This window comes from Blautia sp. An249 (genome assembly GCF_002159835.1).
GTDB lineage: Bacteria > Bacillota > Clostridia > Lachnospirales > Lachnospiraceae > Blautia_A > Blautia_A avistercoris.
Genome location: NZ_NFJL01000017.1, coordinates 1 through 57,671, shown reverse-complemented (window position 1 = coordinate 57,671; position 57,671 = coordinate 1). Strand labels below are relative to the sequence as shown.

Sequence of the window (57,671 nt, the reverse complement as noted above, 5' to 3'; positions counted from 1 at the left end):
ATTACTGGAAAAATTAACAGAGAAAGTACTCAGAAAGGAAAAAATTACCAAAGATGAGGCGCTGAAATTATATGATATGCCTCTGGAAGAATTGTGCGGGGCCGCAGATCGGATACGGAAGCATTTCTGTAAAGACGGATTTGATATTTGCACCATCGTCAATGGAAAAAGCGGCAGATGTTCGGAAAACTGCAAGTACTGCGCCCAGTCTTCTTTCTATCATACTTCGGCGAAAGAGTACTCCCTTCTGGATAAGGAAGAGATATTACGGCAGGCCCGCTATAATGCCCAAAAAGGCGTGCTTCGGTATTCTATCGTAACTTCCGGAAAGAAACTGCCGGATAAAGAAGTGGATGAGATGTGTGATATTATTAAGGAAATACGAAAAACTGTGGGAATTTCCGTCTGTGTTTCCTTTGGTCTGTTAAACAAAGAGCAGTTTGCAAAGTTAAAGGAGGCAGGAGCTTCCCGGGTACACAACAATCTGGAAACTTCCAGAAGGAATTTTCCCAATGTCTGTACCACCCATACCTTTGACGATAAGATTCAGGCTATCCAGGCAGCTAAAGAAGCGGGACTTACCGTATGCAGCGGGGGAATCCTGGGATTGGGAGAGACGGTAGAAGACCGGATCGATCTGGCTCTGTCTTTAAGAGAACTGGAGATTAAAAGTGTTCCCATCAATCTGTTGAATCCTATTCCCGGAACACCTTACGAAAATAACCCGGTCCTGTCAGAGGAGGAAATGCGAAGAACCGTGGCAGTCTTTCGCTTCCTTTTGCCGGAGGCTTCCCTGCGGCTGGCCGGAGGCAGAGGACTTTTAAAGGATAAGGGAGAAAGCTGCTTCTGTTCTGGGGCCAATGCAGTCATATCCGGCGATATGCTGACCACCTCAGGGTATACCATTGACTCCGACATGAAACTGATAAAGAAGTTGGGATATAAGGCGGAATTGTGTAATGAGTAAAGGAATTTTTGTAACCGGAACCGGGACAGACGTGGGGAAAACTTACGTAACAGCATTACTGGTGAAAAAGTTAAGAGAGTCCGGGTATAAAGCCGGATATTATAAGGCGGCAATCTCAGGGGCATCCCGGATAGAAGAAAGTGATGCGGGATACGTAAAGAAAATTTCTAAAATCCCTCAGGAGGAAGAAACTCTGGTTTCTTATTTATACCAGGAGGCGGTTTCGCCTCACCTTGCGGCAAGATGGGAAGGACGGCCGGTGGAAATGGAGCAGGTTAAAAAAGACTTTGCGAAAGTAAAGCAGCAGTATGAATATGTGACGGTGGAAGGCAGCGGCGGAATCTTATGCCCCATCCGCTGGGATGAGAAGGAAAAAGTGATGCTGGAAGACGTTATTCAAATGCTGGGGCTGAATCTGATACTGGTGGCAGATGCAGGACTGGGCTCTATCAACGCCACAGTGTTAACCACAGAGTACTTAAAACAGAAAAACAGGAAAGTGAAAGGGATTATTCTGAACCACTTTACAGGAACAGAGATGGAAGAGGATAACCGGAAGATGATAGAAGAGTTATCCGGGATTCCGGTAATCGCCACGGTAAAACCGGGCCAGGAAGATCTGGAGACGGATGGAAAGACCCTGGCATCCCTTTATGAATAAAACGAAATGCCATAAAAACAGGAGGAACCGAAACCTCCTGTTTTTTATGTAATAGGAAATTCCTTTGGATTTCCTATTACATAAAAAATGCTCCGCTATGGATGCGACCAGATGCATATGGAATTTGGTTAAAAAAGCCGACTACCTGTAAAAATTGGTATGAATGGATGAAATTTGGGACAAGTGGCTCTGGTCTGAAAAAGAAAAAAAGCATATAATAAAGGATATAACACGTATTATGGAAACAAAATTAGGGGATATGACGATTGAAGATTGCAATATGTGATGATATTAAAGAAGATCTGGCATGTTTAAAAGCGGATTTAAATGAACTCTGGCAGGAGGCGGAAATTGATACTTACGAAAGCGGTACAGAGGTCGTCCGTCAGATACAGCAGGGAACTTACTATGATCTGATATTTTTAGACATTTTTATGAAACAGGAAAACGGAATCGAAATCGGCAAAGAAATCCGCCAGTATTTTCCGGGAATTGAATTGGTTTACGTTAGTAATAGCAGGGAGTTCGGCCCGGAGGTATATGAGCTGAATGCCCTGCATTATTTAGTAAAACCCTATCGTACAGAAGCTTTAAAGGAAATAAAAAGAAGGTTTCTGGAACTGGACAGGAAGAGGACCGTAGTCTGTCTGGGCAGGGAGCAGAAGCAGGAAGTTCCTTACCATATGATTACATATATTGAAAGTGCGCACAATAATCTGATGATTCATCTAATCACAGGTTCTGTGCTGAAAATCCGGGACAGCATTCAGGGATTTATGGAGAAATTGGATGATCGTTTTTTGAGGATTAACCGGGGAGTCATTGTAAATATGGAAGCCATTGAAAGAATGAATGGAGATTCCTGTGAAATCGGGGGAATTACTTTTATGTTAAGCCGCAGAGAGCGGGCGGAGAACAGAAGACGCTATAATGACTGGCTGTTTAAAATTGCCATGGGCGGTAAGGAGAATGAAAAAGAATGATAATTGATTTTGAGAGGGTTTGGTACTTCTTAATGCAGTTTCTGGGGTATAACTTTCAGCTGCTGCCTGTAGCCCTGCTTTTGTGGGTGCCTTTTTCTGATGAACAGTTAAAAATCAGAAAGAAAAGACTGTATCCGGTTGTAATTTCTACAGTTGTCCTGTTCAGTCTGGTGTTTGCGCTGATAATGGCAAGTATCTATGAGAGTTTCCTCTTCTATACAAGAGGATGGCTGGTGGGAAACGTGATGTTTTCCCTGGTCTGGATTCTTGGCACGGCGGTATATTTTGGCAATTTCAAAAAAGGAACCAACGGCCGGATTCTGTGCTATGTAATGGCTCTTCAATACGGGATTTCTATTTATACTCTGTCAGAAATCGGGGGAAAATTCTGCAGCATTGATGAGATGTATGGGAGAATGTTTACTCCCTATGGAACATTCGCGGTTTTATTTTACTTCATCTGCAGCCTGATACTGATGCCTGTTATGTATCGGTTCCTGACGAAATATAATTTCAATATGCTGTCAGGAGAAAATAAAAGGAATGTTTTACTGATTTCTATAAGCTCCATTATTCTTCTGGTGCTCTATGTGGTGGCTCTGATGGCAGAATTGGAGATCTATAACCATACCCGTTTATTCAGAGTATATGTTGCTTCCAGTGTATGGATGGTCTGCATGATTGCCAGCGATTTTCTGGCGTATTTCATCTATTTCTCCTGTCTCCGTATAGAGAAAGAGAAGGAGCAGATGCACACCCAGCTTACAGCCTTTGAACTTCAGTCCCAGCATATGCGGGATAAGATACAGGAAGAGAAAAAGTCCATGCATAATATGAGGCATCATTTCCGTACCCTGATCAGTCTGTCAGAAAGACAGGAATATGAAAAGCTGCAGGAATATCTCCGGAAATATCTGGAAGAATGGGAAAATGTCAGCAGCCGTCTGATTTCCAGAAACCCTATAATAGGCAGTATCTTAGGATATTACATTGCACAGGCAGAAGAAAAGGGGATTCAGGTACAGAAAAACATTGAGATTAAAGAGCATTACCCCTTTGATATGATGGATTTAACCGTACTTCTGGGAAATGCTCTGGAGAATGCTCTGGAAGCCTGCAGTCAGTGCAGCTCTGATACGAAGTCCTTTATCCGGATTCAGATGGGACAGAGAAAGCAGACTCTGCTTATAAAAATTGAAAATTCCTGTGAAAACAGAAAGAACGTATCATGTTATGGAGATAAAATCCCCAAATCCTCTAAATCGGGAAGGATGTACGGATATGGAATCTCCAGCATGCAGATGATTGTTAAAAAATATCAGGGTTCACTGGAATTCTGGGAAGACGGGGAGATTTTTACAGTAAGGATGGTTTTAAATATACCGGATTCTGATGAAAATCAAAAAGTAAGTGGGAAGGGATAAAATGAGATTAAAAGACGGACTGATTTTAAGGGAAGTTGCCGGACAGTACGTGATCGTCCCCACGGGAAGAAGGGTACAGGAAGTCACGTCCATTGTGTACATATCTTCTTCGGGAGCTTATCTGTGGGAGTATATGAAAAATCAGGAATTTGAAAAGGAAGACCTGGCGGAACAGATAGTAAACCACTATCGGGGAGTAACCCGGGAGAAAGCTCTGGAAGACATTGAGAAATTTCTGAACGTTCTGAGGGAGAATAACATTCTGGAGAGCGGCGGACTTAGGGGCAGTTATATTGTGAGACTGCCGGAGGGCAGACATGAATCAGAGAAATGAGTGGGAATCCATCTGTCAAAGGACGGAGCATCTGGATCCCTTTTATCAGGCAGTATGGAAAAAGGCGTATGCAGAGGCCATTCCTATCACGGGAACCTTTGAACTGACCTGCCGGTGTAATTTTTCCTGCCGGATGTGTTACGTTCACTTAAAGCCGGATCAGATGGCGGGACAGGGACGGGAACTGACAGCAAAAGAATGGATCCGCACAGCAGAAGAAGCAAAGAAGGCAGGAACCACCTGGCTGTGTATTACCGGCGGAGAGCCCCTGATGCATCCGGAGTTTGAGAGCATCTGGAGGGAGCTGTCTCAGATGGGGTTTTTCATTACTCTGCAGACCAACGGTTCTCTCATCAATGAGAGGATGGCGAAGCTGCTGGAGGAATACCCTCCCAGGAGAGTCAAACTCACCCTCTATGGTTCCGGGGATTCTGTATACCAAGAGGTGTGCCGGGTAAAAGAGGGCTTTGGAAGAGTGGATGCAGGCATCCGCACGCTGAAGGAACTGAAGATTCCCATAAGCCTTGTGGGAACCATTATCCGCCAGAATGAGGAGGACGTTAATGGAATCGTCGCCTATGCCTACAGAAACCGTCTTCCTCTGACCCTGACCAAGAACATAAAAGCTTCCGCCAGAGGGGCAGACAGCCAGGCCAGGGAAGTGAGGATCCCGGAGGAAAATAACTGGGAGATACAAAGAGAGAAATTACAGAAGCGTCTGAGGGAGGCGCCCATGAGGGAGGACAGGAAACCCTGTTCCTACTGCAGGGATTACCGGGTCGGGTACTGGATTACCTGGAACGGGGACATGCGTTTCTGCAGTTTCATGGAGGAACCCCATATTTCTGTGAGGGAGAGAACCTTTCAGAAAGCGTGGGAGGAACTGATAGAGTATGAGGAGAATCTGGACTGGCCGAAGGAGTGCAAAAGCTGTGAGGTCCGGGGAGCCTGTTACAGATGCGCGGGCCTGTTAGCAGCAGAATGCGGGGGTCCGGAGCAGGTGACAGAGGAATTCTGCCAGAGAGTAAAGAAGTATTTAAAGGAGTGAAATGATATGCAGGGAAGTTTTTATGGGGAAATCCCCATGAGCGATGAATATGTAGCGGTGGAAGCCTACAGTGTGGAGTCCAGAGCCAGCTCCGGATCCGGTACGGAAGGAAGTTATTTTAGAGGAATTCAAGTTATGTGGACAACGGATGAGTCACCAGGTGGAGTTACAAATAATGGATGGTATACAGGGGATCCCAATAGTCCGTTTTATAATTATGCTGATGAGGAAATTGTAGCGAATATTAATGCTGCCGGAAATGCAGACGCTTATTTTTCAGCATGGGTAGGAAATACGAGTATAAATCACGAAGCATTTATCAATAACATATTTGGTTGTTGGCGGTTGGTTTACTAGAAAAACATGTACAAAATAGCGGAAATCTTTTTAGAAACAAATAGCCTTCCCCTGCCGTCATGCTGGAAGCAGTTTCAAAGCCTGCCGGGGGAGGAGGAACAGAAAGCGGATTTTAAGGTCAGTGTGCTGCATCAGGAAAAAATGGCCCATGGAATGGAGTGCTATTCTCTGGAACACAGGCCGGTTCATCTGTGGAAAATGGATCGCTCCATTCTCCTGACAGATGAAAAGTGGAAGGAGGGAAAATTGTTTTCCGCCTCCGATGAATACGGAACCCTCCAGCTATTGCTGCAGATGTTTTATACCCATGCAGTGGCGCGGGGGATGATACAGGTACACAGTTCCCTGATTGACTACCGGGGAAAGGGGGTGCTGTTTCTGGGGCCTTCCGGAATCGGAAAGACAACCCAGGCAGAACTCTGGAACCAGTACCGAGAGGCCCGAATCATTAACGGAGACGTGGTCTTCGTTCAGAAAACCCGGGAGAATTTCCTGGGGTGGGGGACTCCCTGGCATGGTTCTTCTCCCTACTGCATAAACGACCGGGTTCCTCTTAGAGCGCTGGTAGTTTTAAAGCAGGATGAAAAGAACCGGATTCGCAGACTGGAAGGATTTGAGAAAGTAGCGGCGGTTTCCCGGAGCATTTTCTATCCCCGGTGGATGGAGGAGGGGACTGCGCTATGTCTGGATATTTTGGATCAGTTATTAACGGCTCTTCCGGTTTATGAGCTGAGCTGTCGGCCGGAGGAAGAGGCAGTGGCCCTTACGGAAAAGACAATATTTGGAGATTAGAAGTTCTCATTCCTGTGTTCGGGGGAAAATACAGAATAGAGGAATGGGAATTTTTTTGTCCGGGGGAAGAGAATGAAGGAGTTAAAAAGGATTGTTCAGAAAATCCGGGAAGGAAAACTAAAGAGACTGCTGGGCGAACTGCTCTGGATGTATACGTATGTGCGCCGCTACTGGGCGCTCATCGGCGTCTATATTCTGCTGGGGGCCTCGGGTTCTCTGCTGGGACTTGGAACCTCCATGGTCAGCCGGGATCTGGTGGACGCCATTACCGGGGTAAATTCAAAAAGAATCCTTCAGGTGGCCCTGACCTACATAGGGGTGGGGGTTTTTCAGATTGTTGTCAGCGCCGTAAAGACGCGGCTGTCTTTGCGGGTGAGACTGAAGGTAAACAATGAAATCCGGGCGGATATTTACGAGCAGGTGCTGAATACGGACTGGCCGTCTCTGTCTGCCTACCGATCCGGAGATTTGCTCTACCGGGTCAACGGGGATTCCAATGTGGTGGCCAACAGTATTTTAACCTTCATTCCCAGTGTGGTCAGTTCCTGTATCAGTCTGGGCGGCGCCTTTCTGGTGGTCATAAGAAATGACCCCATGATGGCTCTTCTGGCTCTGGCAGGGGCGCCTGTTTCCTTTCTTACCACCAGATACAGCGCCAGAAAGATGCGGCAGTTTCAGAGAGAAAATCAGGAGATGGCCAGTAACCGGACGGTTTTCGATCAGGAAACCTTTCAGAATTTACAGTTTATCAAAGCTTTCGGTATTCTGGATCAGATAACCGAAAGATTCCATACCATACAAAATGAAACCGTAGAGATTGCCCTCCGCCAGAATAAAGTCCAGTCCGTCAGCATGATTCTGACGTCCCTGGTGGGACAGGCCATCGGCTATGCCTGCTATGGATTTGCCGCCTTTCGGCTCTGGCAGGGGGAGATCAGCTACGGAACCATGACCATGTTTGTCTCTATGGCAGGATCCTTAAGAAGTTCTTTCAGCGGGATTTTAAATCTGATTCCCACGGCGGTGCGGGCAGGGGCCAGCGCCAGCCGGATTATGGAAGTGGTGGAACTGCCCAGGGAGAAAAAGGAAGATCAAAAAGAAGCAGAAGCCCTGAAAGAAACAGGAAAAAACACAGGAGTGTATGTACATATGGAACAGGTGGATTTTGCCTATGAAGAGGAAAAATGGGTTTATAAAGACGCAGATTTTCGGGCAGAGCCAGGAGAGATTGTGGCTCTAATCGGGCCTTCCGGCCAGGGTAAGACCACCACGCTGAATCTGCTTTTAGGGCTTTACCATCCTCAGAGGGGCAGGATTGTAACAGGAAACCCGGGAGGGAATTCTCTGGAAGTTTCTTCTTCTACCCGCTGTCTGTTCAGCTATATCCCCCAGGGCAACGCCCTGTTTTCGGGAACCATTGCGGAAAATATGCGGATGGTAAAACCGGAGGCAACCGACGGGGAAATCCGGGCAGCTCTGGAGGCCGCCTGCGCCTGGGAGTTTATAGAGAACCTAAAGGAGGGAATCCATACCCAGGTAAGAGAGCGGGGACAGCGTTTCTCGGAAGGACAGAAGCAGAGGATTTCCATTGCCAGAGCCCTTCTGGCAGATGCGCCCGTTATGATACTGGATGAGGCAACCAGCGCCCTGGATGTGGCCACGGAGAAAAGGGTTCTCAAAAGAATCATACGAAGAGAGCCGCAGCGTACAGTGATTGTGGCGGCGCACCGGCCAAGTGTATTTTCTCTCTGCAGCCGGGTTTATAAGGTGCAGCAGGGACAGATGCAGGAAGCAGATGAACAGGAGGTCAAACGTTTCCTGGAGTCTTCTTAAGCGTATACAGCAAAAAGAAACGAGGTAGAAAATGAAGTACGTAAAAGTTGCAGTTATCATACTTTTTATATTGTCAGTGGGGATTTTTGCAGCGGGAATGGAAAAGGAGAGACGGGCGGAGGATCCCACGAAGCCGGTGCTGACCAGCGACCGGGAGATCCTGGAGATTTCCACCTCCTATGAGGAAGCTGATTTGCTGCAGGGATTGACGGCACAGGATGGAAAGGACGGGGAGCTGACTTCCGAAATCCTGGTGGGAGAGTTTTCCCAGTTTGTGGAAAAAGGCGTCTCCAATCTCAGCTATGTGGTATTCGACAGCTCCAATCAGGCAGCCACTCTTACCAGGAAGGTGAAGTTCACCGATTATGAATCGCCCAGGCTGACCCTGACGGAACCTCTGGTATTCCCTGCAGGAAAGACAGAAAACGCCATGGAATTCATCGGGGCTTCAGATATGATAGATGCCAGCCTGTCCGCCCTGGTGAAACAGACGGAATCCACCATTGATTATAAAAATGTGGGAGATTATTATATCCACGTGGAAGTGACCAACAGCTTCGGAGATGTGGAAGAGCAGCAGCTTCCTGTTCATGTGATCGAAGCGTCTCATCAGGCTCTGGAAATCCAGTTAAGTTCCAGCCTGGTTTACCTGAAGCAGGGAGAGGCCTTTGACCCCAACAGTTACGTGGAAGCTTTAAATGATACATACGGAGAAGCGTTGGATCCGGCCCTGGTACAGGCAGAGTCCAATGTGAATACAGGACAGCCGGGCTGTTATGAAGTTCATTATCAGGCGACCAGTGAGAAAGGACAGATCGGGGAAACCTGGCTGACGGTCATTGTACGGGGATAAAGGAGAAAATAAATGGGAGAAATAAGAGAATTTAATTTGGATGAAGTCAGCATCCGAAGTGTCTGTGTGGATGTCCTGCGGCACATCTGGGTGATTTTACTGGCAGCGGCGGCCGCCTGGTTTGCGGTAACCGGAACAGAGAAGCTGATTTACGAGCCGGAGTATACGGCTACGGCGACCCTGGTGGTAAACGCGAAAGGAAGCAACAGCAATGCATTTACCTCCCTGTCTCTGACCAGTCAGATGGCCGGAGTATTCAGTGAGGTATTTGACAGCAATACTCTCCGGGAGAAAATAGCGGAGGATTTGGGGATGGAGACAGTGGAAGGGGAGATTTCCTCCAGCATTATTGAAGAGACCAATCTGATCCTTCTGAAAGTAACCTCCGTAAATCCCAGACAGACGTATCTGATGATCCGTTCTGCTCTGGATAATTACGATTCCGTATCCGACTATCTGTTTTCCAATGCGGTTTTAAGGATTGTCCAGGAACCTACCATTCCCTACAGTCCCTCCAATGTGCCCAATGTGGCGCGCATCCGCAGACTGGCGATGCTGGGGACAGCCCTGGCTGTGACGGCTCTTCTGGTGGTTCTTTCCGTCCTGCGCTTTACGGTAAAGACTAAAGAAGGGGCCAGGAGAAACCTGGACGGAAAGATTCTGGGAAGTATTCCCTTTGAGAAAAAACGTCTGTCTCTGTCAGACAGGATGAGACGGAAAAATAAATCCCTGCTGATTTCCTCCCCTATGGTGAGTATGAAGTTTGCAGAGTCCTCCCGGAAGATTGCTACCCGTCTGAGCCATCATATGAACCGGAGAGGGGAAAAAGTTCTGATGGTGACCAGCGTATCCGAAAATGAGGGAAAATCTTCTGTGGCAGCCAATCTGGCCCTGGCTCTGGCAGAAAAAGGGAAAAATGTGGTACTCATTGACGCGGATTTAAAGAAACCGGCCCAGTACCGGATCTTCAGCCGTGAAAAAAACGGGCAGATCCGCCTGTCTTCTTATCTGTCTGGAAAAGTTTCTGCCTATGATGTGTTAGAGTATGAGAAAAAGACAAATCTTTTCCACATCTATCAGGATTCGGGAGTGAGAAACTCCAGTGTGCTGCTGGATTCTGAGAAAATGAGAACCCTGCTGAAGGCCTGCCGCAAGAGTATGGACTATGTGATTCTGGACTCTTCGCCTATGGCCCTTTCCAGTGATACGGAACTGATGATGCGCCAGGTGGATATTCTGCTGATGATTGTGCGGCAGGACTGGACAGACATCCGTGTTATCAATGACGCCGCGGATGTGGCCCGAAAGAGCGGGGTAGACTTTGCAGGTTTTGTTTTAAATGCATTTCATAAAGATCTTTCTCTTCAGGAAGGAAGAGAGAGCAGTCACTATTACGGACGAAGAAATTCACAGACAGCGGAGGAATAAACATGGAAGAACAAAGAGAAATGGAAATTGATCTCGGAACCCTTATATGGAATTTCCTTCGGGGACTGAAGAAAACCTGGTATCTGATTCCGCTGCTGGCTCTGCTGGGAGGAGCCTTCGGATATGGAAAAGCGGCAGGCTTTTATGTACCTATGTATCAGGCTTCCGCCTCTTTTACAGTTCTGACAGGAGGAACCAGCGAAGATACCGGATCAGAGAGCTATAATTTTTACTATGACAGTTCCACGGCCGGACAGATGGCAAAGACATTTCCCTATATTCTGGGAAGTAATCTTTTACAGGAGGCTATCTTAGGGGCTCTGGGTGTGGATGCTCTTAATGGAAGTATCTCGGCAAAGGCTGTTTCGGATTCCAACTTAATTACTATGACAGTGACCAGCAGCAGTCCCCAGGATGCAAAAGACATACTGGAATCCGCCATTAAAGTTTATCCGGATGTGGCCCGTTTTGTTATTGGGAATACCCGGTTCAATATGATTGATATGCCTTCCGTATCTTCTGTGCCCTATAACCAGCCAAACTATACCAGAACGGTACAGAAATGGGCGCTTGTGGGAGCGGCAGGAGCCGTATTACTGATTGCTCTGTTTGCTCTTTTGCGAAAGACGATACAGAAACCGGAAGAAATAAAGACCATTATGAGCCTTCCCTGTCTGGGAAATATCCCGGAAGTGCGGTTTAAGGCCAGGGGAAAGCAGAATCATCAGGAAGTATCTTTTTTCAATTCCAGGATCCCACAGGGCTTTAAGGAGAGTGTTATGAGCCTGCAGGTGAGACTGGAAAGGGAGATGGGAGACAGAAAGGCCAAAGTCCTTCTGATTACAAGCACGGTTTCTTCGGAAGGAAAATCGGCCACAGCGTTGAATCTGGCTTATGCCTTTGCTTCCCATGGGAAAAAGGTCCTGCTAATCGACGGAGATCTCCGCAAACAGAAGTTAAGAAGTATGATGACCGAAAAGCAGGGCAAAGGACTGGAAAGTGTAATCAAAGGGAATGTCCCTCTGGAAGAGGCCCTGGAACAGGAAGAGAGGAGCAGTATCTGGATGCTGTGCGGAGATAAACCCGCATCTCGGATTCCCAAAATTCTCAATCATAAGAAAATGAAAGAGTTGATAGATAGCTGCCGGGAAACCATGGACTTGATTCTCATTGATGCGCCTCCCTGTGATTTATTCGAGGATGCAGGAATCCTTTCAGAATACGCAGATTGTATTTTGTACCTGATTCGTCATGACTTTGTCACAAAGAGGAGGGTGCTCGAGGGCGTTTCAGCCCTGGAGGAGGGGAACGCGCAGCTTCTGGGCTATGCTTTTAACCGGGTTCCGGTTCACCGGGGCGGATACGGCTATTACGGATACGGCAGATATGGCTATGGATACTATGGCTACGGAAAGTACGGGTATGGAAAATACGGCTATGGAGAAAAGAAAACACAATAGACGGGTCATTCTGGGAATCGTCTCCGTTCTCCTTCTGACGGGACTGCTGGGAGCAGCTTATATTCAGGACAAAAAGAAACAGGCAGAGCCCCAGACAGGCAGAGAACCGGAAGAAATTCAGTTTCTTTTTGAACCGGAAGTGCTTACTTATGGAGGAGAGGGAAACTTTGATTTCATGGAGGGCGTCTCAGCCAGGACCCGGGACGGAACCGATGTGACCGATACGGTACAGGCAGTATTAACAGCAGACGGGACACAAAATGAAAAGGTGATTCGTTATACCGCTTTTGACTCTCAGGGAAAGGAAGCAACACAGACCAGAACTCTGAAAATGGAAGGTTATAAAGGGCCTCAGTTATCGGTGGAAGACCCCTTGCAGATCGACGCAGGTGAGCTTGACAATCTGGCGGAAACCCTGGGGGAAAAGGGAGATCTGACAGCTCAGGACGGTTTCGGCAACGATTGTATCAGTCAGGTGACCTGGGTGCGGACACGGCTGTCTAAGGGGAAATACTCCATTACCTTTACTTTAAATAATTCTTTTCTGGATACTGCCCGGCAGACGGTGGAGGCAGATATTACCGGGGAAGTATCGGATATTGAACTTCATTTAACAGAAACCAGCATTACCATTCCCACAGGAAGTGAGTTCTATCCTCTGGATTATGTGCAGGAAGCCCTGGATCCCCGACAGGGAAGTCTTCTGTCCCGGGTGCAGGTAAATAATCTGGTGGATGTGACTCAGCCGGGACGCTATCAGGTGATTTATACGGTATATTCTCTGGATGGCACACAGAAAGCAGAGGCAGTTCTTGCCGTTACGGTAACAGGAGAAAACTGAGATGATTGATCTTCATATACATATTCTGCCCGGGATCGACGACGGCGCCCAGTCCTGGGACGATGCAGTTGAGATGGCGGAGATGGCCGCAGAATCCGGAGTGGATACAGTTGCGGCAACGGTTCACAGCAATCTGCCGGGAAAGCCGGATCCCCGGGAAGCTGCTCTTTATTTAAAACAGTTAAAAGAGTTCCGGCAAATACTGGAAGAAGAAAAAATTCCCCTTACTGTTCTTCCCGGAATGGAAATCTTTGCGGGGGAAGAGTTTCTGAAACGGCTGCAGAAAGGTCAGCTCCTGTCTTTGAATCAGACCCGGTATGTGCTGATGGAATTTCCCATGGATGTGCCGGCGGCAGAAATTTACCGGGTTCTGTTTGAAACCACAGAAGCAGGATACCTTCCTGTGTTAGCCCATCCGGAACGGTATTTCTGTGTGCAGAAAGTACCCGCCCACGTATACGAATGGTATCAGATGGGGATAGTAATACAGATAAATAAAGGAAGTATTCTGGGCAGATTCGGAAAGAAGGTGCAAAGGACGGCAGATTCCCTGCTGAGACATAAAATTGTCACAGTGGCGGCTTCCGATGCACACAGCCCTTATATTCGTACGCCGGATATGGTAGAATTAAAAGAAGTTTTAAGAGAAAACTACGGGGAATCCGTCCGGCAGCGGCTGCTTACGGAAAATCCCCGGCGGATTTTAAGAGGAGAAAAAACACTCCGTACCAATCCGGTTCCGTATGATTATTCCTGAGGAAACCCAGGCCAAAAGCCTGGCAGAAAGAGGTGATGAGATGAAAAGAAAGAGAAAAGTACCCTTAGCGATAAAAATTCTGCTGATTATCCTGGCCCCCTTCTGGTTCTCACAGCCGGAATTCTGTACGGCTATGTCTTTTACAAGGTGGGCTCCATTGAAAAAGTAGATACCAGCCAGGAAGAAAGAATTGATCCTTCTAAGGAATCTTTTGAGACAGACGAGGATATTCCTGAGAATGTCACAGAGATGGAAGAGTCTCAGATTACCTGGGAAGGTGCCGATCCGGATGTGATGAAAGACAAGGAAGTGGTTAATATCCTTCTCATTGGGCAGGACAGACGGGAGGGCGAGAGCCGGCAGCGTTCTGACTCCATGATCCTTGTGACCATTAATAAAGAGACAAAGAAATTATCTATGACCTCTTTTATGCGTGATTTGTATGTGCAGATTCCCGGCTACAGTGATAACCGGCTGAACGCGGCCTATGCCTTTGGCGGAATGTCGCTGCTGGATGAAACCCTGCAGAAAAATTTCGGAATATCCGTAGACGGAAATGTGGAAGTGGATTTTGAAGGATTTGTGGGATGCATCGATACTTTGGGCGGAGTAGACATTACGCTGAACCAGGCGGAGGCAGCTTATTTAAACGATCCTTCTTTAAAGGAGGGAGCAAACCACTTAAACGGGGAACAGGCCCTGAGATACAGCCGGATCCGTTCTGTGGGAAATGCGGACTATGAGCGGACAGAACGCCAGAGAAGGGTGCTGACAGCAGTATTTGATAAATTCAAGAATGCGGATATTGCAACTATTATGAATACGGTGAACAGCCTGATTCCTTATCTGACCACAGATATGAGTACTTCCCAGATTCTGGGATATGCGCTGGAAGTATTTCAGACAGGTGCCCGTTCTGTAGACAGTTACCGGGTTCCTGTAGACGGAGGTTATACCCCTGCCGTGATACGGGGAATGATGGTATTGGTACCGGATTTGAAGGTAAACCAGGACTATCTGAAAAATCAGTTGTATGGAAATTAAAAAATGAAATATTTTAATCTGGTTTTAATTTTCCTTTTTTATAATAGCCTTAACAAAAAACAAAGAGAAATGTTAAGGAGGAAATGAACATGAAAAATAGAAAATTAAAAGCAATGGCAGGGATTTTAGCAGCAGCGATGGTTCTGACAGCAGCGGGAGGTGTTTCCGTAAACGCGGCAAAAATCAGGAACATTCAGAAAGAGGCAGAGCTGACAGAGGAAAAAGCCCTGGAGACGGCCAGAAAAGACGCTGATCTGAAAGAAAAAGAGATTGACAAATCCAGAGTCAAACTGGACTATGACGACGGACAGCTTTACTACGAAGTGGAATTCTATGCCGGTGAAAAGGAATACGATTACGAAATTGACGCAAAAACCGGGAAGATTTTATCTAAAGATTTTGAAATCGAAGATGATTTTCTGACCTCAAAGGAAGTCAGAGAGGAAATTCTTTCAGAGTCAGAAGTACAGAAAATCGTATTAAAGAAAGTTCCGGGAGCATCGGAGAAGAAACTTTACATGAAGTTAGACCGGGATGACGGAAAGTGGATTTACGAGGGAGATATTTTATATAAGAATATGGAATACGAATTTGAAATTGATGCAGAAACAGGAAAGATTTTAAGCTGGGAAGAAGAGGATATGGACGATTGAAGGAAACAGTCCGCTGCGGGGAAAGTGCTCCGCAGCGGTTTTCTTTTACCTGAAGTAAAAGTTTAAACCGGCAGTAAATGGAAATAAGCTTTGCTGAAAAATAATGCATAAAATAAAATCAAAAATTTTGTAAGATTTAAATCTTGATTTTTGTCGAAATCTGGTAGTATTATACGTATAAGAGAGGTGTCACATATCAGACAAGTGAAAACGAAAGACACTATCAGAAGGAGATACCAGATGAAATACAGTTCATGGAATTCAGTTGCTTCTTATTTAGTTGAGAATCTGAAAAAAAGAATAGAAAATGGAGAATATGAGGCCGGTGGGAAACTTCCCAGTGAGAAAATGCTGGCCGCAGAGTATTCGGTGGGGCGTTCTTCTGTAAGGGAGGCGTTAAAAATGCTTCAGGCAGAGAATTTAATCCAGATTGTGAAAGGAAAAGGGAGTTTTGTTTTATCTGGAGAAGCCCAGACAAAAAAAATGGAGCAATGGTATCATTCTCAGACAGAAACTTTTGAAAATCTGGTAGAAATCAGGGAAGCGCTGGAGTGTCTGGCTGTCCGGAAAGCTGCGGTAAAGGCTACAGAAGACACGATTACAAAATTAACTGCAATTAATCAGGCATATGAATCCACAAGCTCAACCGATCTTTCCGCAAGACTGGAATATGACGAGGCATTTCACCGGCTCATTGTGGAAACTGCCGATATGGTCTTGCTGGAGGATATGTACCGGAAATTTGAAAGTACTTATACGGAATACAGGATTAAGGGCTTTGTTTTTACCAAATATTTCGAGAAAGCGGCTGAAGGGCACAGAAGAATCATAGAGGCGATGAAGGAGCAGGATGCAGAGCTTGCACAGGAGGTAATGAGAGAGCACATTTATGAAGTGGTGGCAGATATAGAGAAACTGCTGCAGATTGCGAAATAAAAGAGAACAGGATGGAAATCTCCTTTGTCTGGAGATTTCCATTAAAGGAATATTTTATTACATTAACATGTCTGACATCAGACAGAAAGGAGAGGGTTTATGAGCAAAGTTTTCAGAAACCGGTTAATATCGTTCCTTGTGGGGGCTGTACTTGCAGCAGTATGTGCCATACCAGTGGGAGCAGCAAAAGAGGAACCCAGGTATTCTATTCGTCTGGCCTGCAGTTCCACAGAGTATACTGCGATTGGCCAAAATACAGTTATGAATTTCAACTATGCAGCCCAGTTAGCTTTTAAGAATTATGTGGAATCTGCATCTAATGGACAGATTGAAGTAAACATTTATACGAACAGTTCTTTGGGAAATGCATCAGAAATTTTACTGCAGTGTATGCAGGGAGTGATTGAATGCAGTACTGCAGGTGATTCCGATTTGTCTAATTATTATCCGGAGATTCAAATGTTTTCTCTTCCATATGCCTTTGACGACCGGGCAGAATTTTATGATTTTCTGGATGGACCTTATATGGAGAAGATGTATGAAGAGATTGCTGCCAAAACAGGCGTAAGAATAATCGCCGGATTTGATAATGGAGGTTTTCGGAATTTTTCCAATAACATACGACAGATTCATACAGCGGAAGATTTAAAAGGATTAAAAATCCGTTGTATGCAAAGCGCGGCTTATATTACAACACTGGAAACATTTGGTGCAGTACCCACAGGAATGGCTTTCAGTGAATTATATTCCGCCCTCCAGACAGGAGTTGTGGATGGCCAGGAAAATGCACCTCTGGTTATGCTGGATAATTCTATCTATGAACAGCAGAAGTATTACAGTCTGGACGGCCATTCAATTTCCCCGGCATTTTTAATCGTAAACGAGAAGTGGCTCCGCTCTCTGCCGGAAGATTTGCAGGCTGTTGTACTGGAAGGAGGAGAAATGGCACAGACAGCAGCCAGAGGAACGATTACATCCACAGAAGGGATTGCCCTTGAATTTTTAGAGGAGAAGGGAGTGGAGATTTATACTCCCAATGATTCGGAAAGAGAGAGCTTTAAAATTGCACAGGAACCAGTTACAAAATGGCTGATAAGTGAACTGGGGGAAGAGGATGTGGCAGAATTTCAGGAAGCGCTGACAAAGACAGCAGAGTCGTCAGAAGATACCGGAGAAGAAACACAGAATCTGAAAGTCAGTCAGGCAAATGTAGTGCCTTATCTGGTAATTATTGTTTTGCTGGTACTGACCGTGCTGGTAATTGGGAAAAAATATCAAAGAGATATGAAAAAAGTGAAGGAGAAAAGGGAACCCTGATCAGGGAAGGAAAGAAATGGGGGATGTTTATGAAGCCTGCATCATTTAGAACAAAACTGGATGAAATATCGGAAATTATTGATGAGATAGTCGGAACCATTTGCTGCATATTAACGATCCTGATGTTTCTGTCGGTTTTCTATCAGGTTCTGGGACGTTACGTTTTTTCTGGTTCGATTGCCTGGACGGAGGAGACGGCCAGATATTGCATGATTTGGCTGGCATTTTTAGGGGCAAGCATGTTAATTCGAAGCGGGGAGAACTCATCCGTCACTTTTCTGATTGACCGATTACCGAAGAAAACAAGATGGGGGCTGGATTTGCTGATACAGGCAATTATGCTTTTGTTTATGCTGATTGTTTTTGCAGTTTCAGTGACTCAGTTACAGTATAGTCTGAGTGAATTTTCGCCGGCACTTCGTATTCGTATGTTTATTCCCAAATCCAGTATTTTATTTGGGAGCCTGATGATTTCTATTCAGCTTCTCTGGAAAATCACAGATACATTGCTGGCGGTAAAAGCAGAACAGAAAGGAGGATGACAGGATGGGACAGTTTTTGGGAATTATGCTTCTTTTAGTAGTTCTGATTCTGGCAGGAATTCCTATTTCTTATTCTATGGGGATTACATCGTTTATTTATATTTTAATTACCAATGTTTCTTATATATCTGTAATACCAAATCGTCTGTATGAGGGTTTGAATCAGTTTCAGCTTCTTGCTATCCCGTTTTTCCTTCTGGCTGCAGATATTATGGTTCATGCAGATATATCCGGTAAACTGTTTCGCTTTGTAAAATTATTTGTAGGCAGATTCCGCGGAGGGCTGGCTTATGTAAATGTGATTGTAAGTATGGTATTCGGAAGTGTTTCCGGTACGGCTCTGGGAGATATTGCAGCATTGGGAAAAGTGGAGATGGATGCCATGGATGAAGAAGGGTATGAACCTAATTTTTCATGTGCCCTTACGGCAGCTTCTTCTCTGCAAAGTCCGCTGATTCCGCCAAGTAATATTGCAGTGCTTTATGCAAGCGTTATGGGACTTTCTGTGGGAGCATTGTTTCTGGCAGGTCTGCTTCCCGGAGTTATGCTGGGGCTGGCGCAGATTTTATATATTATTTCTGTAAGGGATAAGAAGAATTTTCCGGCATGTCAGGAAAAAACAGGCTGGAAAGAGAAAAAATCAATTCTTTTAAACGGAATAATCACGTTGGGAATGCCTCTTATTATTATCGGAGGCGTATTGGGCGGATGGTTTACGGCCACAGAATCTGCGAATATTGCATGCGTATATTCCCTGATTCTGGGAATCTTTGTATACCGTAATTATCATTTGAAAGATTTTAAGAAGGCACTTGGAGGAGTGGCGCATCAGATGGCGAATATTTTTCTGATTATTTCTTTTGCTTCGGTGTTTGCATGGATTATGGGGATGGAACGGGTACCGGAACAGATTGCATCGATGCTGCTGGAAATTTCAGATAACAAATATCTGCTTTTGTTTTTAATTAATCTATTTCTGCTGGCTGTTGGGATGTTCATGGATACAGGAGCTGCTATTATTCTTTTTGCACCGATTCTGGCGCCTATTATGTACGAGGTTGGAATACATCCCGTACACTTTGCCGTAATTATGCTGATGAATCTGACGCTTGGTTTAATTACTCCGCCTGTAGGAGTAGTCCTCTATTCCGCAACGGCTGTGGGAAAACGAAAATTCGAAGAAGTGGTGAAAGCTTTAGTTCCGTTTTTAATTCTCTCTTTTGCAGCGCTTGCTTTGGTTTGTCTGTTTCCGGCAATTACTCTGATTCTGCCGGAGACATTTGGATTTTTGTAAAGAAGGGAGGAAGAATGTTGAAAGTACTGATTTCTTTGGGGAAAAGTTTTTATCAGGCTTTCCCGGATTTAGGAGACTGGCTGAGAGAAGAAGGTATCCAGGTGACAGAACAGGTGTCCGCGGATCAGGAGCCTTCCCGGGAACAGAGAAAGAGTCTGTTGAGGGATGTTCAAATCTATATTGTGGGAGTTGACCGTGTGGATGAAGAGATTATGGACGCAGCCCCAGACCTGAAACTGATTATTAAACATGGAGCCGGTTATGACAATATTGATTTAGAGGCGGCAAAGAAAAGGGGAATCGCAGTAACTTACGCAAAGGGAGAGAATGCGCAGAGTGTGGCGGAACTTACAATGGGTCTGATACTGGCAGCATGCAGAGGAATTGCCAGGGGAGACAGGGAAGTACATAACCAGGTCTGGAACCTTTTTATGGGCTGTGAGCTTTCCGGAAAAAATCTGGGCCTGATAGGATATGGAAACATCGGAAGGCGTGTGGCAAAGATTGCCCGTGGATTCGGAATGAAGGTGTATGCCTGCGATCCATGGGTTTCCGGGGAAGAACTGAAAAGGGAAGAAGTTTATCCGGCAGACTTTGAAACTCTGTTAGAAACAGCGGACTTTCTGTCTCTTCATATTCCGGTTACAGAAACTACCAGACATCTGATAAACGAAGAAGCATTTCAGAGAATGAAAGCCTCTGCCTATCTTATAAATACAGCAAGAGGAGAGCTGGTAGATGAAGCAGCTCTGAAGAAAGCGCTGAAAGAAGGGCAGATTCGGGGAGCGGCCGTAGATGTATTTCAAAAAGAACCTCCGGATCCCAGTCTGGCTCTTTTAAAAGAGGCCGTATTTACTCCCCATCTGGGCGCCTGTACGGTAGACAGTGCCAGACGGTTGTCTTTCATCTCATTTGAAAATGTAATGAATTTTATAAATCAACGACCATTGAAGAACCGTTTAGTATAAGAAAAAAAGGAGGAATAGAAAATGTCAATGAATCCACAGGAAATGAAAAAGCATATCAAAGGAATCTTCCATCTGTCTCTGACACCGTTTGATTCTGCCGGAAATCTGGACATTCCGGCCTTAAAAACCAGTATCCGGATGGTCACGCAAAATCCGGTACTGGAGGGGGAAGATGTGGTATTTCTTGCTCTTGGAACTACAGGAGAGTTTTACGCGATGTCTGAAGAGGAGAACAGACAGGTAATTGATGTGGTGACCCAGGAAGTAAATGGCAGATTTCCAGTCATGATAGGAACCGGAAGAGCCGGAACGAAAAACACAATTGAAATGTCAAAATATGCACAGAGTGCAGGGGCAGATGCGCTTTTAGTGATTCCCCCATACTATACCATGCCGACAGAGGAAGGGGTTATCCGACACTTTGAATCCGTTGCAGATGCCGTAGAGATAGGAATAACAATTTATAATAATCCTGCGGCCAGTAAACTCTGGCTTCCTATGCCTGTGATAAAGAGACTGGCAAAAGTGGAAAATATTATTGGATTAAAAGAAAACACCAATAATCCTATGGCTTTTTTAACGATGCTCCAGAATATTCCAAAGGAGGATATGGCGATCTTTGCCGGCCTGGGACATTTCATGTATCAGTTTATGTGTTTTTGTGACTGCCGGGGATTTGTGACAGAAATGCTGAATTATGCGCCTCATCTGGCGGTAGAATTATATCATGCAGGTCTTGAAAAAGATGCCGGGAAAGTTCGGGCAGCGGCGGATAAGATGAATCTGTTCTGGAACTGGGTCTTCCGTATGGCGGCAAAACATTCCGGGATTCCTTCAGCTTTACATCCCGCCAGTCAGATTCCGGGAGATATGCCCTATTATCAGGCGGCAAATAAAATGGCGGCGCAGTTATGCGGTATGCCGGCAGGGATTGCAAGGGGACCAATGGAAAATATCCCGGAAGAAGAGATTGCAGAACTAAAGGAAATACTAAAAGAAATGGGATGTAATGTGGAATAATAAGCGGCCTGTTCTTTTCTTCCGTGCTGTGGTATGCTAAGAAAAAACAAAGGAGCACATTTTTTTATGGAAGCAAATTCAGAAAAGAACTGCGCGTTACTTGTGATTGATATTCAGCAGGAAGACTTTATGGAGTTAAGGGAAGAAAATCTGGAACAGCCGGAGTGGAAATGTATTCGCAATGGAAAACGGGTGCTGGATATTTTCCGGAAAAAGAAACTTCCCGTCATCCAGATTAAAGAAGTACACCGGGCAGATATGGTGGATTTCGGCCGGGAACTGGATGGGTCAGAAGGGATACACTGTATGGAAAATTCCCCATATACGGACTATGCAGAACTTACGTATCCCATTGAGGGGGAATACCGGATTACCAAGAGACGTTACAGCGCTTTTTTCGGAACGGATCTGGAAATTCTGCTGAAGGGCCTCCATGTGGATACCCTGTATCTGATAGGAGGTCTGACGGATGTCTGTATTCACTATACTGCCGTAGACGCACATCAGCATGACTATCATATTAAAGTGGTGACAGACGCAGTGGCAGGATCCAGCCCGAGAGCTCACGAATATGCGCTGGAGGCGATAAAGTATTTGCAGAGAGATGCGCTGATAACTACTTCAGAAATAGAAAAGACGTTTTCCTGTTGACTCTCCCCTTAGGTCATGATTTATACTCAAATCAGATTCGAATCAAAAGAACGCTAAGCTCCCGACGGCGGCAAGCAGTTCATCATTGACCGCCGACACATGGACAACGGGGCGTATGGTAGTGCGCCGTATGGCCTGCCGGAGAAACTCGGACTGGCTGATACCGTAAGGGGCAAGCCGCTCTGTGAAGTCGGCGTATTCTTCCTCGGACAGCCGGGTTTTCACAACGCGGTTGCGGTGGGACGTGTTGTATTTCTTTCGCATGGTCGTGACCTCCTTTCCTGCCGCATGAGCGCGGCGGGGATAAGCGGCGCAAGCCGCCATAGCAGGGTTTGGGGAAGGCACTCCCCAACAAGTTTCCCGCAGGGGCAAAAGGCGCGGTAAGCGAATTTTGGTACTGTGGTAGAAACTTGCTCTGCGAGAAACACTCTCTACCTATCGCGGATTTTCGGGCGGTTTTACCCCCTGTTTTGCGGCGCGTCCGAAAAAATCTCTCTATATGCCATTTCATTTTGGCGGGATTTGTTCGGGGGTGCCGCAAATTTTTTCATAAACAAAGCGAACAAGGCGGCTCATTCTGCCCGCTGCGGGTTTGCTTTCCTCTACGGACGGAAGCAGAAAATGCCAAATGAAACTTTTCTTTTTTCATCACTACTACGGTCTGCCTGTGCCGTTCTTCCAAAAATGGGCGCAAAAAAAAGCAGCAAATCTTTTCAGACTTACTGCTTGTGTGCCGCTGTGGTGGGCGATGGGTATTTAATTTTTCAATGGGAGATTAAAGTGAAAACTGGAATTTACATCTTCCCAAAAATCTCTCAAAGTTATTTCATATCAGTTGAATACAAATATATTTGAATCTTCGACATGTTCAAGAAATTTTCTTGCCGCCAGAGACAGTGTTTTTCTGTCTTTCCAACAGATTGCAACATTACGCTTCGGTCTTTCTTTTATCGGACGTATAATTAAACCGTCATCAAAGCCTCTCAGGATGCGCTCATATAGCATAGACACCCCCAAGTCCTGACGAACCATTTCCATAACTGCATAGTCGTCATAAACTGTCAGTTTCAAATTCCGAGGTTGCACACCTGCATCTTTGAATGCCGCCAGTGGATATGAATACCCCAACTCATCCATAAGGATAAAAGGTTCCTTAGCAAGGTCTTTCACAGAAACAATATCTTTTTCTGCCAAAGGATGATTAGATGGCAATACCGCAAGCAATTCATCCTCATACAAAATATCATATTCCAAATCCTCTGCGGTATCTGTACTGATAAATCCCAAATCAGCTTCTCTTGCTCTGACTGCCGCTGCATTTACCTCATATCCACCCTGTAGCAGTTTGAACTCTACAGAAGGGTATTTCTCTTGAAAAGTTTTCATCAAGATGGGTAGATATAACCTGCTTACACTCGACCAAGCTGCAATGGATACAACACTACTTTCAAGACCTTCGATTTCTTTTTTCTTCCCGGAAAGGTTTTTTTCCGCCGCATAAATGGCTTGAATAAAGGGATAGAGATTTTCGCCATCTGACGTCAATTCCAGACGGTTTTTCTGTCGCAGGAGCAATGTTACCCCTAATTCCTCCTCAAGAGATAAAACTTTTTGGCTAACTGAACTTTGCGTATATCCTAATTCCTCCGCCGCTAAACTGAAACTGCCTAATTCAACAACACGACAAAACACCGTGTATTTTGATGTTTGGATCATTGTTGCAACCGCCCTCCTTGTATCGTGTTTTCTAATACACACATTATATCTATTAATTTTACAAATAGCAAGGGCGCAGCTATAATAAAAGAAAAACAAACAAGGAGTCTAACGATGAATAAACAAAAGGCAACATTTTTAGCGTTCACTGTACCGCTTGCATGGGGTACTTCCTATATTTTTATGGCTTATCTAATGGATGGGATTCCGCCGGTTACCATTGTTGCCCTCCGCACAGGAATCGCCTTTCTGGTCATGTTTGCTCTCTTTTTCCGCAGAGTGTGCCGCCCGGATCGTCAAACCTTAAAAGCAAGTGCAATATGCGGAGGATTACTGGCAACGGTTTTCCTGTGTCTTTTGTTGGGTGTACAATATACATCTGCCTCAGAAACAGGTTTTCTGCAAAGCACGACAGTCATTATTGTGCCTATTATCATGGCCGTTCTCCGCAAGCGTATGCCGGAAACTAAAATCGTGATTGGTGTTATTGCTGTTACAGCTGGTCTCCTCCTGCTCAGTGGCGGTGTTGGACAGTTTTCTATCGGAAGCGGTATCATGCTGTTTTCTGCTTTTGTGTATGCTGTTCATATTGTGGTCAGCAAATCCTTTGTGGAACGAGTAGACAGCATTTCCTTGGGCATCTGGCAAATGCTTTTTGCTTGTATCTATGCCACCATAGCAGCCTTCATTTTTGAAACGCCAGTTCTTCCTCAAACGGGAATCCAGTGGGCGAGTTTACTTGGTTTAACCTTGATTTGCTCTGCTTACGGTTTTGTCATGCAGGCTTATGTGCAGAAATTTGTCAGCGCTGAAACAACGGGATTTATGTTTTCTTTAGAACCTGTCTTTACTGCGGTATTTGCATTTGCTTTTCTGGGTGAGCGACTGAATCTGATGGGCTACATTGGTGCATTACTGATTCTACTCGGTGTCATGTGTGCAAATATTTGTTATAAACCTCAGAAATAACGAAATGGGTATTATATATAAGGACAATCTTTGACAGAAAATCCATATACTAATGCCCATTCCGTATGATATTTATGTAAAAACTCAGTTTGATAATCTGAAGCCAGAAGACTGGGAAACAGAAGTTTATTTTCCGATTAAAAAGAAATAAGAAAACAGATAAACAGAACAATCTGTTGAGGAGAGATGAGACTGCTGTACTGATTTAGTGCAGCAGCCTTTTCATGAAAAGAGAAAGATGTTATATTTAAAGCATCAGTCAAAAGGATTACCGTCAATGAAGAAATGAAAACGGGGCGGTCACAGGGGAGGAGAGAAGATGGAACGAATAAAAAAGAACTTCGGATTTGGATGTATGCGCCTGCCCATGAATGGAGATAAAGTGGACGAAGAGCAGGTCTGCAAAATGGTGGATGCTTTTTTAGAAGCAGGATTTAATTATTTTGATACAGCCCATGGCTATCTGGAGGGAATGAGCGAACAGGCGGTGAAACACTGTCTGACCAGCCGTCATCCCCGGGAAAGTTATGTTCTGACCAATAAGCTTTCCAGCTTCTTTTTTGAAAAGGAAGAAGAGATTCGTCCTCTTTTTGAAAAGCAGTTGGAGTGTTGTGGAGTGGATTACTTTGATTTTTATCTGATGCACGCCCAAAGTGAGGAATTCTTTGCAAAATTTAAGAAATGCAGGGCCTATGAAACGGCGCTGGAACTGAAAGCTGAAGGGAAATTCCGGCATTTCGGCATATCCTTTCATGACAGACCGGAGATACTGGAGCAAATTCTGACAGAATATCCACAGATTGAGGTGGTTCAGATTCAGTTTAATTATGTGGATTATGAGGAGCCGGCGGTGGAAAGTAAAAAGTGCTATGAAATTTGCCGGAAATTCGGTAAGCCGGTAATTGTAATGGAGCCGGTAAAAGGAGGAAGCCTGGTGGATCTGCCTTTACAGGCGATGGAGGTGCTGGAAAAATTAAAAGGAGGAAGTACCGCCAGCTATGCCATCCGATATGCCGCAGGTTTTGAAGGGATTCTGATGGTACTTTCCGGTATGAGCGCTATGGAGCAGATGGAGGATAATATCCGTTTTATGAAAGACTTTCAGCCGCTGAATGAGCAGGAAATGGAAGCGATAGCACAGGTACGGAAGATTTTCCAGGAAATGAATCTGATTCCCTGCACTGCCTGCCGCTACTGCACGCCAGGATGTCCGAAACACATATCAATTCCGGATTTATTTGCCTGTATGAATGCGAAAAAGCAGTATCAGAACCGAAATGCAGATTATTATTATCATAACGTACATACCAGCCAGAAGGGAAAGGCTTCGGACTGTATCAAGTGCGGAAAATGTGAGAAAGAATGTCCTCAGCATCTTCCTATCCGGGATTTGCTGGAAGCGGTTGCCGCCGAGTTTGAAAAGAAAGAAAATTAAGCAGAAAAGAGGAAGGAATAGATGAGCGGGCAGAAGGATGCGTTACTGGCAGTCTGCTATGGTATTTCCATATTCGGTATTGCTTCAAAAGTGGAAAAAGACAAATAAAGCATACATAAAAATCCCTGACGGGAATGATATGCTGCCCCATATAGAACTGTAAAATATAAAAGTTCTGTATGGGGCGTTTTTATATCAAAGTTAGTTTTTCTGTTTTACAGTATGGACTGCATCTGTTATGCTGAACATAGCAGAAACCGGACGGAAGAAGAAAATTTGCCGAAGCAGAATGCAGAACGGAGGGAAACAGTATTATGAAACAATTTACAGCAGGAGATAAATGCGTCTCGGTCTATTCAGGAGAATCCGGGGATTTGCCGGTTGTGTACCTGAACACGTTTGGAAATGAAGGAGAAGCTGTATATCAGGAGCTGAAACAGGAGAAGGGGCCAAATTTCCATTTTGTGACAATAAGCGGTCTTCAATGGGATCATGATATGTCCCCGTGGAAAATTCCGCCTATAGCTAAAGGGGATACACCATGTACCGGCGGAGCCGGCCAGTATATGGAAATTCTGAGAAACGAGATCGTACCGAAGGCGGAAAGCCTTATTTTGGGCAAACCTTTGTGGAGGGGAATTGCAGGGTATTCCCTGGCCGGTCTGTTTGCAGTTTATTCTTTATATCAGACCAGTCTGTTTTCCAGAGCGGCCAGTATTTCCGGTTCTCTCTGGTTTCCGGATTTTCAGAAATATGTATCCTCACATAACTGGAAATCAGTTCCTGATCGGGTTTATTTTTCTCTGGGAGACAAGGAGCACCGGACGAAAAATCCGTTTTTAAAAGGAGTTCGGGAAAGGACAGAAGAGATCTGTGCTTTTTATACGGGAAAAGGGATTGATACGGTTCTTCAGTTTAATCCGGGCAATCATTTTCAGAATGAAGGGCACCGTATCGCCAGGGGAATCCGATGGATACTTAGATAGAAAAAGGGGATCAGGCTTGAAAGGAGAGAAAGATAATGGATAACCGCATATTGCTTCTGGAAGATGACAGCAGTCTGATTGATGGTCTGTGCTATTCTCTGAAAAAGAACGGCTTTCTTACAGATGTTGCCCGTACCGTGTCTGAGGCGGAAAAATTTCTTCAAAATATAAAAAAATACGACCTGTTGATTTTAGATGTTACTCTTCCGGACGGAACCGGTTTTGACGTCTGTGAAGCCGTGCGCAGGGATGATCGGCAAATTCCCATAATTTTTCTGACGGCTTCTGATGAAGAGGTTCATGTAATCCGGGGATTGGATTCCGGAGGAGATGACTATATAACAAAACCATTTAAGTTAGGAGAACTGTGTTCCCGTATCCGCGCGTTGCTGCGCCGTTCCGGCATGAAAGTAAAAAAAGAGGAAGAAACAAAGCTGCTGTGCGGAGATGTTTCCATTGATTTGCTGGGCAGCAGGGTCTGGATGAACGGACGGGCTCTGGAGCTGACCCATATTGAATATAAACTTCTCTGTCTGTTGGTACGAAACGCCGACTGCGTGGTAACAAGAGAGAGAATTCTGGCTGCGCTGTGGGATGATGCCGGGAATTTTGTAGATAATAATACGTTGTCGGTCTATATACGCCGTCTCAGGGAGAAGGTGGAGTCCGATCCCTCCCATCCTGTACATCTGCTTACCGTGCGGGGATTTGGCTATCAGTGGAAAGAGGTGTCACCATGAATTTCCTTCGGGATAAACAAATCCGCAGATATATAACGTTTCTGGGGTTCATTTCCTTTTTTCTGATTAGCGCCGGGTTTTTCTTTACAGGGTATCAGAACCGGATGGTGAAAACAATTTCGGCATCACATGACGAGGCCATTGCCTCTGCTTTATTGGAGCAGGGAATCTCGAAAGAGATAACAGCCAGTGCCTTAACAAATACAGTGAAAAATGAAAAGGGGCAAAAGCTTTTAAATGAGCTTGGAATGGGAGAAGAATCAGAAAGCAGTCTGCAGCCTCTGCCCCTGGAATTCCAAAAAAAGAGTCTGTGTGTTCTGACGGCGGGGCTGCTGGGGTTCGTGCTGGCCCTTTTCGGAGGAACGATTGTCTTTTTGAGGAAGAGGAATCAACTGTACATGCAGGCTATAAAGATCACAGAGAAGTATGCAGACGGAGATTTCTCCATACACCTTCCCCAGAACAGGGAGGGCGCGGTTTATCAGATGTTTGCCTCTGTGGAACAGCTTGCCGCTATGCTCCGGGCGAAAAAGGACACAGAACATAAGACGAAGGAATTTCTAAAGAGCACCATTTCCGATTTATCCCATCAGCTAAAGACGCCGCTGGCGGCTATGTCCATGTATCAGGAGATTATCAGCGAGGAACCGGAAAATACAGAAACGGTTAAGGAGTTTTCAGAGAAGATTGGCATATCCTTAAAGCGTATGGAACAACTGATTCAGTCTGTGTTAAAAATTGCTAGGCTGGATGCAGGAAGTATTCTCTTTGAAAGAGAATTCTGTCCGGCGGCGGACCTGGTTTCCAGGTCAGTGGATGAATTCACAGAACGGGCTGCAAAGGAAAAGAAGAATCTGGTTCTGTCCGGAGACCGGGAACAGTCTGTGTTCTGCGATCCCCAATGGACCAGCCAGGCCCTGGCAAATCTGGTGAAAAATGCCCTGGATCACACAAAAGAAGGAGATACCATCGAGATTCTCTGGGAGGATACGCCTGCGGGCCTGCGGATTTCTGTCTCTGATAACGGGGAGGGAATTGCACCAGAAGATATACACCATATTTTTAAACGGTTTTACCGAAGCCGGCGCTCTCTTAATACCCCGGGAATTGGCCTTGGACTTTCCCTGGCAAAGGCCATTATAGAAGGCCAGGGCGGTATGCTTGGGGTTTCGAGCCGGCAAAAGGAAGGAACTACCTTTACAGTATTCTTCCTTACGGAATCGTAAGGTTAAATTCACCGGATTGTAAGCTGTCTCTGCTATCCTTGGGATAAAGGAGGATGAGCACATGGAAATTTTAAAAGTTCATAATTTATGTAAAACCTACACCCAGGGAGAGATAAAAGTAGAAGCTTTAAAAAATGTCTCTTTTTCTTTGGAGAAAGGTGAATTTGCCGCTGTGGTGGGAGAATCCGGTTCCGGTAAGAGTACGCTGCTGAACTGCATCGGGGCGTTGGATGTTCCCACTTCCGGTCAGATTCTGCTGGACGGACAGAATCTCTTTTCCATGAAGGAGGAAGAGCGTACCATTTTCAGGCGGCGGAATATTGGGTTTGTTTTTCAGACATTCCAGCTGGTTTCGGAATTGAATGTGGAACAAAATCTTATTTTTCCCCTGCTCTTAGATTACCGGAAACCGGATCCGGAAGCGGTGGAGGAGCTGCTGAAACTTCTGGGACTGTCGGATCGGCGGCGTCATTTGCCGGGTCAGTTGTCCGGGGGTCAGCAGCAGCGTGTGGCCATTGGACGGGCGCTGATTACCAGGCCCAAGCTGATTTTAGCCGACGAACCCACCGGAAATCTCGACAGTAAAAACAGTCAGGATGTGATTGATCTGCTTACAGAGGCTTCCAGACGTTATCAGCAGACCATTTTAATGATTACCCATAACAGAAACCTGACGGCGTGTGCAGACCGGGTTTTCCGGGTATCTGACGGAATTCTGAAAGACTTGGGAGGGACAGTAAATGAAACATTATCTTGAGCTTGTCCCTATATCCTCTAAAGTCCACCGGAAACAAAACCGGATGTGTGTGTTCTGTATTCTTCTTGCAGTATTTTTGGTAGCGGCTATCTTTGGGATGGCAGATATGTTTATCCGCAGCCAGATTTTACAGGCCCGGATTGAAGGGGGAAACTGGCATATGGCTCTGTCTGACATTGAAGATGAAGATGCTGCGGTACTGTCTGTCCGGCCGGATATAAAATGTGTGTCCTTCTACGGCGCTCTGAATTACCGGGGAAACCAGGGATATACAATAGACGGCAAAGCGGCAGTGATAACGGGAAGTGACAGGAATTTTCCAACTGAAATATTTGAAGGGATCATCAGCAGCGGAAACTTCCCTCAGTCTGAGTCAGAAGCCATGGTGTCAGAAAATACCAGGGAGCTTTTAGGACTCAGCCAGGGGGATTCTATAGAGATAGACAGCGCTGACGGGAGGAGCCATACCTTTACCATTTCCGGCTTTATAGAAAATACAGGGTACCTGATGCGCAGTGATTTTTACGGAGTCATGCTGTCCCAGGAAGGATTTGAGGCGTTTTGTTCCGGCTTAAAAGGGGAGGACAGGCCCGGAATAAATTATTACGTCCAGTTTAAAAATACCTTCCGGATTCAGAAAAAGATTGCCGATGTCAGGGAGCAGTTTGGATTTCCAGAGGATCAGGTTCACGAAAATACGAAGCTTCTTGGCTTACTGGGGCAGAGCGGCAATTCTTTTATGATGCAGACATATGCTGCGGCAGGGATTCTGTTCGTTCTGGTACTCTGCGCCGCAATCATGATGATTACCAGCAGTCTGAACAGCAATGTAGCCCAGAGAACAGAGTTTTTCGGACTGATGCGCTGCATCGGGGCAACGCCCGTACAGGTAATGCGGATGGTCCGTAAAGAAGCCCTGGGCTGGTGCCGGCTTGCAATCCCCATGGGAACAGGAGCGAGTATCCTGCTTGTGTGGATTCTGTGCGCGGTGCTTCGTATCCTGAGTCCGGTTTATTTCAGAGAGATGCCTGCCTTTGGCATTAGTCTTCCGGGGATTGGAGCAGGCGCTGCAGCCGGATTCCTGACGGTGATTCTGGCTGCCCGTTCTCCGGCAAGGAAGGCTTCAGGGGTTTCTCCCCTGGCTGCAGTATCCGGAAATGCCAGTGTATTACAGCCTGTAAGAAAGGCCGCCAATACCCGTTTATTTAAAATTGAAACGGCTCTGGGCATTCACCATGCCAAATCCGGCAGAAAGAATTTTATTTTAACTTCTCTTTCTTTTGCTCTTAGCATCGTACTCTTTCTGTCGTTTTCCGTGACCATTGATTTTATGAATCACAGCCTGACGCCCCTGTATCCCTGGAGTGCGGATGTATCCATTATAAGCAAAGACAATACCTGTACCGTGGATCGCCGGATCGCTGAGAAACTAGAGGAGAATCCTGCTGTACAGTCAGCCTATGGAAGAATGTTCTGGTATGACGTACCGGCTCAGATGAACGGTACAAAACAGAAGGTCTCCCTTGTCTCTTACGAGGAACAACAGTTTGAATGGTCCGGGGAATACCTGCAGGAAGGCTCTCTGGAGGCTGTCCGGGAAGAAAAAAATACGGCGCTGTTTGTATATAACCCCCAAAGCAGCATTCAGACAGGAGATACCATAAGGCTGGAAATAAAAGGAAAGCCGGTGGATATAGAAATTGTGGGACTGCTGTCTGCAAGCCCGTTCCATATGGGTGAGGGCGAAGCTGGAATTCTGGTCTTTTCAGAAGAGACTTTTCGCCAGGTGACGGGAGAGCAGGATTACACCATTCTTGATCTGCAGCTGACACCCGATGCCACAGATGCCGATGTAAATGCCATCCACCATACATATGGTCAGGGATATACATTCTCTGACGAACGTATGGACAATGAAAGCGCCATTGGCGTATACTACTGTATCTGGCTTTTCCTCTATGGATTTTTGGCCGTAATTGTGCTGATTGCCGTATTTCATGTGATTAATACCATCGCTTTGAGTGTATCTTCCAGAATGAATCAGTACGGAGCATTTCGCGCCATCGGGCTAAGCGTCCGGCAGCTCAAAAGAATGATCCGGACGGAGGCGTGTACTTATACAGTGGCCGGATGTGCCGCGGGAGCGGTTCTGGGACTGGCTTTTCACAATCTGCTTTTCCAGATGCTGATTGGTTCCAAATGGGGAGATACCTGGACGATCCCCTGGACAGAACTGGGCGTGATTCTTCTGATCATGATTCTTTCTGTTATAGCCGCAGTGCACGGGCCAATAAAGAAAATACGGAAAATGTCAGTGGTTGACACAATTTCGGCACAGTAGTTTTGGGAAAAGAGGCGAAGAGGAAAGTTTTTTGTTTCTGATAGCTATAACAGCGGTTCTGTGGTATACTAAATATGGATAAGAATCTTATGGATTCGGCATAGAATATAGCAGGAGTGATGCCCTATGTTAGTAAGAGCAGATAAAAAATGGGATTATGGGATCGGAATGATCAAAGTAGACGGTCTGGAGCCTACGGAAGACATGAAAAAGCTTATCGAAAAAGAAAAAAAAGGTGAAATTTCTATGGAAGAAGTAAGGAAGGCTTTAGATCGGAAATACAAAATGAAGGAATAATATGATGAGAGATCCTTATTTATATCCGGATTCAGATGTACTGAGAAATCTGGCGGGGATTCAGGACTCAGAAGAATTGAAAAATATGGAAGCAGATTATACCCTGTTTCGCCTTTCAGAAATCGCAGAGGATAAATCACCGGAGCAATTTGATTTTTGCACACTTTGTGGACTTCATTACCGAATTTTTCAGGATGTTTACGAATGGGCAGGAAAGCCGAGGAAGATCAATATTGAAAAGGCTGAGGCAGTGCTTGGGGAAATATCGATCGTATATTCGGACTGTTTCGATATTGCAGAAGATGCAGAAAGAATCCTACGAAGTGCGAACTGTTTCGATTGGAAACAAGATTCTTTTGAAAAGGTTGTTATAAGATTTAGCGACTTTATGGCGGATTTATGGAAGGTGCACCCCTTCCGAGAGGGAAATACACGTACAGTTGTTACGTTTTGTTCTATGTTTATAGAGGCACAGGGAATTTATATTGAAAGCGAACTGTTCAAAGACAACGCAACTTATATGAGAAATGCGTTGGTAGCTGCAAATGCCGTGTTTGATGATCTTGGTGATTTGAGAAAACCTGGGTATCTGTACCGCATTGTTCAGGATGCATTGGAACGAGGACAAAAGATGAAGGATCAGGTTGCAGAAACAATCCGGAAAAGTGGCTTCTCAGATACAGAAGAAAGGATTAAGCAGGTAATCCTGTGGAACAGAAAAGAAAAGCGCGAGCATCTTCCGGAAGAAATCAGAGAAATGGCCAAAACTTATCCTGCCAGGCAGGGAGAAATAGACTCTGTTGAACTGTTGGAAAAATCCTCAGAATCCCGGTAAAAAAGAAATTTATACTTGACTTTCTCAGAAAAGAGGAGTAAGCTAGGAACATCATAAAAAGCAAAGGCGCTTCGGTAGAGACTGAGGCGCTTTTTTCTTTATTATGAAATTGAATATCTGAGAACACAAAGACGTGTAACACGGGCTGCCGGTTACACGTCTTTTATTTTCAGAAAAAGAGGAGGAGAAGTTTATGACAGAAGAAATCATGAAAACGATTGCAGAAACAGTGAATACAGAAGCTTTTGGTATCTGGTTTCTGGTAGGTGCGGCCTTTGTGTTTTTTATGCAGGCTGGTTTTGCTATGGTAGAAACAGGGTTTACCAGGGCGAAAAATGCAGGAAATATCATCATGAAAAACCTGATGGATTTCTGTATCGGAACGGTAATGTTTATTTTTATTGGATTTGGCATCATGATGGGGGAAGACGCGCTGGGCGGTCTGATTGGATGTCCTACTTTAGGAATTTTTACAGATTATGCCAACTTTGACTGGTCTTCTTTTGTATTTAATCTTGTATTCTGCGCTACCGCGGCGACCATTGTATCAGGAGCCATGGCCGAACGGACAAAATTCCTTTCTTACTGTATTTATTCCGGAGTGATTTCCGCAGTGGTTTATCCGATTGAAGCACATTGGATCTGGGGCGGCGGATGGCTGGCACAGCTTGGCTTCCATGATTTCGCAGGCTCCTGTGTAATTCATATGGTAGGCGGTCTTGCATCTTTTATTGGAGCCGCTATGGTTGGAGCCAGAATCGGAAAGTTTGTCAGGGATGAAAACGGGAAAGTGACCAAAGTTCATGCATTCCCCGGACATAATATTGTAGTTGGTTCCCTTGGCTGCTTTATCTTATGGTTTGGATGGTATGGATTTAACGGTGCGGCTGCAACAAGCGGTCCTCAGCTGGCATCCATCTTCATGTCAACAACAATTGCTCCGGCAGTTGCGACGGTAGTATGTATGATTTTTACCTGGTTACGTTATGGCAAGCCGGATGTATCCATGTGTCTGAACGCTTCCCTGGCGGGCCTTGTGGCAATCACAGCCCCCTGTGATGTTGTGGATGCATTCGGGTCTCTGGTAATTGGCGTAGTTGCCGGTGTGCTGGTTGTATTTGGCGTTTGGTTCTGTGATAATGTTGCGAGAGTGGATGACCCGGTGGGAGCTATTGCAGTTCATGGCTTTAATGGTTTATGGGGAACACTGGCAGTAGGGCTGTTTGCAACGGATACAGTACCGGGCAACTCTATCAGGGGACTGTTTTACGGCGGCGGTTTTGAACAGATGAAGATTCAGTTGATTGGAGCGTCTTCTGTGCTTGCATGGACGGCTGTTACGATGCTGATTGTATTTAAACTGATTAAGATGACTGTTGGTCTTCGTGTCAGCCAGGAAGAAGAAATTGTCGGTTTAGATTCTATGGAACATGGCCTTGCTTCTGCATATGCCGGTTTCAGCATTATGGACGCCACCGCAGGTGGAATGGTTGAAAACGAAAATACCGATCTTGGACAGGGAGAATATGACAAGGCCTCTGCAGTTCAAAAGTCAGTATCTGTTCCGGTGGCAGGTCCCGTAGACCGGGAAAGCGGTATGTACAAGGTTGTAATTATTGCTAAACTCAGCCGCTATGAGCGCCTGAAAAATGCTCTTAATGAATTGGGTATTACAGGAATGACCGTGACACAGGTCATGGGATGCGGAATTCAGAAAGGCGCCGGTGAACGGTATCGAGGCGTTGAAATGGATGTAACGGTACTGCCTAAAGTGAAAATAGAAGTCATTGTAGGCAATATTTCTGTAGACGATGTTATCGAAACTGCAAAGAGAACCCTTTATACAGGACATGTGGGCGATGGTAAGATCTTTGTTTACAATGTTCAGAAAGTTGTGAAGATCCGTACGGGTGAAGTGAACCTGGAAGCGCTGAAAGATGTAGAGTAATAGATCCTTTTCATTTTTATATATAAAGGCAGAGGGAGAGACTGAGTTATAGTCTTTCCCTCTGTTTTTGCGGAAAGGGTTGGGCGTATTTCAGATTTCAGGATTATCCCAGCAGTTTCAGCAGCAATTGCAGGTAGAGAGACACATCCGGATCTTCCAGGGAAAGCCCCGTGATTTCTTCAATCCTGCGAATCCGGTAGGAACAGGAACTTCTGGCGATATAGAGCTCCTCCATGGTTTTGGACAGACTGTGGTGGTTTGCCAGATAGGATTTTAAAGTCATAACAAGCTCCGAATGATTCTGGGCATCATAATCAAAAAGCCGCCGCAGGCTGTGACTGACAAAGACAGAACTGTCATAATGATCCCGGATGCGCCAGAGCATCATGGGAAGAATATTTTTCTCATATTCCAGGGGCCTGCCGGAGTGGGTCTGTACTGCGTAATTTACCATCAGCGTGGCCTGCAGCAGGTAATTGTGCAGCTCGTAAAAATTACAGAAGATAGTGCTGTATCCGATCTGCAGGGCATTATTATTCTGAAAAATGCGCAGACGCCTCTGAACCTCAGGCAGAGACAGGGGAGAACGGGTCAGATTTAAGATCTGATAAATAATATGGTTCTGAATAAATATGTAGTTATCCTCCAGCAGATCCGACAGGAAAAAGGCAGCATTGTTCAGGGTGCTGTCCAGGGAAGCAGAGGGGAGCTGGGAAATAGCTGTGCAGATATATTCATCGCTTTTTTCCCAGCCAATCGCTGAAAGGGCCGGTTCGCCCTGATTTTCCTGAACCTTTATATCACTTAAAAGACGCTGGATCAGATTTTCCAGCCCCTGAGAGGCTTCAAAGTGAAACTCCTGATTCTGCTCCAGAAGCATACGCAGGTAATCGCCAATCCATTCCAGAAGCATATAGTCCCCGTCCTGAAATTCCCGGCAGGAATCTTCAATCATAATCCGGCCGATATAGTGATCCTGACGGAAAAGATTATAATAAAGAATATTCGTTGAGTACATAGTGGAATGCATGAAAGCAGGGCCATGGACGGACAGGGTATTCACCCAGTCTTTATCTGCATACAAAATACATCGTTCCTCATTATCCAGATAATCTCCAAGACATCCGGCATACCGGATGGCATCGTTTTCCTTTTCTTTGTCATATTCAATGAACAGAACTTTTTCAAAAGTTCCAAAAGCGGAAACCGGGGTCTGAAAAATGCGATAGCAGAGTTTCCCAAAGGTTTCATAAGACTGTCTTGCAATAATCATATCTTTAAAAGTCTCGTTCAGACTTTCAAATTCATAAAAGATTTCCAAAACCAACTGAAAAACCTGTGTAATATCATTGTCTGTACGGATACAGACAAATTCACACTCCTTTGCACTGACATAGGCAGCAGGAGGAAACCCCAGACAGATCAGGCAGAGGTGCTCTGGCAGATCAGGATTCAGAGGCAGATTTTCGGAAACTGCCACATAAAGAACAGAAGGGTCAAAGGTGGTTTCGCCCTGGTAGTGACGGGGAAATTTCAGGGTGCGCTTTTGCATGGGATCGGTCTGGGCCTGCAGAATATGCAGAGCCTGCAGCCGGTCTTTTAGGATGGAAAGATTCAGAAGCATCCGGATGGCCTCCTTCTAAACAATTTTGACAAATTACAGCAAACATCAGGTCATTATTTGCTATTAGTGATTATATCATCCGGGAGTTTTCCACTGCAACTGAAGATTATGAGGAAAAGGAGCAGAGGTATTCGTCGTTTTTGACGAATAAAATAAGAAAAGCCAAATTGAAATATCCGGAAAAGAAATCAGGCATTGGTTGAAACCGTCTAAATACAGTCAGCTTTTTCAAAAATGCCGATTATTTACGGCCGTATTTCCACCCTGCTAGAATATAGTTATACAAAATGATTTGAGGTTGATTGGGAGGTATGAAAATGAAGGAACTGAAAGGAATACGCTATTGGGTATTTATTATATCCCTGATGCTGACTACGATTATCGTTATGGCTGATTTACCGGTTTATGTCATAGTGAATAACCTGTATACGGATTTCGTGGATCAGGTAGGAGTTGTGAATTTTATTATTTCAGGTACGGCGTTTATGGTTATGATTTCCTCGCTGGCAGCCGCGCCGATTATGAAGGCAGTCGGGAAGAAAAATACCCTTGTAATTTCAGGAATTGTTTTCCTGGTGTGCGGAGTTTCCTGTGCGTTTGTAAACAACGCAATGCTTCTTGCCGTATTACGCGGTGTCTGCGGATTTACGATGGGATGCACCAATGTGGCGGCAGTTACAATCATTACAGATTACTATACTGATGAAATCAAACGGGCTAAGGTTATTGGTATTTACAACACCTGCATGCCGTTAATTGGATCCGTTCTCAGTGCGACTGCGGGAATACTGGCAGTAAAGGGATGGCAGAATATCTTTCATATTTACTGGATAACGCTGCCGATGATGATTTTAATTCTTCTTACTGTGCCCAAGGATGTTAAGGAAAAGGAATCGGCAGAGGAAAAAAAGGAGAAAGCGCCCATGGGACTTTCTTTCTGGTATATGATCGGTAACTTCTTTCTCCTTGTTCTGGGCGTAATGATGATGCAGATGTTCTGCTCTGTTTATATTGCAGAACATAGCCTGGGGGACACGGCATATACCGGATTGGTGAGCACAGTCATCGGATACGGCAGTGTACTGGCCAATTTACTGTTTGGATTTATATATGCCAAACTGGGAAGAAAACTGGTTCCCCTTTCCAGTATCCTGGTTATATTAGGAGGACTGCTGTTAATCTTCTTCCCGGGTAAGATTATGGTATTTGTAGGATATTTCATTATACGAGGCGGGTATGGGATTGCTTTTTCCACGGCATATGTTTATACACCCACCTTATGTCCGGCCCGGGGTGTGGAGATGGCCATCGGTATCGCCACTGCCATTTACTCACTGGGATCCTTTTTATCCACGTATGCAGTGACCGGTATTCAAAGCCTCTTCCATATCGAAACATTCTCGGGAGTTATTCCGATTATAGTAGGTATGACAGCAGTCCTGCTGGTGATTGAGCTGCTCCTTCCAAAGAAATTTAAGAAAGCAGCAAACGAGTAATAGAGGTTTTACACCCGTGAAAAAGAAAGCATAAAATTAAGAAATAAAAGGAGAGAGACTTATGGAAAAAATAAAATATGATGAGAAAGAACTGCAGACCGGACGTACTCGCTTCCTGTTTGGATGTGAATTTACAGAGGCGGACACGCCCATTACTCCAAGAGAAAATCTGCTGCGAACCCTCCAGGGACAGCCGGTCTGGCTGCCAAGCACCTTTGACATAGGCTATCTTTATCCCAGATGCGTACCGGATAACCCGGCCAAAGGAAACGTTTCTGACTACAAACTTCCGGCAGAGGAACTGGGAGGACTGGATATGTTCGGAATTGACTGGGAATATGTCCCGGAGGTGGGCGGATCCACAGTCCGTCCGGGGAAGCCCCTTCTGGAAGACGCCAATGAGTGGAAGGAGAAAGTGAAATTCCCCACAAAAGAATTCATTGATTCCTGGTCCTGGGAGGAAGCCCGTGAAAATAATTATAAAATCCTCAGAAAAGGGGACGCCTGGGAAATAGTAATCTGTACAGGATACTATGAACGCCTGATTTCTTTTATGGATTTTGAAGAAGCAGCAATCGCCATGATAGATGAAGATCAGGAGGACGCAGTAAAAGAACTTTTCGATAAACTGTCGGATTTATATATTTATCTGATTCAGAAGTTCCAGTCCGTATTTGGCAAAGAACAGATTGCGGCTGTCTGCATCCACGATGACTGGGGACACCAGAGAGGCGTTTTCTTCTCTCAGAATACCATTCGGGAAATGATTCTGCCTTATATGAAACGGGTGGTGGATTTTATCCATGAAGAAGGAATGGTTGCGGAATGCCATAGCTGCGGAAAAGTAGATTCTCTGCTTCCTGTCTATATTGAAGCAGGTTTCGATATGCTGGAATGCCAGGCTTCTCTGTTGGATTTTGACACGGATATTCCACAGTACGGGGATAAGATCCTGATGCATGTAGCTCCGGAAAGCCCTGTGCCGGAGGCTCCCGAAGAAGAGCATATCAGGGCGGCACGGGACTTTGTGGATAAGATGATTTCCTATGGAAATCCGTTTTTGATGGATAATTATTATTGCAAATATCCTTTAACGAAAACCTTTATAGATGAGGTTTACCGCTATTCCAGAATCCGGTTTGCCGAGTAAACCCGCATAACTTAATTTTATGCAGTTCGGGGCAGGTGAGATTTCATGGGAAATCCCGCCTGCCTCTAAATTCAGCTCAGACGCTTTTGAGCTTCTTCCAGTATGGCATCTAATTTGCGGATCACTTCCTCAGATAATGGCTCTGGTTTATGCTCTGCAAGGATTTTTGCCGTCCGATTATGGACCCGAGTTCTCATGTCTTCCTTCTTTTCTTCCCAGATAGTGTATCTGCTGCGGTCAATCAGTTTAGGGAACCAGAATTCTTCCCGGAAGTTCTCGGCAGTATGTTCTGATGTGAGAAATTCTCCGCCTGGTCCCACTTCCTCGATAACATCGTAGGCCAGGGTTTCTTCGTCGATGGTAATTCCCCGTGCAACACGTTTGGCGTAGCCGATAATTTCATCGTTTAATACAATCTGATCCAGAGAGGCGGACATGGCTCCGTCCAGAAAGCCTACATCGTGAACCATATGGCCGCCGCTTATGGTATTGATCAGCGCGCCCATTGAGCATTCAATGGCGGACTGTTCATCTGCGGATTTGGAATCTGTTACACCGGCAGTCTGCCACATAGGAAGATCCAGATAATGGAAAATGTCTGCTGACATAGCTTCTCCGATACAGTGTTCCGGGCTGCCGTAGGCTGCCTGGGTAGTTCCCATGTCAACCGTTAAAACGACGACGCCGCAGACGACGCAGCTGCCTTTTTTGATTAACTGGGCCAGAACAATACCGGCAAAAATTTCAGCCAGATTCAGGGAGAATGCGCCCGCAATGGTAACAGGGGTCACAGTACCAAGCTGAGCCCCGCTGGACCAGACAATGGAAAATCCTTCCTGAATGGAATATTCTATTTTCTCAAATTCATTTTCCGCAATTATCAGCGGACTGACCGGACAGCCCGGGAACAGGGAAAGAAACGGTTTTTCCCTGAGTTTGTCAATCCCGCCTGCTACTGCGGCGCACATTGCAACCTGATCTTTAAGACCCTGGACATTAACACCCCAGCCTACAATCGGTTTGGTTGTATTTTCCAGCATCTCTCTCATTTCTACCACGTCGGAAATCCGTATGTCACAGTCCTGTACCTGGGCAAGTCCCATCATGAAATCAATATTCGGACACGCATCGGCTACCAGAACAGAATTTTTAACGTCTTTTCTGCAGGCCTTTCTTCTTTCCCCTGTTTCAAAATCATTAGTAAACGGATTCGTAGGACCTAAGCCAAAATAAGTATTGGTACCGGAGACCTGAAGGGCTTTATTTCCATTACGGTCATAGAGAACCAGCTCTTTGGCTGCAGAATTAATGCAGTCAATGACCAGTTCTTTCGGAAAACGGACAGTTTCACCATCCACGGTACAGCCGGCATCTTTCAACATGGTACGCGCCCGTTCATGTTTGATAACCAGACCGATATTTTCCATAATCCGCAGGCTGGCATTTATAATTGTCTCACATTGCTCCTCCGTCAGTTCATGATATTTTACGGGATACTTGTAATAATTGGATTTTAAACCTTTAATAGCCATAATAGATTCCCCTTTCCTGTTTTCTTATTTCGTGAACAGCTGATTATATAAAAAGCAAGTTCTATGCCAGGTGAAAAATCCGTAGAAATTTAATTTTTAGCGGTAAAAAAAGAAAAATAAAGCAAAAATATTTGCGCAAAAAAAATGGCAGTTTGACAAAAAGCAAAAATATTTGCATAATAGAATCCAGGAGGAGATTCTTATGGAGGAACGTATTTTATATGATATTTTAGAACATTTGCAAAGCGCCGTATACATTGTGGACGGAAAGGGCCGCCTGGTTTATGTAAATCAGGCCGGGGAACGGCTGGATGGTTTTAAGCGGGAAGAGGTTCTGGGGAAAGAAATTAAGACCATTTACCGAAATACTGTCCTGGTAGACGGATATGAATCCCCCTGTCTTGCAGCACTGACAAAAGGTATTGTTTTAGAGGATGAGAATATCGAATGGTTCAGTAACCGGAAAGTGGTAAATGCACTGACAAGCGCTTATCCTATAGAAAAAGACGGAAAGAGAACAGGAGCCTTTGCCATTTGCGATGACGTTAGTGTTTTGAAAAAGCGGATTATTGAGAAATGTACAATAGGAGAGAAGAGAAGCTATCCCCTGAAAAGCCGGAACTTAAAAAACGGTACCAATTATGTTTTTGAGGACATTATCGGGGAGAGCAGCGCTCTTCAAAATGCTGTCCGGATTGCCAAAAAGTATGCGGCCAAAAATATTCCAATTATGATTTACGGAGAAACCGGTACAGGAAAAGAGCTCTTTGCACAGAGTATCCATAATGCCAGCGATTTTTATGCAGGCCCGTTTATGGCGATTAACTGTGCAGCTATTCCGGATACGTTATTGGAAAGTACGCTGTTTGGGACCGTTCGCGGAGCTTATACGGGAGCGGTGGATCATGCAGGAATGTTTGAACTGGCAGGCGGAGGCACTCTTTTTCTGGATGAAATTAATTCCATGAATATAGTTTTACAGGCGAAACTTCTGCGGGTACTGCAGGAAAAACAGTTCCAGAGGATAGGAGATTCCAGGGTAAGAAGTGTAAAATGCAGAATTATCAGTGCGACCAATGTGGAGCCCACTCTGCTGCTGAGAGAAAAGATTATGAGAGAGGATCTCTATTACCGGCTGTCAGCCGGTATTATTCACATCCCGCCCCTGCGTGTGAGAGGAAACGATTTAGACTTGTTGATTCAGCTTTATATTGACAAATACAATGAAGAAACAAATTCCATGATTATTGGTCTGCTTCCTTCATTGAAATCTCTGCTTCACGCTTATGGATGGCCCGGGAATGTAAGAGAATTGTCCAACGTAATCGAAAGTACAGCCAACATGGTTTCAGCCAATACGGCTTACCTGAGCCTGGATGATCTTCCGGATTATTTACGGAATTCTATGGAGGAATCGGTAAAAAGTTCCCTGGGCTATGATTTTGCAGAGTCCCGGGGAAGTCATATACCGCCTTCTTATGGAGAAAATCTACCGGATGACCGACTGAATTTTAAAGAACTGACAGAAAATTATGAGATCCAAATTCTGCGGAAAGGATTAGGAAAAGCAAGGGGAAATCTGACTCAGTGCGCACAGATGCTGGGACTATCCAGACAATGCCTGACTGCTAAACTGAAAAAATATCAAATTGAACCCAGGGAATTTCGTCCGGAGAAGGAGAAAATTCCGTCCAACTAAATAAAAAAGAACTCTTCCAGATAAGTTGGCATAAAAATTGCTATTTATAAAAGTAGTGTGAACAGCTTTTATAACTATCAATTTGTACCTGAAGTTAACTCTTACTGAGGTACGCCAACTTTTGGAGGGGATAATATGAAGAAAAACGGAATCCTGAGAAACCGCTGGTTTCAGCTAATTCTTTTATCTGCCAGCACGGGACTGATCTATCAGCTTCCTTATCTGCGCTATACCTTTTATGATCCTATGTTAGAAGCATTCGGATATACCAATATCCAGCTTGGAAATTTAATGAGTGTTTATGGGATCGGTTCAGTTATCTGTTACATTATAGGAGGAATTCTGGCAGACCGGATGTCAAGTAAAGTTCTTCTGTCATCGGGACAGATTCTCACAGGACTGGCAGGATTCTGGTTTGCCACATTTCCGGCCTATCCGGTGGCTCTGGGACTTAGTTTCTTCTGGGCATTTTCTACGTCACTGATTTTCTGGCCGGCACTGGTTAATTACGTGCGCTGTCTTGGAAATGACAAGGAACAGGGCCGTCTGTTCGGCCTGCTGGAAGGAACCAGAGGAATTATTGCCACGGCTGTGGGGCTTGGGATTGTAGCAGCCTTTAACGCTGCAGCGGGAGCAGTTGCAGGTCTGAAAACAGCGATTCTTCTCTATGCGTTTATCAATATTGGTTTGGGAATTGTAACTTTTCTGGTTATTCCCGGAGAGAAGAAAGAAGATGCGCAGGAGGCGGTACAGACAGAGAAGCGCTCCATTGTGCGCGATTTTGCAACGGCGTTAAAGATGCCGGCAGCCTGGCTTGTAACAATTGCTATTTTTGCAACCATGACCTGTTTTATCTGTCTGGGATATTTTACTCCTTATCTGACGGGAGTTATGGGAGCAACTGCAGCCTTTGCGGCGACCATTGGAACCATACGGACCTGGGGACTTCAGATTGTGGGAGGAACTCTGGGTGGTGTTTTTGCAGATAAAATTAAATCCAGTTCCCTAACCATGATTTTTGCATTTATTATTATTGCCATTGGATTCGGAGTCATGCTGATCTTACCGTCAAAGCCGGCGTTTGTAATGACGGCAACAATTCTGATGTTTTTATTCGGATTTGCTATTTATGTGAACCGGGGCGTTTACTTTGCCACGCTGACAGAAGCCGGGGTACCTGCGAATTTAAATGGGATTGTGGTGGGGTTTGCCTCTGCATTCGGATTCTTACCGGACGCTTTTATGTATACGGTTATCGGCGGATGGCTGGATCGTTATCCGGGAGCGAAGGGGTATCAGATGGTATTTATCTGCGCCATTGTCAGTGCAGTGGTGGGAGGAGTCGCTTCATTTCTCATTTATAAAAATCTGAAAAAGAATAAATAAAGGCAAAACTATAAAAATGGAGGCGCGGTTAATGGGCTTTGAATTCATTCAGAAGCTGGAGCAGAAGCAGGTTTTATCCCAGCAGCAGATTTACTCTTTGAATATTCTGGCAATGAACGGTTATGAATTGCAGAAGTTTCTTATAGAGGAAGAAATGGAAAATCCGTTTTTAAGTGTGAAAGCAAACAGAGAAATTGTTACGTATGACGGGGATGTAAATCTGCAGCATCTGGCTGTCCGCAAAACCAGGTATGAGACGGAGGAGGAAGTTTCTTCCATTGACAATGTAACAGAGGGAACCGGAAGTTTGCAGGAATTTCTGCTTAGTCAGGCAGATCTTATGAATATGGATGAAAAAAGGATTTCCCTGCTTTCTTATATCATTGACCTTTTGGACGATAATGGGTATCTGCGGTTCTCAGAAGAAGAGATTTCCAGGCTGACAGGAGTTTCTTCCCGGGAAGTTTCCGTCTGCATCGGGATTGTGAAAAATCTGGAACCTCCCGGAATCGGAGCGTTTGATCTGAGGGAATGTCTGGAACTTCAGCTTCGGAAGAAAGGCGCCTACGACAATATATATGGAGAAATTTTAAAAGAGCATTTAGAAGATCTGGCGGCAGGAAAGCACAGCAAACTGGCTCGCTGTCTTCATCTGCCCCTGACTGACGTACAGAGACGAGTGAAAGAAATTAAGAGTTTAAGCCCCAAACCTTTAAATGGAACCGGGTTTGGCGGCAGGCAGAATCAGTATCTGATACCGGATCTGCTGTTTTCCTGTGAGAACGGAGCCTGGTCGGTGAGTCTTACCGGACAAAATCAGATCCGGATAGGAATATCCAGAGAATATGAATCCCTCCTTGAAAGGTATGCAAACGGAGAGGTTTATGAATATTATCAGGATAAGAAAAAGAGCGTTCTGTTTTTAAAACGCTGTATTGAGAAACGAAACCGGACACTTCTGGAGATTTCCAGGTACATCCTTTCTTTCCAGATGGATTATTTTGAGAGAAGGGGAGGGCTGAAAGCGCTGACGGAAAAACAGATTGCCGATGCCCTTTCCATTCATCCATCCACGGTTAGCAGAGCGGTGAAAGGAAAATACGTCCAGTATCCCTTTGGGGCAGCGCCGCTGAAACAGTTTCTGGCACCGCCGTTTGCGGCAAAATCCAGAGAAACTGCCGATGCCAGTAAGGGGGATGTGGAAAGCCTTCTGAGAGGAATAATTAAAAAGGAAAACCGTCAGAAACCCTGCAGCGATCAGGAACTGGCAGAGCAACTGAAAGAAAAGGGAATCTGCATCTCAAGGCGCACTGTGGCGGCATACCGCGCCCAGTTAAATATCGGAAACGCGCAAAACAGAAAACTTGAATATATGGAGTGGAAAGAGTAAAAATGGCCAGAGAGATTTTAGGATATCTGAACAGAGAAAATTACAGAAGGATTCTGGAGGAATTTACCCTGGCCACACAGATCAGGGCAAATATTGTGGATCGAAATGGGATTTCTATATTTTCCAGGAAAGACTTTGGAAGCTGCTGTCAGTTCTGTCAGACCATCTATAATTCCCCGGGAGGTCTGGAAAGATGCCGTCAGGCCTATAAAGTAGCGGGACATCAGGCATGCCAGAGCAAGTCGCCCTTTATGTTTCAGTGTCCGGCAGGACTGATTGAAATGGCATTTCCCATAGAAAGAAAAGGGAAACATCTGGGAAGTCTGATTTGCGGCCAGGTGCTCTTGTGGGAGCCGGATGCCACTCTTTACCAGGAGATCGACAGTCTGAATAAAGGGAATATGCCGGATGTCAGCCGGCTTCTGAAATCCCTGGAGTCCCTTCCGGTTATACCGGAGGAAAAGCTTCGGGCATATTCCTGTTTCCTTTCTGTGGTTCTGGATACCATGATGCAGGGAGAGAACAAATAGGATAAAAACAGCTTGCCGTGAAACAGAGATTATAATCTGCTGGCTCAGACAGAAGATGTGTTTCAGAAAGATATTGAAGAGGAATACAGTATCCGTCCGTCTACGGCGACGGAGTTACTGAAACAGATGGAGAAAAACGGCCTGATTACCCGGGAGCCGGTTCCTTATGATAATCGTCTGAAACGGATTGCTGTTACGGAGAAAGCCCTGGTTTATAAAGAACAGGTAATAGATGAGCTGACTGCACTGGAAGAAATTTGTCTGAATAAAATATTTGGATAGATTATCTTAATTTTAGACCAAATACTTAGGAAGCTAACTAAATAACCTCAGCAGGCTAATCCAATATCGGCAGCCTGCTGAAGGAAAAGAGAAAATATTACCAATTGCGCCATGAGGCGCCTGAGTTAAGTTAAAAACATTTCTTACAGGCTTCATATCCCTGGGCTTCTGCGTCAGCCCGGGAGACCTGCCTTGCGTTGTCGGGATTCATATTTCCGCAGTCAGGAATGCTGTGGTATTTGGAACCTGTAGCCGAGAGCCAGACAGAAGCCGTCTGTGTCTGAGCTTCTGCGGCAGGCGCAGGCGTATCCTGAACCTGAGGGGCGGAAGCTGCTGCGGACTGCGGCTGCGTGCCCGTATCCCCGGAGTCTCCGGCGGAATAATCGTTGCAGGGCTTGGTGTTCCAGTCGATGCGGGTGCCGTCTGATACGGCGACGATAGTTCCCTGTTCATCTGTGCGGAATACCTGGATATCCATATCCTGCAGCTTATCCATGGTATCCTTGTCCGGATGTCCGTACTGATTTCCCGCGCCGCAGGAGATTACAGCATACTCCGGGACGGTTTCCTCAAGGAAATCCCAGGTTGTGGCCGTGGCGGAGCCGTGATGGCCGGGGACGAGGACGTCACAGTCCAGGTCAATTTTTGAGTCGCACATCTCTTCTTCGCTGTTATGCTCGGCGTCTCCGGTGAAGATAAAGGAGTTCTCACCGTTTTCCAGTTTAATGGCAACGGAATTGGCGTTGCTGTCATTTTTGCTGATGGTTTCCGGAGAGAGGACAGTGAATTCTCCTGTGCCGAATTCAAATTCCGTTCCCACCTCAGGATGCTCTACGGTTACGCCCTCTGCCTTGACTGCGTTCATAAAGGACTGATAGAGCTTGGAATCATGGGTGTAATCAGAACCTATGACCTGTTTTACGTCGAAGGCGTTCAGGCATCCGATCAGCCCTGCCAGGTGGTCGGAGTCATAATGGGAAGAAATCAGATAATCAATGGTAGTGATATTCTGTTTCCTGAGGTAGGAGACTACGAAGCTGGAAGTCTCTTTATCGCCGCCGTCATAAATCAGGTTTTCACCGCCGGACTGTACGAGTATGGACAGTCCCTGCCCCACGTCCAGAAAATGGACAGCCATGGTCTGGTCAGCGGATTTGGCTGCCGCTTCTGTCTGCACCGCTCCCAAAGAAGTAAAGAGCATAGTCCACACAAGCAGCAGAGCCCAGATGCGTTTTCTTTTTCTCATTTGTATTCCCCCTTATAATTGATAAAAAAATTATACCATGCAAATGGAAAAGGGGTCAATTTTCTGCCCATTAAAATATGGTATGGGCGGTCAAACTTTGTTATAATTGGGAGGACGAAAATTGTCACTGTAAAATGAGGGAGCGAAATGAAGAAGAAATGGTATGTGATCCTGGCACTTCTCTGCCTGTCGCTGGCAGGCGGGGCTGCCGCAAGGCAGCAGTATCAGGCTGTCCAGGAGAAAAAAGAACTGGAACAAAAAGAGCAGGAGAAAAAGCAGCAGGAAGCACAGAGAAAAAAGAAAGAAGAAGAGCGAAAACGGCAGATTCAGATTCGGACCGAAGCGGCCCAAAAGCTCGCGGACCGGATGGAGGAGGCCGTTACAGATGAAGCCTTATGTGAAAATATGTCTGCGGCCTTGGAAAGTGCAGAGCAGATTCAGACACAGATTGAGGAGTTTTACCGTGATCATAAATCAGACAGGGATGAGTATGTACGGGAAGCGTATGAGATTCTGGAAAAAACGTCTCAGAAGGCGGAAGCTTTGAAGGGGATAGAAGAGATTGACAAGAAGTTTTCCGAACTGTACGAGTCTGAGAGTGACCTGGTCGCTATGGACACGGCGAAGAATGACCGCCTGTTTCGCGAAGCTCAGCAGGAGCTTTGGAAAATTCCGTCGGAATACCCGGAAAAACGAGGCCAGTATGATGAGATTGTGGAGAGAATCTCCGAGGAGTGGAATTATCAGAATGACGACTGGCATTATGAGACCAGTACGCTGAAGATTTCCGTGGAACCCAGGGAGACTTCTTATACACGTTACTGGGTCTGTCATATACAGACTTTCAGCACGGAGCAGATCTGTTCCGCTTTATGCGGAGGAACCTATGGAAATCCCAGGAGAACCACCTCCGCTGAGCTGGCAGACCACAATGGCGTTCTGGGAATCAATGGAAGCGGCTTTTCCTACAGTACGGGAATTCCGGCAGAAGGAAAGAGCATGATCAAGGATCGTCAGGTCTATGAAGATGTGTATTCCAACGGAAATATCATGTGTGTCACCGGGGAGGGCGGCATGTTTACGGCTCCGGCGGGAATGACCACAGAAGAGATGCTGGGAAGGGACGTGAAGGATACTTATTGTTTCGGACCCACTCTGGTGGAAAACAGCGAAGCCTGTGAGATCTCCGGACAGTTCCGCCAGACCTACCGTTATCAGAGGACAGCGGTGGGGATGGCAAGCCCCGGCGATTATTATGTGGTGGTGGTAGATGGAAAAGGAGCCGGGGGCTCCCAGGGAATGACCTATGAGGAACTGCAGGAGGTGTTCCTGGACTTAGGCTGTGAGTATGCTTATAATCTGGACGGCGGCGGTTCCTCCACCCTGGTTTTTAAGGGCAGAGTACTGAATTCTCTGACGGACGGGCAGGAACGGCCCTGTGCCGATATTCTGTATTTTATCGATGTGGGAGACGGCGCGGAAGGCGATGAGATTATGATTCATGAGGATGAGGCCATGATCCGGCCAACGAAAGAAAGATAAAACCCTGTACGGTGAATTAGGGAGACTGACGGCGGTGCTGTCAGTCTCCCTGCTGCTTTTACAGGAGTGTGCGGCACAGACTGAGATATTCCCGGCGCAGGTTCTGGCTGAACGAACAGTTGCGGATGGGATGGCCGTCCCAGGAAGAGACGGGCATAATTCCCATCAATGAGTTGGTGAGGAAAATTTCATCGAATTCGGAAATCTGGCCGGGATATAGGACGGCCTCTTCCACAGGATACTTTTTCATCAGGTAATTCCGCATAATACCGTTCAGGAGTCCGCAGCTTACTTTCGGTGTAAAAAGGGTCTGATTTTTTACGAAAAAAATATTGGACGTGGCCCCTTCGCAGATCTGTCCCCGGGTATTGAGAAAGACAGGTTCATCGAAGCCGCAGGAGTGGGCTCTGCGCTTTTCCAGGATGTTGTCCCCGTAATTGGCGGTTTTATAATAGACCAGGGGAGAGGTTTCATTTCTGCGGATGGGACTGGTCTGCACGGCGAATCCCCTGCGGTACTGCTCTTCACGGTAGGTGTTTTCCCGGACTGTGAAAAGCAGATTCTGTTCTGAGACAGATATTTTCAAAACGCCGTGTCTGTAGGGACATAAAAAAGCTTCCTTTCGCAGACGGCTGACAGTCAGGGCAGATTCCGTCTCAGGATTTTGGATATGCAGGTTTTTCAGGGCGTTTTGCAGTCGTTCCAGGTGTTCCATGGGGAAAACGGGAATATTGTCTTCCACCGCAATGGTCTCGAATACCTGAAGACCGAAATAATAGCCGTCATCTGCGTTAATCTTCAGCATGGGCATCTCCTTTCTGGGGATACAGGGCCTCCAGTACGGCCCTGGCCTTCTGTAAAGTTTCCTCATATTCGAATTCCAGGTCTGACTCGCAGGTTATGCCGCCGCCTACCCCAAGGTGATAATTACCGTCTGTGTGGAGGGCTGTGCGTATGACGATATTCAGATCGCAGGAACCGTCAAAAGCGAGATACCCTATAGAACCTGTGTAGAGACTGCGTCGGCCGTGCTCCAGCTGGTCGATGATTTCCATAGCCCGGATTTTCGGAGTTCCGGTGATGGAACCGCCGGGAAAAGCCGCACGGATCAGATCCATAATTCCCATGTCTGCGCGCAGTTTTCCCACGATTGTGGACACCAGATGAAAGACTGTGGCATAGGCTTCCACGGCGAAATGTTCCGTGACTTTTACGCTTCCGGGCTCGCAGACGTGGTTGAGATCGTTTCGTTCAAGATCAACAACCATCAGAAGTTCACTGCGGTCTTTGCCGGAATTCTCCAGTTCTGTTCTCAGCGCAGCGTCCTCGGCGGGGCTGCTGCCTCTTTTGCGTGTGCCCTTTATGGGGCGGGTCTCCACCCACCCGTCTTTTACCCGAAGGAAACGTTCCGGCGAAGAGCAGACAATCTGGAAATCCTCACCGTTCAAGTAGGCGCCGAAGGGAGAAGGATTGTATGTCCGCAGATAGCGGAAAGCGTCATAGGGGGCCACGGGACTTGATACCTTAAGCTGCTGCGTCATATTGGCGATATAAATATCTCCCTCTGTGATGTAAGAAATCATCTGATCGATGGCCTGTTTGTACTCTTCCTTTTGGAAATTAGGCAGGAAATCTGCCAGTTCACAGTGCTTCGCAGGCAGAGAGGCCTTCGGACAGTTTTGAATCTGGAGAGTAAGTTCTTCTGCAGACTTGCGGGCAGCTTTTAACTTTCCGCAGGCAGTGAGCCAAAGCTTTTTCTCTTTTTTGTCCTCAATGATGTAATTGTCGTAGAAGACAAAAAGGGCGTCGGGAATCTGGATGTCTTTATCATGGCGGGAAGAGATTTTCTCAAATTTTCTCCCGTAGTCATAGCTGAAATAGCCCACGGCGCCGGAGATGAGAGGAAGATGCGTAGGGTTTTCCTCCCTATGTTTCCGCAGGCAGTCTGCCATGATTTTCTCGAAGCTTTCCCTTTGGGGAACGCCGCAGCAGCGGCAGATCTGGTCTTCTTCCGTGACTGTCAGCCAGGGATTCAGACCGATAATGGAATAGCGACCCATCTCGTTCTTCAGGGAAGAATCCAGAAAGACGGAGAGGGGAGTCTCGGCAAAGAGGCCGAAAATGTCAGAGGTTTCTCTATAAAAGGGCAGTTCCCGGACAAGGGTTTTCATTGCGGTTCCTCCATTCTTCGCACAGGGTAATAAAGTTGCCAAGCAGTTGGTGGCCGTATTCAGTCATCACAGCTTCCGGGTGGAATTGGATACCGTAGACCGGCAGGGTTCTGTGACTGACAGCCATGATGGCGCCGTCTTCTGAGCGGGCGTCCACACTCAGGCAGTCGGGCAGCTTAGAGGGACTGATCACCAGGGAGTGGTAGCGGGTGACGAAGAACTGGGCGGGAAGTCCCCGGAACATTCGTTTTTGGCAGTTGTTTATCAGGCTGACCTTGCCGTGCATGGGGCGCTCTCCCTTTACCACCTGAGCCTTCCAGGCATGGCCAATGATCTGGTGCCCCAGACAGATCCCCAGCACCGGTACCAGACCGGCCATTTTTTTCAGAATATCCAGGCATTGTCCGCAGTCCTGGGGGCTTTTAGGACCAGGGGACAGAAGAATGCCGTCCAGCTTCTTCTCCTGGTGCAGATGAAAAAGAAATGAAAGATCCACCTGGTCATTTCGGATCAGACGGACTTCCTGTCCCAGTTCTCTCAGATAGACTGCCAGGTTATGAACAAACGAGTCATAGTTGTCGATCATTACAAACATAAATATCTCCTTTCAGTGTTAAATCCGACGAAATCTCCCATTACATAAAAAAACCGGAAAAACACCTGCAGCCATTAGGCCGCAGATCTTTTTCCGGCAGTCTTCCGTCTCGATGGAAATCGGGCACACCTTTTTGTGAAATTTTCTGCGCATAGTATACCATAAGCTTTTCTTTTCGTCTATAAGGATTCTCAGAATTTGTTACTGGCTTTAAGCCGGTTTATCGAACACGGTAAATGCCTTTTAGGCATAAGTGACTGATGAAATTAAGTATTTGATATAATCAGACATGGATTTTATAATGTAGGTGCAGAATAAAAGAATTGGAGGGTGATTATGAAAAAAATAACAGCAGTTTTACTTACACTTGTAATGGCTGTATCGCTTATGGCCTGCTCCGGAAATACACAGACATCAGAAACGGAATCGTCTCATTCGCAGAGCGGTCAGGCAGAAGCAACATCAGCGCCTGAAAACCAGAAAAATAATTCTGAGGCAGAAGGCGATACTGCACAGACAAATGCGGCAGCAGGTGACACTGAGACTGAAGAAAATAAAATTTTAGTAGCATTTTTCTCTGCAACCAACACGACCCAGGGAGTGGCAGAACAAATGGCAGACGGTCTCGGGGCTGACCTGTACGAGATTGTGCCGGAAGAACCGTATACAGATGCAGATTTGGATTACAATGATGATAACAGCCGCAGTACCATGGAAATGAACGATCCCACTGTCCGTCCGGCTATTTCCGGCTCTGTGGAGAATATGGAGCAGTATGATCTCGTATTCCTTGGATACCCGATCTGGTGGGGAGAAGCTCCGAGAATCGTCAGCACTTTTATGGAAAGTTATGATTTCTCGGGCAAAACGATTATTCCTTTCTGTACATCCGGAGGCAGCGGGATTGGATCCAGTGCAGAGAACCTTGCAGATTTAACAGATGGAGCAGAGTGGATTCCCGGACAGCGTCTGGACGGCGGAAGCTCTCAGGATGAGATCATGGAATGGGTGAACAGCCTGGGGCTGGATGTAACCGGAGAATAAAGCCTTTTAGACCAGAGGCATACTTTGATTTTACACTGTATTGATGAGGAGGCCGATTTGCAGAAAGCCTTGTATGGAGGAATTCTGGAATACATACAGGAACTGAAAATATGCTTATGTTCAGTATTAATCCGGCATATGATTTTACCGGCAAAGAAGAACCGGATTATGAGACAGAAAATTATGCAGTAGGAAGTGCAGAGGAACGATTAAAGCTGTATGAGATGTGAGGCAAATGGCGTGTCTTTTTAGGATTTCTAAACGCTGCGCCGGAGGCAGGGGACTGTATCGGATGCGGGCATTGTGACAGCCGGTGTCCTTTCCATGTGAAGCAGGCAGAAAGGATGCAGGCCATTCAGAATTATTTCGGAAAATAGCTGCCTCTGTAAAAAATCGCTGTAGGAAACGTAAAAATTACGATGAATGTTTCAAATGGTCAGTCTTTAGAGGCTGGCCATTTTTCGCGCCTCATTCCGCACATTTCTATAAACAGAATATTTATTGACAAAGCGACACAAGTGTCTTATAATTCATGGAAACGACATGTATGTCGCTTAATGGAGGATGAATGGGAAAAAAAGGTGACGAAACAAAAAGGAACATCAAAGAAAAAGCCCTCTCTTTGTTTGCTGAAAAAGGATTTAAAAATGTTACGATGAAAGATATTTGTGCAGAAACAGGCTTAAGCAGAGGCGGTCTGTACAGGCATTATAATAGTACCTGCGAAATATTTTCTGAAATTATAGATGGCCTTATGAAGGCACAAAACGATGAATTTTCTGAGAAAATGAAGAAAGGCATAGCGGCAGCTGAAATACTTGACGAAATTTTGAATCGCTATAAATGCGAAATGACAGACAGTGAAAATTCTTTAAGTCTGGCGATATATGAATATTACAGTGAAAAGCAGGCAGATGCAGAGAATAATATGCTGTTAAAACAGTATGAATCTTCTGTGAATATGTGGCAGGATTTCCTTTCATACGGAATACAAAGAGGAGAGTTCAGAAATATTGACTGTGAAGAAGTAATTGATATAATCATTTTTTCCTACCAGGGAGTACGAATGTATTCCTCTGTTTTATTGCCGAGTGAAAAAATAGCGGAACGGATAATCAGTCATATTAAAAAAATACTGTTAGTCTGAGGTACAGCAACTGAATTGGTAAAGAGTCTGAAATACACAGAAATGATTTTATTGTGAGGTGAAGGAAAATGAAATTGAAAATAGCAGGAAGCGGAGGAATGTTCCAGATACCGAATCCCTTCTGCAAGTGCCCTGTCTGCGAAGAGGCCAGGAAGAAAAGAGGACGGTATCAGAGGCTGGGGCCGAGTCTTTACATTGAGGATGTGAAAATGCTGATTGACACTCCGGAGGACATCGGTGTTGCCTGTGACAGGCAGAATATTACGGAAATAAAATATCTTTCCATATCTCATAAAGATCCGGATCACACCAGAGGTATGCGTATCGTAGAACCGTTAGGGTATGACTGCATAGCAGACAGAGGTTCACCCATACAGTTTATAGTATTACCTGAAGTGGCAGATGATATTAATGCATGGAATGGAGACGGATTACATTATTACGAAGACGTACTCCACTGTATTTCGATCCAAAAAACCGATTATGCCCGAATCGGAGATATAGAACTACATTTAGTAAATAATAAGACCCATCGCGGCAATATGACATTTTATGTTATATCAGAGAAAGGGAAAAAAGCTATCTATGCCTGCTGTGATGTAAAACCGTTTATTCATAATGAATTATACTTTGATGCGGATGTATTAATTATCGGGCTTGTATCCGATAACGGAATACTCAAAGATGGTTCCCATCTTAAGGACGCTCCGTTTAGGGAAGACATGTTTACTTTGGATGAAATTGTGGAGATTAAAAACAAATACCGGATAAAGCGTATAATAGTTACCCATATCGATGAGTATTGGGGAAAATCATATGCTTACTATCAGGAGTTAGAAAAATCTTTGGACAATATATGCTTTGCTTATGACGGGATGGAAATAGAACTATAGAACCGGGACATGACAGACAGATAAAAATATATATTATATAATGTTGCAAATAAAAATAGGAGAATATAAATGCAAAAACTTTTCGATATAAGTTATCTGCCCCTCAGAGTCATCCTGACTGCACTGGAAGAAGCCCAACTGCCGCCATATCTGGGATCGACTCTGCGAGGAGCAATCGGGCATTCTCTGCTTGGGACTGACAAGGAAGCATGTGCGTATTTATACGAGAATAACAGCGGGAATTCGGACACCGTGCAGATTAATGCGAAACCATATATGATCATTCCCCCGGAGATCCATATGCCTCAAACTATAGTGGGTAGGGGCGCACAGATTGAGTTTGAAATTCTGCTGATCGGGAATGGGGTAAGATATGTAGATTCCTTGATTAAAGCGTTGGAACAGATGGAATGTTTCGGCCTGGGAGCATACAGATACCCATTTCGTTTATCGCAGATTATTCATAGTAAGGAACAGAGAATAATCTGGAGAAATGGGAAATGCCTGTTACATAGTATGAAATCTGTAGCTATGCCATGCTTTGAGTTACCGGATGTGACAAGGGCATTGATTAAAATACGCACACCTCTGCGGATTCGTCACGGCGGAAAGATTCTTAAAACAATCTCTTTCCAGACATTAATCCGAAACATAACCAATCGAATCATGACCCTCACAGAAAGATACGGGGGCTGGACAGACAGAGAGGAAGCCGGAAAAATCCAGATGCTTTCAGCAGAAGTGGAAACCGTTCGGGAAAAACTGCATCTGGTACATATGGAAAGGTATTCAAATCGGTCAAATGGAAAGATGGATTTCAGCGGTTTGATGGGCGAAGTAGAGTATCAAGGTGACCTGACACCATTTGTTCCGTGGCTGTATGCTGCTCAGCGGCTGCATGTGGGGCGAAATACGACATTTGGGATGGGAAGGATAGAGGTGTATTTTATTTAAGAAAGATGAATGTAACAGACAAGGACTGTACGAGGTGCAGAAGAGAGGAAAAAAGAGATATGAGTACGGAGAGCAGAAAAATTATAAAACATATTAAAGAGAACTACAAAAGGCTGGAGGAAGGGATTGTAAACCAGCTCTATTTCGAAAATGAGCATAGTGGTACTATTGGAAGCTATCGTGAAAAAATATGGAAAGAAATGTTTCAAAGCATCATTCCGAAAAAATTTGTCATAGAGCAGTCAGTTTTTCTTATTGATTCGAAGGGGAATGTATCGAATGAAGTGGATCTGGTGATTTTTGATGAGATGTATACACCCTATATTTTCAGGTATTATAACTTGAAATTTATTCCTATTGAGGCGGTTGCGGTGGTAGTCGAATGCAAAAGCACTTCTATGGATGAAACAAAATTGTGGAACTGGACAAGCAGTATTACAGATCTGAAAACATCTTCATCCCAACGTTCATTTGTACGAACGATTAATTCTATTACTTGCAGCACTGTACCAACACAAACGGCGACACGGCCGTTGCGTATCCTGTGCTGCTTGAATAATAGAGAAGTAAGTCTGCCGAAAGAAAATGATAAAAAGTTTGATGTGGTCATTAGAGCAAGAAAAAGTGAGAAAAAGTTAGACATTAAATGGGATGAGAATAAGGAAAATCTGTTTGACTGGTATCAATGTATCAATCATGCAGAAGGGCTAAAACAGCAAACAGATGGAGGGAAAGCAGCAGAACATAATTTAGATGAATATAAAGTGAAAGACGGAAAAGAAGATCTTTCCTTGATGTCTTTTAATTTTCAGTTGAATCAGATTCTGATGCTGCTGAATAATCCGATGTTGTTTCCGCATCTGGATTATGTAGAAATGTTTAATAATTTTAGTAATATGCAAAATGAAGAAGAGAGTGTGGAAGATGAACAGAATTAGTAAAAGATGCTAACAAAATAAGCAGAAGAAAAATGCGACAGATGTGCTCCTAATGGGTGGATACAAAGGTTTACTACATACGATCGTATTGTCAACAGCACAGAAAGGAGAAGAGGTCAGAAGCGGCGTGTGCCTTGATCCGGAGAAAAATCTTCCACATGGATTGGTAAGGATTAAGAGTAAGATTTGTTAAAGTAAGAAGAAGGTAATTGAGTGATTCGGTGCGAACCTTAAGTAAACATAAATTTTCTAAAGGATTCGCACCGAGTCGCATGACTAAAAAGTGGAATTAGGAGAGGAAATTGCCGGGTATTTCTTGCATTACAGAATAAAAATTAGTATAATTGTTCAATAGGAAGGGAAAAAACAAAGAGAATTTGTGAGAGATTGCAGTCGCTCCCCTCGTGGGAGCGTGGATTGAAACTTGTCATATCCTATCTGATATGTTTTACGAAGCTGTCGCTCCCCTCGTGGGAGCGTGGATTGAAACAAGAAGTTTCCGGCTCAGTTTTATGTAATCCATCGTCGCTCCCCTCGTGGGAGCGTGGATTGAAACTTGTTGGAGGGCGTAAAATTTTCTGTGTCTATGGGAAAAATTCTTCTTTGATAAGAAACAGATATGTATAATTGTCTTGTCGG

The 57,671-nt window shown here is 45.3% G+C and carries 55 protein-coding genes and 1 pseudogene (1 of these 56 running past the window's edge); 47 read left to right on the top strand and 9 right to left on the bottom strand.

From position 1 onward, the window contains the following. From bioB to B5F53_RS14585, 23 genes are all read left to right on the top strand, one after another. Positions 1 to 967, top strand: the 3' portion of a protein-coding gene (bioB, locus tag B5F53_RS14700) for a biotin synthase BioB (protein ID WP_087224688.1). The gene continues 5 nt to the left of window position 1, outside the view; the window shows 967 of its 972 coding nt (coding positions 6-972); its start codon lies beyond the left edge, outside the window; it ends in the stop codon at positions 965 to 967. Beyond that, positions 960 to 1,628, top strand: coding sequence for a dethiobiotin synthase (bioD, locus tag B5F53_RS14695; protein ID WP_087224685.1), 669 nt, complete (start codon positions 960 to 962; stop codon positions 1,626 to 1,628). The genes bioB and bioD overlap by 8 nt, the downstream gene beginning before the upstream one ends. Before the next feature lie 266 nt (positions 1,629 to 1,894). Beyond that, positions 1,895 to 2,611 carry a LytR/AlgR family response regulator transcription factor gene (locus tag B5F53_RS14690; protein WP_087224682.1) on the top strand — a complete coding sequence of 239 codons (717 nt, stop codon included), beginning with the start codon at positions 1,895 to 1,897 and terminating at the stop codon, positions 2,609 to 2,611. Continuing rightward, the gene (locus B5F53_RS14685) at positions 2,608 to 4,035 is read left to right on the top strand and encodes a sensor histidine kinase (RefSeq protein ID WP_087224679.1); all 1,428 of its coding nucleotides are present in this window, start codon (positions 2,608 to 2,610) and stop codon (positions 4,033 to 4,035) included. The genes B5F53_RS14690 and B5F53_RS14685 overlap by 4 nt, the downstream gene beginning before the upstream one ends. 1 nt (position 4,036) lies before the next feature. Continuing rightward, complete coding sequence (locus B5F53_RS14680; protein WP_087224676.1) at positions 4,037 to 4,369, top strand: PqqD family protein; 333 nt, start codon at positions 4,037 to 4,039, stop codon at positions 4,367 to 4,369. Then, entirely contained in the window at positions 4,353 to 5,417 is a 1,065-nt protein-coding gene (locus tag B5F53_RS14675; protein WP_087224673.1) for a radical SAM protein, read from the top strand. Before B5F53_RS14680 ends, B5F53_RS14675 begins: the two co-directional genes overlap by 17 nt. Before the next feature lie 6 nt (positions 5,418 to 5,423). Further along, complete coding sequence (locus tag B5F53_RS14670) at positions 5,424 to 5,774, top strand: hypothetical protein (protein ID WP_087224669.1); 351 nt, start codon at positions 5,424 to 5,426, stop codon at positions 5,772 to 5,774. Positions 5,775 to 5,780: 6 nt separating this feature from the next. Beyond that, the gene (locus tag B5F53_RS14665) at positions 5,781 to 6,566 is read left to right on the top strand and encodes a hypothetical protein (protein ID WP_087224666.1); all 786 of its coding nucleotides are present in this window, start codon (positions 5,781 to 5,783) and stop codon (positions 6,564 to 6,566) included. 72 nt (positions 6,567 to 6,638) lie between these two features. Next, positions 6,639 to 8,399: an ABC transporter ATP-binding protein gene (locus B5F53_RS14660; protein WP_087224663.1), complete on the top strand. Its 1,761-nt coding sequence runs from the start codon at positions 6,639 to 6,641 to the stop codon at positions 8,397 to 8,399. Between the two features lie 31 nt (positions 8,400 to 8,430). Next, positions 8,431 to 9,252 carry an immunoglobulin-like domain-containing protein gene (locus B5F53_RS14655; RefSeq protein WP_087224660.1) on the top strand — a complete coding sequence of 274 codons (822 nt, stop codon included), beginning with the start codon at positions 8,431 to 8,433 and terminating at the stop codon, positions 9,250 to 9,252. 12 nt (positions 9,253 to 9,264) lie between these two features. After that, positions 9,265 to 10,680, top strand: a complete 1,416-nt coding sequence (locus B5F53_RS14650; protein WP_087224657.1) for a polysaccharide biosynthesis tyrosine autokinase — start codon at positions 9,265 to 9,267, stop codon at positions 10,678 to 10,680. Between the two features lie 2 nt (positions 10,681 to 10,682). Further along, positions 10,683 to 12,140, top strand: a complete 1,458-nt coding sequence (locus B5F53_RS14645; RefSeq protein ID WP_087224654.1) for a polysaccharide biosynthesis tyrosine autokinase — start codon at positions 10,683 to 10,685, stop codon at positions 12,138 to 12,140. After that, positions 12,118 to 12,981, top strand: a complete 864-nt coding sequence (locus B5F53_RS14640; RefSeq protein ID WP_162610621.1) for an immunoglobulin-like domain-containing protein — start codon at positions 12,118 to 12,120, stop codon at positions 12,979 to 12,981. The genes B5F53_RS14645 and B5F53_RS14640 overlap by 23 nt, the downstream gene beginning before the upstream one ends. A 1-nt stretch (position 12,982) precedes the next feature. Further along, the gene (locus tag B5F53_RS14635; protein WP_087224648.1) at positions 12,983 to 13,738 is read left to right on the top strand and encodes a tyrosine-protein phosphatase; all 756 of its coding nucleotides are present in this window, start codon (positions 12,983 to 12,985) and stop codon (positions 13,736 to 13,738) included. Positions 13,739 to 13,885: 147 nt separating this feature from the next. Further along, positions 13,886 to 14,782 (top strand): LCP family protein, encoded by an 897-nt coding sequence (locus B5F53_RS14625; RefSeq protein WP_087224642.1) that lies wholly within the window; start codon positions 13,886 to 13,888, stop codon positions 14,780 to 14,782. A gap of 89 nt (positions 14,783 to 14,871) precedes the next feature. After that, positions 14,872 to 15,435 (top strand): PepSY domain-containing protein, encoded by a 564-nt coding sequence (locus B5F53_RS14620; protein ID WP_162610620.1) that lies wholly within the window; start codon positions 14,872 to 14,874, stop codon positions 15,433 to 15,435. Positions 15,436 to 15,675: 240 nt separating this feature from the next. Beyond that, positions 15,676 to 16,371 (top strand): FadR/GntR family transcriptional regulator, encoded by a 696-nt coding sequence (locus B5F53_RS14615; RefSeq protein ID WP_087224636.1) that lies wholly within the window; start codon positions 15,676 to 15,678, stop codon positions 16,369 to 16,371. A 99-nt stretch (positions 16,372 to 16,470) separates the two neighbouring features. Next, on the top strand, positions 16,471 to 17,688 hold the full coding sequence (locus B5F53_RS14610) for a DctP family TRAP transporter solute-binding subunit (RefSeq protein ID WP_087224633.1): 1,218 nt from the start codon (positions 16,471 to 16,473) through the stop codon (positions 17,686 to 17,688). Between the two features lie 29 nt (positions 17,689 to 17,717). After that, positions 17,718 to 18,230 (top strand): TRAP transporter small permease, encoded by a 513-nt coding sequence (locus B5F53_RS14605; protein WP_162610619.1) that lies wholly within the window; start codon positions 17,718 to 17,720, stop codon positions 18,228 to 18,230. A 4-nt stretch (positions 18,231 to 18,234) separates the two neighbouring features. Beyond that, on the top strand, positions 18,235 to 19,524 hold the full coding sequence (locus tag B5F53_RS14600; protein ID WP_087224626.1) for a TRAP transporter large permease: 1,290 nt from the start codon (positions 18,235 to 18,237) through the stop codon (positions 19,522 to 19,524). 14 nt (positions 19,525 to 19,538) lie between these two features. Next, complete coding sequence (locus tag B5F53_RS14595; RefSeq protein ID WP_087224623.1) at positions 19,539 to 20,492, top strand: phosphoglycerate dehydrogenase; 954 nt, start codon at positions 19,539 to 19,541, stop codon at positions 20,490 to 20,492. Positions 20,493 to 20,513: 21 nt separating this feature from the next. Then, positions 20,514 to 21,512, top strand: a complete 999-nt coding sequence (locus B5F53_RS14590; RefSeq protein WP_087224621.1) for a dihydrodipicolinate synthase family protein — start codon at positions 20,514 to 20,516, stop codon at positions 21,510 to 21,512. Positions 21,513 to 21,578: 66 nt separating this feature from the next. Next, positions 21,579 to 22,163, top strand: a complete 585-nt coding sequence (locus tag B5F53_RS14585; RefSeq protein WP_087224618.1) for a cysteine hydrolase family protein — start codon at positions 21,579 to 21,581, stop codon at positions 22,161 to 22,163. A 54-nt stretch (positions 22,164 to 22,217) separates the two neighbouring features. Here B5F53_RS14585 and B5F53_RS14580 read toward each other — a convergent pair. Further along, a pseudogene (locus B5F53_RS14580) lies at positions 22,218 to 22,427 on the bottom strand (plasmid mobilization protein); the annotation flags it as partial. A 364-nt stretch (positions 22,428 to 22,791) separates the two neighbouring features. Between B5F53_RS14580 and B5F53_RS20585 the strand changes: the two are divergent. Then, positions 22,792 to 22,923 (top strand): hypothetical protein, encoded by a 132-nt coding sequence (locus B5F53_RS20585; RefSeq protein ID WP_275532207.1) that lies wholly within the window; start codon positions 22,792 to 22,794, stop codon positions 22,921 to 22,923. A gap of 71 nt (positions 22,924 to 22,994) precedes the next feature. Here the strand turns inward: B5F53_RS20585 and B5F53_RS14570 are convergent, their stop codons facing one another. After that, positions 22,995 to 23,879: a LysR family transcriptional regulator gene (locus B5F53_RS14570; protein ID WP_087224612.1), complete on the bottom strand. Its 885-nt coding sequence runs from the start codon at positions 23,877 to 23,879 to the stop codon at positions 22,995 to 22,997. Between the two features lie 114 nt (positions 23,880 to 23,993). Between B5F53_RS14570 and B5F53_RS14565 the strand changes: the two genes are divergently transcribed. The 10 genes from B5F53_RS14565 (at position 23,994) to B5F53_RS14525 (ending at position 35,413) form a co-directional block, all read left to right on the top strand. Further along, positions 23,994 to 24,848 (top strand): DMT family transporter, encoded by an 855-nt coding sequence (locus B5F53_RS14565; RefSeq protein ID WP_087224609.1) that lies wholly within the window; start codon positions 23,994 to 23,996, stop codon positions 24,846 to 24,848. Between the two features lie 319 nt (positions 24,849 to 25,167). Next, the gene (locus B5F53_RS14560; protein ID WP_087224605.1) at positions 25,168 to 26,283 is read left to right on the top strand and encodes an aldo/keto reductase; all 1,116 of its coding nucleotides are present in this window, start codon (positions 25,168 to 25,170) and stop codon (positions 26,281 to 26,283) included. Positions 26,284 to 26,597: 314 nt separating this feature from the next. After that, complete coding sequence (locus tag B5F53_RS14555) at positions 26,598 to 27,269, top strand: alpha/beta hydrolase (protein ID WP_087224602.1); 672 nt, start codon at positions 26,598 to 26,600, stop codon at positions 27,267 to 27,269. A 35-nt stretch (positions 27,270 to 27,304) separates the two neighbouring features. Then, positions 27,305 to 28,009, top strand: a complete 705-nt coding sequence (locus B5F53_RS14550; RefSeq protein WP_087224599.1) for a response regulator transcription factor — start codon at positions 27,305 to 27,307, stop codon at positions 28,007 to 28,009. Continuing rightward, complete coding sequence (locus tag B5F53_RS14545) at positions 28,006 to 29,235, top strand: sensor histidine kinase (protein ID WP_087224596.1); 1,230 nt, start codon at positions 28,006 to 28,008, stop codon at positions 29,233 to 29,235. Before B5F53_RS14550 ends, B5F53_RS14545 begins: the two co-directional genes overlap by 4 nt. A gap of 61 nt (positions 29,236 to 29,296) precedes the next feature. After that, positions 29,297 to 29,992 (top strand): ABC transporter ATP-binding protein, encoded by a 696-nt coding sequence (locus tag B5F53_RS14540; protein ID WP_087224593.1) that lies wholly within the window; start codon positions 29,297 to 29,299, stop codon positions 29,990 to 29,992. Further along, positions 29,976 to 32,333: an ABC transporter permease gene (locus B5F53_RS14535; RefSeq protein WP_087224590.1), complete on the top strand. Its 2,358-nt coding sequence runs from the start codon at positions 29,976 to 29,978 to the stop codon at positions 32,331 to 32,333. The genes B5F53_RS14540 and B5F53_RS14535 overlap by 17 nt, the downstream gene beginning before the upstream one ends. 126 nt (positions 32,334 to 32,459) lie before the next feature. Next, positions 32,460 to 32,630 (top strand): antitoxin VbhA family protein, encoded by a 171-nt coding sequence (locus B5F53_RS20145; RefSeq protein WP_204246943.1) that lies wholly within the window; start codon positions 32,460 to 32,462, stop codon positions 32,628 to 32,630. Position 32,631: 1 nt separating this feature from the next. After that, the gene (locus B5F53_RS14530; RefSeq protein WP_242970336.1) at positions 32,632 to 33,465 is read left to right on the top strand and encodes a Fic/DOC family protein; all 834 of its coding nucleotides are present in this window, start codon (positions 32,632 to 32,634) and stop codon (positions 33,463 to 33,465) included. 193 nt (positions 33,466 to 33,658) lie between these two features. Further along, positions 33,659 to 35,413 carry an ammonium transporter gene (locus B5F53_RS14525; RefSeq protein WP_087224587.1) on the top strand — a complete coding sequence of 585 codons (1,755 nt, stop codon included), beginning with the start codon at positions 33,659 to 33,661 and terminating at the stop codon, positions 35,411 to 35,413. Between the two features lie 103 nt (positions 35,414 to 35,516). Here the strand turns inward: B5F53_RS14525 and B5F53_RS14520 are convergent, their stop codons facing one another. Continuing rightward, entirely contained in the window at positions 35,517 to 37,037 is a 1,521-nt protein-coding gene (locus B5F53_RS14520) for a PucR family transcriptional regulator (RefSeq protein ID WP_087224584.1), read from the bottom strand. 317 nt (positions 37,038 to 37,354) lie between these two features. Between B5F53_RS14520 and B5F53_RS14515 the strand changes: the two genes are divergently transcribed. Both B5F53_RS14515 and B5F53_RS14510 read left to right on the top strand, forming a co-directional pair. Continuing rightward, positions 37,355 to 38,533, top strand: a complete 1,179-nt coding sequence (locus B5F53_RS14515; protein WP_162610618.1) for an MFS transporter — start codon at positions 37,355 to 37,357, stop codon at positions 38,531 to 38,533. A gap of 61 nt (positions 38,534 to 38,594) precedes the next feature. After that, positions 38,595 to 39,683 carry a uroporphyrinogen decarboxylase family protein gene (locus B5F53_RS14510; RefSeq protein ID WP_087224575.1) on the top strand — a complete coding sequence of 363 codons (1,089 nt, stop codon included), beginning with the start codon at positions 38,595 to 38,597 and terminating at the stop codon, positions 39,681 to 39,683. A 71-nt stretch (positions 39,684 to 39,754) separates the two neighbouring features. Here the strand turns inward: B5F53_RS14510 and B5F53_RS14505 are convergent, their stop codons facing one another. Further along, positions 39,755 to 41,215 (bottom strand): trimethylamine methyltransferase family protein, encoded by a 1,461-nt coding sequence (locus B5F53_RS14505; protein WP_087224573.1) that lies wholly within the window; start codon positions 41,213 to 41,215, stop codon positions 39,755 to 39,757. A gap of 202 nt (positions 41,216 to 41,417) precedes the next feature. Here B5F53_RS14505 and B5F53_RS14500 point away from each other — a divergent pair, with 202 nt between their 5' ends. The 5 genes from B5F53_RS14500 to B5F53_RS14480 all read left to right on the top strand — a co-directional run bounded on the left by B5F53_RS14500 (position 41,418) and on the right by B5F53_RS14480 (position 46,502). Then, positions 41,418 to 42,914: a sigma-54 interaction domain-containing protein gene (locus B5F53_RS14500; RefSeq protein ID WP_087224571.1), complete on the top strand. Its 1,497-nt coding sequence runs from the start codon at positions 41,418 to 41,420 to the stop codon at positions 42,912 to 42,914. 135 nt (positions 42,915 to 43,049) lie between these two features. Next, complete coding sequence (locus B5F53_RS14495) at positions 43,050 to 44,300, top strand: MFS transporter (RefSeq protein WP_087224569.1); 1,251 nt, start codon at positions 43,050 to 43,052, stop codon at positions 44,298 to 44,300. A gap of 31 nt (positions 44,301 to 44,331) precedes the next feature. Next, the gene (rpoN, locus tag B5F53_RS14490; protein ID WP_162610617.1) at positions 44,332 to 45,690 is read left to right on the top strand and encodes an RNA polymerase factor sigma-54; all 1,359 of its coding nucleotides are present in this window, start codon (positions 44,332 to 44,334) and stop codon (positions 45,688 to 45,690) included. Positions 45,691 to 45,692: 2 nt separating this feature from the next. After that, positions 45,693 to 46,220, top strand: coding sequence for a PocR ligand-binding domain-containing protein (locus tag B5F53_RS14485; RefSeq protein WP_087224565.1), 528 nt, complete (start codon positions 45,693 to 45,695; stop codon positions 46,218 to 46,220). Positions 46,221 to 46,256: 36 nt separating this feature from the next. Continuing rightward, positions 46,257 to 46,502 carry a MarR family winged helix-turn-helix transcriptional regulator gene (locus B5F53_RS14480; RefSeq protein WP_087224563.1) on the top strand — a complete coding sequence of 82 codons (246 nt, stop codon included), beginning with the start codon at positions 46,257 to 46,259 and terminating at the stop codon, positions 46,500 to 46,502. A 130-nt stretch (positions 46,503 to 46,632) separates the two neighbouring features. Here B5F53_RS14480 and B5F53_RS14475 read toward each other — a convergent pair whose 3' ends face one another. Further along, positions 46,633 to 47,748 carry a ComEC/Rec2 family competence protein gene (locus tag B5F53_RS14475; protein ID WP_087224561.1) on the bottom strand — a complete coding sequence of 372 codons (1,116 nt, stop codon included), beginning with the start codon at positions 47,746 to 47,748 and terminating at the stop codon, positions 46,633 to 46,635. A gap of 147 nt (positions 47,749 to 47,895) precedes the next feature. On the opposite strand from B5F53_RS14475, the gene B5F53_RS14470 reads away from it, so the two are divergent. Beyond that, positions 47,896 to 49,290, top strand: coding sequence for a phosphodiester glycosidase family protein (locus B5F53_RS14470; protein ID WP_087224559.1), 1,395 nt, complete (start codon positions 47,896 to 47,898; stop codon positions 49,288 to 49,290). A 58-nt stretch (positions 49,291 to 49,348) separates the two neighbouring features. Here the strand turns inward: B5F53_RS14470 and B5F53_RS14465 are convergent, their stop codons facing one another. The 3 genes from B5F53_RS14465 to B5F53_RS14455 are packed head-to-tail and all read right to left on the bottom strand — an operon-like array spanning position 49,349 to position 52,056. After that, positions 49,349 to 50,095, bottom strand: a complete 747-nt coding sequence (locus B5F53_RS14465) for an aminotransferase class IV (RefSeq protein ID WP_242970334.1) — start codon at positions 50,093 to 50,095, stop codon at positions 49,349 to 49,351. Then, complete coding sequence (pabB, locus tag B5F53_RS14460; protein WP_087224557.1) at positions 50,082 to 51,461, bottom strand: aminodeoxychorismate synthase component I; 1,380 nt, start codon at positions 51,459 to 51,461, stop codon at positions 50,082 to 50,084. Before pabB ends, B5F53_RS14465 begins: the two co-directional genes overlap by 14 nt. Then, positions 51,427 to 52,056, bottom strand: coding sequence for an anthranilate synthase component II (locus B5F53_RS14455; RefSeq protein WP_087224555.1), 630 nt, complete (start codon positions 52,054 to 52,056; stop codon positions 51,427 to 51,429). The genes pabB and B5F53_RS14455 overlap by 35 nt, the downstream gene beginning before the upstream one ends. A 333-nt stretch (positions 52,057 to 52,389) precedes the next feature. Here B5F53_RS14455 and B5F53_RS14450 point away from each other — a divergent pair, with 333 nt between their 5' ends. From B5F53_RS14450 to B5F53_RS14430, 5 genes are all read left to right on the top strand, one after another. Further along, entirely contained in the window at positions 52,390 to 53,100 is a 711-nt protein-coding gene (locus tag B5F53_RS14450; protein ID WP_442856299.1) for a flavodoxin, read from the top strand. Between the two features lie 568 nt (positions 53,101 to 53,668). Then, positions 53,669 to 54,247, top strand: a complete 579-nt coding sequence (locus B5F53_RS14445; RefSeq protein ID WP_087224551.1) for a TetR/AcrR family transcriptional regulator — start codon at positions 53,669 to 53,671, stop codon at positions 54,245 to 54,247. Positions 54,248 to 54,315: 68 nt separating this feature from the next. Then, positions 54,316 to 55,140 carry an MBL fold metallo-hydrolase gene (locus B5F53_RS14440; RefSeq protein ID WP_087224549.1) on the top strand — a complete coding sequence of 275 codons (825 nt, stop codon included), beginning with the start codon at positions 54,316 to 54,318 and terminating at the stop codon, positions 55,138 to 55,140. A gap of 69 nt (positions 55,141 to 55,209) precedes the next feature. Further along, positions 55,210 to 56,094 (top strand): CRISPR system precrRNA processing endoribonuclease RAMP protein Cas6, encoded by an 885-nt coding sequence (gene cas6, locus B5F53_RS14435; protein WP_087224547.1) that lies wholly within the window; start codon positions 55,210 to 55,212, stop codon positions 56,092 to 56,094. A gap of 59 nt (positions 56,095 to 56,153) precedes the next feature. Further along, positions 56,154 to 57,032 (top strand): DUF6602 domain-containing protein, encoded by an 879-nt coding sequence (locus B5F53_RS14430; RefSeq protein WP_087224732.1) that lies wholly within the window; start codon positions 56,154 to 56,156, stop codon positions 57,030 to 57,032. A 448-nt stretch (positions 57,033 to 57,480) separates the two neighbouring features. On the opposite strand, the gene B5F53_RS20140 is transcribed toward B5F53_RS14430, so the two are convergent. Further along, on the bottom strand, positions 57,481 to 57,671 hold a 191-nt coding region (locus B5F53_RS20140), incomplete at its 5' end, for a hypothetical protein (RefSeq protein WP_204246942.1).

Bases quoted from the DNA above. Each gene is read 5' to 3' on its own strand.
- bioD (WP_087224685.1), top strand. From the start codon at position 960: ATGAGTAAAGGAATTTTTGTAACCGGAACCGGGACAGACGTGGGGAAA.
- B5F53_RS14685 (WP_087224679.1), top strand. From the start codon at position 2,608: ATGATAATTGATTTTGAGAGGGTTTGGTACTTCTTAATGCAGTTTCTG.
- B5F53_RS14680 (WP_087224676.1), top strand. From the start codon at position 4,037: ATGAGATTAAAAGACGGACTGATTTTAAGGGAAGTTGCCGGACAGTAC.
- B5F53_RS14675 (WP_087224673.1), top strand. From the start codon at position 4,353: ATGAATCAGAGAAATGAGTGGGAATCCATCTGTCAAAGGACGGAGCAT.
- B5F53_RS14670 (WP_087224669.1), top strand. From the start codon at position 5,424: ATGCAGGGAAGTTTTTATGGGGAAATCCCCATGAGCGATGAATATGTA.
- B5F53_RS14665 (WP_087224666.1), top strand. From the start codon at position 5,781: ATGTACAAAATAGCGGAAATCTTTTTAGAAACAAATAGCCTTCCCCTG.
- B5F53_RS14660 (WP_087224663.1), top strand. From the start codon at position 6,639: ATGAAGGAGTTAAAAAGGATTGTTCAGAAAATCCGGGAAGGAAAACTA.
- B5F53_RS14655 (WP_087224660.1), top strand. From the start codon at position 8,431: ATGAAGTACGTAAAAGTTGCAGTTATCATACTTTTTATATTGTCAGTG.
- B5F53_RS14650 (WP_087224657.1), top strand. From the start codon at position 9,265: ATGGGAGAAATAAGAGAATTTAATTTGGATGAAGTCAGCATCCGAAGT.
- B5F53_RS14645 (WP_087224654.1), top strand. From the start codon at position 10,683: ATGGAAGAACAAAGAGAAATGGAAATTGATCTCGGAACCCTTATATGG.
- B5F53_RS14640 (WP_162610621.1), top strand. From the start codon at position 12,118: ATGGAGAAAAGAAAACACAATAGACGGGTCATTCTGGGAATCGTCTCC.
- B5F53_RS14635 (WP_087224648.1), top strand. From the start codon at position 12,983: ATGATTGATCTTCATATACATATTCTGCCCGGGATCGACGACGGCGCC.
- B5F53_RS14620 (WP_162610620.1), top strand. From the start codon at position 14,872: ATGAAAAATAGAAAATTAAAAGCAATGGCAGGGATTTTAGCAGCAGCG.
- B5F53_RS14615 (WP_087224636.1), top strand. From the start codon at position 15,676: ATGAAATACAGTTCATGGAATTCAGTTGCTTCTTATTTAGTTGAGAAT.
- B5F53_RS14610 (WP_087224633.1), top strand. From the start codon at position 16,471: ATGAGCAAAGTTTTCAGAAACCGGTTAATATCGTTCCTTGTGGGGGCT.
- B5F53_RS14605 (WP_162610619.1), top strand. From the start codon at position 17,718: ATGAAGCCTGCATCATTTAGAACAAAACTGGATGAAATATCGGAAATT.
- B5F53_RS14600 (WP_087224626.1), top strand. From the start codon at position 18,235: ATGGGACAGTTTTTGGGAATTATGCTTCTTTTAGTAGTTCTGATTCTG.
- B5F53_RS14595 (WP_087224623.1), top strand. From the start codon at position 19,539: ATGTTGAAAGTACTGATTTCTTTGGGGAAAAGTTTTTATCAGGCTTTC.
- B5F53_RS14590 (WP_087224621.1), top strand. From the start codon at position 20,514: ATGTCAATGAATCCACAGGAAATGAAAAAGCATATCAAAGGAATCTTC.
- B5F53_RS14585 (WP_087224618.1), top strand. From the start codon at position 21,579: ATGGAAGCAAATTCAGAAAAGAACTGCGCGTTACTTGTGATTGATATT.
- B5F53_RS20585 (WP_275532207.1), top strand. From the start codon at position 22,792: ATGAAACTTTTCTTTTTTCATCACTACTACGGTCTGCCTGTGCCGTTC.
- B5F53_RS14570 (WP_087224612.1), bottom strand. From the start codon at position 23,879: ATGATCCAAACATCAAAATACACGGTGTTTTGTCGTGTTGTTGAATTA.
- B5F53_RS14565 (WP_087224609.1), top strand. From the start codon at position 23,994: ATGAATAAACAAAAGGCAACATTTTTAGCGTTCACTGTACCGCTTGCA.
- B5F53_RS14560 (WP_087224605.1), top strand. From the start codon at position 25,168: ATGGAACGAATAAAAAAGAACTTCGGATTTGGATGTATGCGCCTGCCC.
- B5F53_RS14555 (WP_087224602.1), top strand. From the start codon at position 26,598: ATGAAACAATTTACAGCAGGAGATAAATGCGTCTCGGTCTATTCAGGA.
- B5F53_RS14550 (WP_087224599.1), top strand. From the start codon at position 27,305: ATGGATAACCGCATATTGCTTCTGGAAGATGACAGCAGTCTGATTGAT.
- B5F53_RS14545 (WP_087224596.1), top strand. From the start codon at position 28,006: ATGAATTTCCTTCGGGATAAACAAATCCGCAGATATATAACGTTTCTG.
- B5F53_RS14540 (WP_087224593.1), top strand. From the start codon at position 29,297: ATGGAAATTTTAAAAGTTCATAATTTATGTAAAACCTACACCCAGGGA.
- B5F53_RS14535 (WP_087224590.1), top strand. From the start codon at position 29,976: ATGAAACATTATCTTGAGCTTGTCCCTATATCCTCTAAAGTCCACCGG.
- B5F53_RS20145 (WP_204246943.1), top strand. From the start codon at position 32,460: ATGTTAGTAAGAGCAGATAAAAAATGGGATTATGGGATCGGAATGATC.
- B5F53_RS14530 (WP_242970336.1), top strand. From the start codon at position 32,632: ATGATGAGAGATCCTTATTTATATCCGGATTCAGATGTACTGAGAAAT.
- B5F53_RS14525 (WP_087224587.1), top strand. From the start codon at position 33,659: ATGACAGAAGAAATCATGAAAACGATTGCAGAAACAGTGAATACAGAA.
- B5F53_RS14520 (WP_087224584.1), bottom strand. From the start codon at position 37,037: ATGCTTCTGAATCTTTCCATCCTAAAAGACCGGCTGCAGGCTCTGCAT.
- B5F53_RS14515 (WP_162610618.1), top strand. From the start codon at position 37,355: ATGAAGGAACTGAAAGGAATACGCTATTGGGTATTTATTATATCCCTG.
- B5F53_RS14510 (WP_087224575.1), top strand. From the start codon at position 38,595: ATGGAAAAAATAAAATATGATGAGAAAGAACTGCAGACCGGACGTACT.
- B5F53_RS14505 (WP_087224573.1), bottom strand. From the start codon at position 41,215: ATGGCTATTAAAGGTTTAAAATCCAATTATTACAAGTATCCCGTAAAA.
- B5F53_RS14500 (WP_087224571.1), top strand. From the start codon at position 41,418: ATGGAGGAACGTATTTTATATGATATTTTAGAACATTTGCAAAGCGCC.
- B5F53_RS14495 (WP_087224569.1), top strand. From the start codon at position 43,050: ATGAAGAAAAACGGAATCCTGAGAAACCGCTGGTTTCAGCTAATTCTT.
- rpoN (WP_162610617.1), top strand. From the start codon at position 44,332: ATGGGCTTTGAATTCATTCAGAAGCTGGAGCAGAAGCAGGTTTTATCC.
- B5F53_RS14485 (WP_087224565.1), top strand. From the start codon at position 45,693: ATGGCCAGAGAGATTTTAGGATATCTGAACAGAGAAAATTACAGAAGG.
- B5F53_RS14475 (WP_087224561.1), bottom strand. From the start codon at position 47,748: ATGAGAAAAAGAAAACGCATCTGGGCTCTGCTGCTTGTGTGGACTATG.
- B5F53_RS14470 (WP_087224559.1), top strand. From the start codon at position 47,896: ATGAAGAAGAAATGGTATGTGATCCTGGCACTTCTCTGCCTGTCGCTG.
- B5F53_RS14465 (WP_242970334.1), bottom strand. From the start codon at position 50,095: ATGCTGAAGATTAACGCAGATGACGGCTATTATTTCGGTCTTCAGGTA.
- pabB (WP_087224557.1), bottom strand. From the start codon at position 51,461: ATGAAAACCCTTGTCCGGGAACTGCCCTTTTATAGAGAAACCTCTGAC.
- B5F53_RS14455 (WP_087224555.1), bottom strand. From the start codon at position 52,056: ATGTTTGTAATGATCGACAACTATGACTCGTTTGTTCATAACCTGGCA.
- B5F53_RS14445 (WP_087224551.1), top strand. From the start codon at position 53,669: ATGGGAAAAAAAGGTGACGAAACAAAAAGGAACATCAAAGAAAAAGCC.
- B5F53_RS14440 (WP_087224549.1), top strand. From the start codon at position 54,316: ATGAAATTGAAAATAGCAGGAAGCGGAGGAATGTTCCAGATACCGAAT.
- cas6 (WP_087224547.1), top strand. From the start codon at position 55,210: ATGCAAAAACTTTTCGATATAAGTTATCTGCCCCTCAGAGTCATCCTG.
- B5F53_RS14430 (WP_087224732.1), top strand. From the start codon at position 56,154: ATGAGTACGGAGAGCAGAAAAATTATAAAACATATTAAAGAGAACTAC.